At 60.8% G+C, this 57,671-nt stretch carries 50 protein-coding genes and 1 riboswitch (1 of these 51 running past the window's edge); of the genes, 19 read left to right on the forward strand and 31 right to left on the reverse strand.

The features are described 5' to 3' along the window. From CH256_RS27940 to CH256_RS03835, 7 genes are all read left to right on the forward strand, one after another. Positions 1-183 (forward strand): hypothetical protein (locus CH256_RS27940; RefSeq protein ID WP_179271991.1); only part of this gene is annotated, 183 nt, incomplete at its 5' end. Then, positions 180-536: a hypothetical protein gene (locus CH256_RS03810; protein WP_094668899.1), complete on the forward strand. Its 357-nt coding sequence runs from the start codon at positions 180-182 to the stop codon at positions 534-536. The genes CH256_RS27940 and CH256_RS03810, both read left to right, overlap by 4 nt. Before the next feature lie 271 nt (positions 537-807). Further along, a complete protein-coding gene (locus CH256_RS03815; RefSeq protein WP_094668900.1) occupies positions 808-1,440 on the forward strand; it encodes a hypothetical protein in 633 nt (210 codons plus the stop codon). Positions 1,441-1,548: 108 nt separating this feature from the next. Further along, complete coding sequence (locus CH256_RS03820) at positions 1,549-2,694, forward strand: DUF6361 family protein (protein WP_094668901.1); 1,146 nt, start codon at positions 1,549-1,551, stop codon at positions 2,692-2,694. 13 nt (positions 2,695-2,707) lie between these two features. Beyond that, positions 2,708-4,465 (forward strand): phospholipase D family protein, encoded by a 1,758-nt coding sequence (locus tag CH256_RS03825; protein ID WP_256989352.1) that lies wholly within the window; start codon positions 2,708-2,710, stop codon positions 4,463-4,465. Beyond that, entirely contained in the window at positions 4,458-7,661 is a 3,204-nt protein-coding gene (locus CH256_RS03830; protein ID WP_094668903.1) for a DEAD/DEAH box helicase, read from the forward strand. Before CH256_RS03825 ends, CH256_RS03830 begins: the two co-directional genes overlap by 8 nt. Before the next feature lie 97 nt (positions 7,662-7,758). Next, complete coding sequence (locus tag CH256_RS03835; RefSeq protein ID WP_094668904.1) at positions 7,759-8,811, forward strand: DUF3644 domain-containing protein; 1,053 nt, start codon at positions 7,759-7,761, stop codon at positions 8,809-8,811. A gap of 95 nt (positions 8,812-8,906) precedes the next feature. Here CH256_RS03835 and CH256_RS03840 read toward each other — a convergent pair whose 3' ends face one another. The 12 genes from CH256_RS03840 to CH256_RS03900 all read right to left on the reverse strand — a co-directional run bounded on the left by CH256_RS03840 (position 8,907) and on the right by CH256_RS03900 (position 26,040). Then, on the reverse strand, positions 8,907-9,689 hold the full coding sequence (locus CH256_RS03840; RefSeq protein ID WP_143536512.1) for a GIY-YIG nuclease family protein: 783 nt from the start codon (positions 9,687-9,689) through the stop codon (positions 8,907-8,909). A 10-nt stretch (positions 9,690-9,699) separates the two neighbouring features. After that, positions 9,700-12,636, reverse strand: coding sequence for a type I restriction endonuclease subunit R (locus CH256_RS03845; protein WP_094668906.1), 2,937 nt, complete (start codon positions 12,634-12,636; stop codon positions 9,700-9,702). After that, positions 12,636-13,802 (reverse strand): restriction endonuclease subunit S, encoded by a 1,167-nt coding sequence (locus tag CH256_RS03850; protein WP_094668907.1) that lies wholly within the window; start codon positions 13,800-13,802, stop codon positions 12,636-12,638. The genes CH256_RS03845 and CH256_RS03850 overlap by 1 nt, the downstream gene beginning before the upstream one ends. Continuing rightward, positions 13,799-15,295 carry a type I restriction-modification system subunit M gene (locus CH256_RS03855; protein ID WP_094668908.1) on the reverse strand — a complete coding sequence of 499 codons (1,497 nt, stop codon included), beginning with the start codon at positions 15,293-15,295 and terminating at the stop codon, positions 13,799-13,801. The genes CH256_RS03850 and CH256_RS03855 overlap by 4 nt, the downstream gene beginning before the upstream one ends. Next, positions 15,292-16,803 (reverse strand): type I restriction-modification system subunit M, encoded by a 1,512-nt coding sequence (locus tag CH256_RS03860; RefSeq protein ID WP_094668909.1) that lies wholly within the window; start codon positions 16,801-16,803, stop codon positions 15,292-15,294. Before CH256_RS03860 ends, CH256_RS03855 begins: the two co-directional genes overlap by 4 nt. Next, positions 16,800-18,941: an N-6 DNA methylase gene (locus CH256_RS03865; protein ID WP_094668910.1), complete on the reverse strand. Its 2,142-nt coding sequence runs from the start codon at positions 18,939-18,941 to the stop codon at positions 16,800-16,802. Before CH256_RS03865 ends, CH256_RS03860 begins: the two co-directional genes overlap by 4 nt. Continuing rightward, positions 18,938-19,513 (reverse strand): NYN domain-containing protein, encoded by a 576-nt coding sequence (locus tag CH256_RS03870; RefSeq protein WP_094668911.1) that lies wholly within the window; start codon positions 19,511-19,513, stop codon positions 18,938-18,940. The genes CH256_RS03865 and CH256_RS03870 overlap by 4 nt, the downstream gene beginning before the upstream one ends. A gap of 1,015 nt (positions 19,514-20,528) precedes the next feature. Beyond that, on the reverse strand, positions 20,529-22,040 hold the full coding sequence (locus CH256_RS03880) for a GTP pyrophosphokinase (RefSeq protein ID WP_094668913.1): 1,512 nt from the start codon (positions 22,038-22,040) through the stop codon (positions 20,529-20,531). 500 nt (positions 22,041-22,540) lie between these two features. Next, entirely contained in the window at positions 22,541-23,362 is an 822-nt protein-coding gene (locus tag CH256_RS03885) for an ABC transporter permease (RefSeq protein ID WP_094668914.1), read from the reverse strand. Continuing rightward, positions 23,362-24,186 carry an ABC transporter permease gene (locus CH256_RS03890; RefSeq protein ID WP_094668915.1) on the reverse strand — a complete coding sequence of 275 codons (825 nt, stop codon included), beginning with the start codon at positions 24,184-24,186 and terminating at the stop codon, positions 23,362-23,364. The genes CH256_RS03885 and CH256_RS03890 overlap by 1 nt, the downstream gene beginning before the upstream one ends. Beyond that, positions 24,183-24,992 (reverse strand): ABC transporter ATP-binding protein, encoded by an 810-nt coding sequence (locus CH256_RS03895; protein ID WP_094668916.1) that lies wholly within the window; start codon positions 24,990-24,992, stop codon positions 24,183-24,185. The genes CH256_RS03890 and CH256_RS03895 overlap by 4 nt, the downstream gene beginning before the upstream one ends. Positions 24,993-25,023: 31 nt before the next feature. Next, entirely contained in the window at positions 25,024-26,040 is a 1,017-nt protein-coding gene (locus CH256_RS03900) for an ABC transporter substrate-binding protein (RefSeq protein ID WP_094668917.1), read from the reverse strand. Positions 26,041-26,363: 323 nt separating this feature from the next. Here CH256_RS03900 and CH256_RS03905 point away from each other — a divergent pair, with 323 nt between their 5' ends. From CH256_RS03905 to CH256_RS03930, 6 genes are all read left to right on the forward strand, one after another. Further along, positions 26,364-27,098: a FadR/GntR family transcriptional regulator gene (locus CH256_RS03905; RefSeq protein ID WP_094668918.1), complete on the forward strand. Its 735-nt coding sequence runs from the start codon at positions 26,364-26,366 to the stop codon at positions 27,096-27,098. Between the two features lie 132 nt (positions 27,099-27,230). After that, a complete protein-coding gene (locus CH256_RS03910; RefSeq protein ID WP_094668919.1) occupies positions 27,231-27,779 on the forward strand; it encodes a MaoC family dehydratase in 549 nt (182 codons plus the stop codon). Then, positions 27,776-28,993 carry a CaiB/BaiF CoA transferase family protein gene (locus CH256_RS03915; RefSeq protein ID WP_094668920.1) on the forward strand — a complete coding sequence of 406 codons (1,218 nt, stop codon included), beginning with the start codon at positions 27,776-27,778 and terminating at the stop codon, positions 28,991-28,993. Before CH256_RS03910 ends, CH256_RS03915 begins: the two co-directional genes overlap by 4 nt. Continuing rightward, positions 28,990-30,360, forward strand: coding sequence for an MmgE/PrpD family protein (locus CH256_RS03920; RefSeq protein WP_094668921.1), 1,371 nt, complete (start codon positions 28,990-28,992; stop codon positions 30,358-30,360). Before CH256_RS03915 ends, CH256_RS03920 begins: the two co-directional genes overlap by 4 nt. Before the next feature lie 39 nt (positions 30,361-30,399). Then, positions 30,400-31,563: an acyl-CoA dehydrogenase family protein gene (locus tag CH256_RS03925; RefSeq protein WP_032395011.1), complete on the forward strand. Its 1,164-nt coding sequence runs from the start codon at positions 30,400-30,402 to the stop codon at positions 31,561-31,563. After that, positions 31,560-32,393 (forward strand): HpcH/HpaI aldolase/citrate lyase family protein, encoded by an 834-nt coding sequence (locus CH256_RS03930; RefSeq protein WP_094668922.1) that lies wholly within the window; start codon positions 31,560-31,562, stop codon positions 32,391-32,393. The genes CH256_RS03925 and CH256_RS03930 overlap by 4 nt, the downstream gene beginning before the upstream one ends. Positions 32,394-32,461: 68 nt before the next feature. Here the strand turns inward: CH256_RS03930 and CH256_RS03935 are convergent, their stop codons facing one another. Next, positions 32,462-33,157, reverse strand: coding sequence for an SDR family oxidoreductase (locus tag CH256_RS03935; RefSeq protein ID WP_256989353.1), 696 nt, complete (start codon positions 33,155-33,157; stop codon positions 32,462-32,464). A 90-nt stretch (positions 33,158-33,247) separates the two neighbouring features. Between CH256_RS03935 and CH256_RS03940 the strand changes: the two genes are divergently transcribed. Further along, complete coding sequence (locus CH256_RS03940) at positions 33,248-34,087, forward strand: LysR family transcriptional regulator (RefSeq protein WP_094668924.1); 840 nt, start codon at positions 33,248-33,250, stop codon at positions 34,085-34,087. A gap of 49 nt (positions 34,088-34,136) precedes the next feature. Here the strand turns inward: CH256_RS03940 and CH256_RS03945 are convergent, their stop codons facing one another. Together CH256_RS03945 and CH256_RS03950 are read right to left on the reverse strand one after the other, a co-directional pair. Continuing rightward, positions 34,137-34,514 carry a DUF6941 family protein gene (locus tag CH256_RS03945; RefSeq protein WP_094668925.1) on the reverse strand — a complete coding sequence of 126 codons (378 nt, stop codon included), beginning with the start codon at positions 34,512-34,514 and terminating at the stop codon, positions 34,137-34,139. Beyond that, positions 34,511-35,332, reverse strand: a complete 822-nt coding sequence (locus CH256_RS03950) for a hypothetical protein (RefSeq protein ID WP_143536514.1) — start codon at positions 35,330-35,332, stop codon at positions 34,511-34,513. Before CH256_RS03950 ends, CH256_RS03945 begins: the two co-directional genes overlap by 4 nt. Positions 35,333-35,606: 274 nt before the next feature. Next, a riboswitch (SAM riboswitch) is annotated at positions 35,607-35,725 on the forward strand. Positions 35,726-35,876: 151 nt separating this feature from the next. Between CH256_RS03950 and CH256_RS03955 the strand changes: the two genes are divergently transcribed. Next, positions 35,877-36,182, forward strand: coding sequence for a mandelate racemase/muconate lactonizing protein (locus CH256_RS03955; RefSeq protein WP_256989354.1), 306 nt, complete (start codon positions 35,877-35,879; stop codon positions 36,180-36,182). 39 nt (positions 36,183-36,221) lie between these two features. On the opposite strand, the gene CH256_RS28450 is transcribed toward CH256_RS03955, so the two are convergent. Continuing rightward, complete coding sequence (locus tag CH256_RS28450; protein ID WP_256989355.1) at positions 36,222-36,344, reverse strand: hypothetical protein; 123 nt, start codon at positions 36,342-36,344, stop codon at positions 36,222-36,224. A gap of 1,728 nt (positions 36,345-38,072) precedes the next feature. Next, the gene (locus CH256_RS03965; protein WP_143536515.1) at positions 38,073-39,050 is read right to left on the reverse strand and encodes a hypothetical protein; all 978 of its coding nucleotides are present in this window, start codon (positions 39,048-39,050) and stop codon (positions 38,073-38,075) included. A 391-nt stretch (positions 39,051-39,441) separates the two neighbouring features. On the opposite strand from CH256_RS03965, the gene CH256_RS03970 reads away from it, so the two are divergent. After that, entirely contained in the window at positions 39,442-40,620 is a 1,179-nt protein-coding gene (locus tag CH256_RS03970; protein ID WP_094668929.1) for a hypothetical protein, read from the forward strand. A 107-nt stretch (positions 40,621-40,727) separates the two neighbouring features. Continuing rightward, positions 40,728-41,627, forward strand: coding sequence for a DUF6636 domain-containing protein (locus CH256_RS03975; protein ID WP_143536516.1), 900 nt, complete (start codon positions 40,728-40,730; stop codon positions 41,625-41,627). Between the two features lie 173 nt (positions 41,628-41,800). On the opposite strand, the gene CH256_RS03980 is transcribed toward CH256_RS03975, so the two are convergent. The 3 genes from CH256_RS03980 to CH256_RS03990 all read right to left on the reverse strand — a co-directional run bounded on the left by CH256_RS03980 (position 41,801) and on the right by CH256_RS03990 (position 44,625). Then, the gene (locus tag CH256_RS03980; RefSeq protein WP_094668931.1) at positions 41,801-43,024 is read right to left on the reverse strand and encodes a type II toxin-antitoxin system HipA family toxin; all 1,224 of its coding nucleotides are present in this window, start codon (positions 43,022-43,024) and stop codon (positions 41,801-41,803) included. Next, the gene (locus CH256_RS03985) at positions 43,021-43,308 is read right to left on the reverse strand and encodes a helix-turn-helix domain-containing protein (RefSeq protein WP_306438700.1); all 288 of its coding nucleotides are present in this window, start codon (positions 43,306-43,308) and stop codon (positions 43,021-43,023) included. The genes CH256_RS03980 and CH256_RS03985 overlap by 4 nt, the downstream gene beginning before the upstream one ends. Positions 43,309-43,425: 117 nt before the next feature. Continuing rightward, complete coding sequence (locus CH256_RS03990) at positions 43,426-44,625, reverse strand: MFS transporter (RefSeq protein WP_094668933.1); 1,200 nt, start codon at positions 44,623-44,625, stop codon at positions 43,426-43,428. 123 nt (positions 44,626-44,748) lie between these two features. On the opposite strand from CH256_RS03990, the gene CH256_RS03995 reads away from it, so the two are divergent. Continuing rightward, a complete protein-coding gene (locus CH256_RS03995) occupies positions 44,749-45,363 on the forward strand; it encodes a TetR/AcrR family transcriptional regulator (protein WP_094668934.1) in 615 nt (204 codons plus the stop codon). A 70-nt stretch (positions 45,364-45,433) separates the two neighbouring features. On the opposite strand, the gene CH256_RS04000 is transcribed toward CH256_RS03995, so the two are convergent. The 10 genes from CH256_RS04000 to CH256_RS04045 all read right to left on the reverse strand — a co-directional run bounded on the left by CH256_RS04000 (position 45,434) and on the right by CH256_RS04045 (position 55,040). Next, on the reverse strand, positions 45,434-46,018 hold the full coding sequence (locus CH256_RS04000) for a zeta toxin family protein (protein ID WP_256989356.1): 585 nt from the start codon (positions 46,016-46,018) through the stop codon (positions 45,434-45,436). A 24-nt stretch (positions 46,019-46,042) separates the two neighbouring features. Beyond that, complete coding sequence (locus CH256_RS04005; protein WP_094668935.1) at positions 46,043-46,396, reverse strand: TA system antitoxin ParD family protein; 354 nt, start codon at positions 46,394-46,396, stop codon at positions 46,043-46,045. A gap of 143 nt (positions 46,397-46,539) precedes the next feature. Next, positions 46,540-47,868, reverse strand: a complete 1,329-nt coding sequence (locus tag CH256_RS04010; protein WP_256989357.1) for an aspartate aminotransferase family protein — start codon at positions 47,866-47,868, stop codon at positions 46,540-46,542. Position 47,869: 1 nt separating this feature from the next. Next, positions 47,870-48,814, reverse strand: coding sequence for a choline kinase family protein (locus CH256_RS04015; RefSeq protein ID WP_094668961.1), 945 nt, complete (start codon positions 48,812-48,814; stop codon positions 47,870-47,872). A gap of 7 nt (positions 48,815-48,821) precedes the next feature. Then, complete coding sequence (locus CH256_RS04020; RefSeq protein ID WP_094668936.1) at positions 48,822-49,757, reverse strand: phosphotransferase family protein; 936 nt, start codon at positions 49,755-49,757, stop codon at positions 48,822-48,824. Continuing rightward, positions 49,754-51,163 (reverse strand): amidase, encoded by a 1,410-nt coding sequence (locus CH256_RS04025; protein ID WP_094668937.1) that lies wholly within the window; start codon positions 51,161-51,163, stop codon positions 49,754-49,756. Before CH256_RS04025 ends, CH256_RS04020 begins: the two co-directional genes overlap by 4 nt. Continuing rightward, complete coding sequence (locus CH256_RS04030; protein WP_256989358.1) at positions 51,160-52,425, reverse strand: M20 family metallo-hydrolase; 1,266 nt, start codon at positions 52,423-52,425, stop codon at positions 51,160-51,162. Before CH256_RS04030 ends, CH256_RS04025 begins: the two co-directional genes overlap by 4 nt. Before the next feature lie 2 nt (positions 52,426-52,427). Next, a complete protein-coding gene (locus CH256_RS04035; protein WP_094668938.1) occupies positions 52,428-53,990 on the reverse strand; it encodes a sodium:solute symporter family protein in 1,563 nt (520 codons plus the stop codon). 1 nt (position 53,991) lies between these two features. Next, on the reverse strand, positions 53,992-54,270 hold the full coding sequence (locus tag CH256_RS04040; RefSeq protein WP_094640059.1) for a hypothetical protein: 279 nt from the start codon (positions 54,268-54,270) through the stop codon (positions 53,992-53,994). Positions 54,271-54,275: 5 nt separating this feature from the next. After that, positions 54,276-55,040 carry an inositol monophosphatase family protein gene (locus CH256_RS04045; protein WP_179271992.1) on the reverse strand — a complete coding sequence of 255 codons (765 nt, stop codon included), beginning with the start codon at positions 55,038-55,040 and terminating at the stop codon, positions 54,276-54,278. Between the two features lie 217 nt (positions 55,041-55,257). On the opposite strand from CH256_RS04045, the gene CH256_RS04050 reads away from it, so the two are divergent. Next, complete coding sequence (locus tag CH256_RS04050; protein ID WP_094688278.1) at positions 55,258-56,055, forward strand: GntR family transcriptional regulator; 798 nt, start codon at positions 55,258-55,260, stop codon at positions 56,053-56,055. A 45-nt stretch (positions 56,056-56,100) separates the two neighbouring features. Here the strand turns inward: CH256_RS04050 and CH256_RS04055 are convergent, their stop codons facing one another. Continuing rightward, positions 56,101-57,671: the 3' portion of a primary-amine oxidase gene (locus CH256_RS04055; protein ID WP_094668941.1), read on the reverse strand. The gene runs 379 nt beyond the window's last position; only the last 1,571 of its 1,950 coding nucleotides appear in the window; the start codon falls outside the window, past its right edge; its stop codon occupies positions 56,101-56,103.

Genomic DNA, 57,671 nt, shown 5'->3' on the forward strand with positions numbered 1-57,671 from the left:
ATTGCGCTGGCTGTACACCAGGACTCCGAACGCGACCTATCGCAGTGGCTGGGCTTCCGCACCGAACGCTTCCCGACGCTCCATATCGCGAACGCCGGCAGCCACAACGGTTCAGATCGGCCGATCACCTGGGAAGTGGTCAATGATTTGAAAAAGATGGTCGACGGGATTCTTGCCGAATGACTGCTGCAACGTCGCCGGCGGTTGCGTTGAGGAACGCGGAACTGCTGCTGGACGGAAGTCACAGCGCTGCAGGCGGTTCGGCGCGTCTGGCTGCGTTCCTCGCTCGCCAGGCGTTGGAGGAATTGGTCATCGAGCGGTGCGTGGCGTTGGGCGTAGATATCGAGAGTCCGAGCATGCGATCGAGGTTGGTGATCTTGAGGTCACTGGATGCAGCTGAGAACGCCGATGCTGCTGCGATGGCGTGGAGCAGATTGAGCAACGCATGTCACCACCATGCGTACGAACTCGCGCCGACGGTCGCAGAAGTGCGGCACCTGTGTCGAGTGGTGGCCTTTCTGTTGGCGAGCGAATGACGACCGAACTAATCGGTGTAACGGTATTCGTTGACCCCGTAACAGACACGCTGCGGGAGCACGGGCTGTCCCTCCAAGCGCGCGGTCGTTCCCCAAGTATTGCTGCGGGTGCACTTCTGAGGTTCCCCCCCGGAAAGTGGACTGCCCGCGGTCGCAGTAAAACAGCTGTAGGAGGATACGTTGCGCACACTCATCGGGAGCAGGAGAGAATATCGTGGTGGAATCTGATATCGGCGATGGGCCAGAGTTTAAACCGGACTCATCGAAAACAATGGCATTGTTCGACAAGGCCCTGGTAGCTGCGAACAAGCTCGTGGATGTGCGGGTAAACCGCATAAAGGAACGTCATCCGAATGCCACCGTCGACCAGTTGGTGAAGAAGCTCGAAACCACCTTTCTGTCATCCGTCACCGCCACCGGCGCAGCGACGGGAGGAGCAGCTGCGGTGCCGGGAGCAGGTACGGCAGCTGCATTGGCGATGACAGCGGGGGACGCGTCATGGTTCATGACTGCTGCAGCGGGTCACATCCTCTCCGTTCTTCGAGTGCACGGGATCGATATCACCGATTTGGAACATCAGAAGGCGGTCGTGCTGACAGTGTTGGCCGGTGGCGGAGGGTCGACTTTTGCCGGGAAAGCAGCTGGTCGCACAGGCTCGCACCTTGGAACGCTGTTCGCGAAAAACGTTCCTATGTCTACGATTCGCTCAGTCAACCGAGTACTCGGGGTCAACTTCGTCACCAAGTACGGAACACGGCAAGGCATTCTGGTGCTGGGCCGCGCCGCACCTTTCGGAATCGGTGCCGCACTCGGCGCGGGCGGAAATCTGTTCTTCGGCCAGGGGATCGTCAAGGCCACACGGAAAGCTGCCGAGGTCGCACGCAGCACCGGAGCGGATACCTAGACGTGAATCCGAAGCGCCCTGTCGACGAACCAGATTTGAAGCGCACATATCTCGTTGGTTCATCTGGCACGATCAATAGTTCTACTAACTTAGAGAACAGGAGGGCTCGTGTCTGATATTGCATGGCTCGACACCTCGCCTGATGAAGAGCGCCGGATGCGAGAGCTGGTCAAGCTGTTCTCCGACTCGAGCACACTCGACGACATCGGGATCGGACAGGTTCGAGACACGTTGTCTGAATACCTGTTTCCGGCGACTTCGACTGTGCACACACGTGCGAAGTACTTCCTGTTCGTTCCCTGGATCTATGCGGAAGCAGCGAGGAAGCACTCGGGTACGGCAGCCCGCACGAGGGCGCGCGATACCGAGCGGAAACTGATCGAAACGATGCGGAAGGACGGGCACACGCAGGGTTTGATCGGTCGAGTCGCGGGCGCGAGTGTCAACACCCTTCCATCCAATCTCTATTCGGCTGCTCTCAAGCGGCTCGGCATTCGACACGACGGCCACCAGGGTACGAGTTGGAACATCAGTGTCGACCCGCCCAAGGGATTCCCTGCAAGAGTCGAAACAGGTTTCGAGCTGAGTCGTTCCGAGGCCAGCTGGCTGCAAGAAAGAATTCTTACTTCAGCGCCGGACACATATCTGGCACACCTCGTGCGGGAGGGTCTTGAACATGACCTCAAAACTGTCGACAGTCCATGGGATCACCCAGCACTGACGACCGCGCCGGCTGCCATCCGTGGACTGGTCGAGCATGCGCGACTGTTCTCTCTGACTATCAATGGTGCCGGCTTGCTGTACAACCTGCTGCTCGCAGAGAAGTACGAGAAGGCCGTGACCCCCGGCGACACGACTTACGTCGAGTACTACCGCGACTTACTGGACAACTGGGCCAACGAGGTGTCCGTCCAATCTCGCGACATCTCGAACTGGGACGTTCCAGCCTTCTGGGCGGCAGTCAACAAGGGTAGGAGCACCCCAATCCCGCTGAACACCAAAGTGTTTGTAGATTCCTGGCTTACCGCCGTGCGTACAGGCGATGCCTACGACTCCGCAACACCCACGGACTTACGCGAGTTGATCGCGGACCGCGAACGGGTCAACAAAGGTGAGCAATCCCGTCTGAACAACGACCGGTTACTGAAGGAATGGTCGGGGGCCTCAGGTGCCGGACGTCTGACTTACCGGTGGTCGACCGTGCAGACAATGGTCGGCGACATCAAGGAAGGCCTTGCTCGTGCTACCTCCTGACAGCAGAGTCACCTTGCTCGAACGCCTCGAACCCGCGCAGGGTTACGTGGTCACACACGTGGTCGGCACCACCTACACGTTGGATCTCGACAGCGCACTGCTGCCGTCACTTGCTCTATCGCGAAGTGCCTCGGCAGGATCTGCAGACCCTCTCGAAACGATCGCCGCTGTCCAAGCAAGCATCGGCAAGATCGATATCTTCCATCAACGCGGCATGATTGGCGTCCCGACCACGCGGTCGCGCCTACACACATTGCTCGAACCGGCATTGCACGCCGTGCAGCACTCGTCCAATTTCTTGTTTCACCCCAAGCTATGGTTGGCGAGATACGAGTCCGAGACGACTGGGGAAGTGTCTCTCCGGTTGGTGGTCATGAGCCGCAACTTGGCCCGGGGCAGATCGTGGGACGTCGCCATCACCCTGGACGGCACTCTCGTGAGCACGCCGAGCGCCAAAAACAAGCCGCTTGTCGACTTTTTACGATTCCTGACCACCGCAGTCCAGCCCGGCTTGCCGGAGAACCGTGCGAGTCGCATCTTGGACCTAGCCGAAGAGATCCGGTGGGCAGAGTGGGACCTTCCCTCAGGCGCAACCGATGTCGACTTTCACATCTTTGGTGTGCGCAGCTCGCGAACATCGAAGCCCGACTTCTCCGGCTACAAACACTTGCTGGTTTCGCCGTTCCTCACAGATGACGGCCTGGCGACGCTCGCCGAGTACTCCCGCGGCTCGGTGTCGGTCGTATCGCGTCAAGAGTCGTTCGATGCATTATCCAGCGATGTTGCAGGATGGATCTCGGAGCCATACGTACTGTCGCCGACTGCGGGCATTCCTGCCGACGACCAGGATTCGACGGGTGGTCCTGCTTTGTCGGGGCTGCATGCCAAGCTGTACTGCGTCGAGCGGGACAAGCGGGCGCACCTGTTCATCGGGTCAGCAAATGCCACGCGTAACGCATTTGGTGGGAACGTCGAGGTCCTTGTCGAATTGACAGGCAAGACAGCAATATTCGGTGTCGACGCCATGCTCGGTAAGGGCGGATTCCGATCAATTTTGCAGTCGACGACCATCGAACCGGTCGGTGACTCGGAGGACGACCCACAGGCCGTGCTCGACCACCAGTTTCGCCAGCTGGTGTTCGACGTGCAGCTTCGGGCAGAGCTGAGTAAGGACGACGATAGCTATGCACTACACCTCACCAGCTCGGACCCGATTTCTGTGCCAGCCGAGTTATCTCTGGCGGTATCGCTTCTGTCTGTCAAGGCAAGTTCTCTGATTGCAGACATGGACGGAATAATCGATCTGCAGTTCAGCGGTTTGAATCTGTCTGATGTGACAGCGCTTTTCGTGCTCACTGTTTCCGACGGCGGTGGCCGTCGAAGCTCGGCCGTTGTCATGGCGGAACTGATCAACGATGTGGCCGAGCGTATGAGCTCGATCGTGACGCAGGAGATCAACACGCCCGATGCGTTCCGTCGCTTCCTCGCGCTGTTGCTTGCTTTCGGCGCACCAAGCGTTGCTGCCGACGGCGAGGATGGTGAAGACGATGCTTCTCTGACGGCTGGCCGATGGGATGCGTTGGAGAATGGACTGTTCGAGCAGATGCTCAGGGTGTCGACGGCCAACGCGCAGGTCCTCGAGCACCTCGCTGGCGTCGTCACAAGCATCATCGATCAGGACGATCCGAACGGCGTCTTGCCTGAGGGATTTCGCGAGCTGTGGTCCGCGGTGTACGACCCGACCCAACGAGAGGCACAGATAGATGCCTGATCAAGAGCGTTTCGCAGCGGAACCTCACCTGGCTACGTTACGTCCGTTCCAGCGGGCAACGGTAGATCATGTCTCGGATGTGCTGTACGGGAACAAGACTGGAAATCGATTTCTCGTCGCCGACGAAACAGGCCTTGGCAAGACCATGGTGGCGAGGGGCGTCATAGCTCGGGCAATCGAAGCGCTGCAGGATGATCCGGAAGTCGACCGCATCGACATCATCTACATTTGCTCCAACACCGATGTCGCACGGCAGAATATCCAGCGCCTCGACATCCTTGGCAATCAAGTAACGATGTCGACGCGGCTCAGTTTGTTGGCAACATCGACAGAAGCGTTGAAGTCTGCGCCGGGGGTTGCGGGCAAGCCGATCAATCTCGTGTCGCTCACCCCGAAGACTTCCTTCGCAGACAAAGGATGGAGTTCGGGCACCGCGAGGGAACGAGCGCTACTCTTCGTCATCTTGAGCAGTCATCTCCAGCTCAGCGGCGCGGCGAAGACAGCGGCTTACCGGGTTCTCCAGGGAACAGTGCAGAGCCTGGACAGCTTCAAGCAACGGGTAACCGATCTCGAATTGTCGATGAAGGCGGCACCGGGGAAGGCCCTCCAAAAGCTGGACAAGGACATCGTTGAGACGTTCTTGCGGCTCGTGGATGAGCCTAAACCCGACGGCACTACTGTGCTGGAGCGTTTTCGCACGTTGGTCGATGAAACGACCGGCAAAGCCGCGGTGCCGGGCGGCTACAAGGCCTCGTCCGCTGTGATCGGCGAACTTCGACGAATGCTGTCGCGCGCCGGGGTGGAGGCTCTGGAACCAGATCTGGTGATTCTCGACGAGTTTCAGCGGTTCACTGAGCTGCTCGACGTAGACAGTCCGGTCAGTGAGCTCGCGCGGGACCTGTTCGGTTACCGCCACGCCAAGGTGTTGCTGCTGTCTGCAACGCCCTACAAGCCAATCGATGATGGGCCCGAAGGCGACGGTACCCATCAATCGCAGTTCCTCGGCATACTCGACTTTCTATCGCAAGGAACGGACGGTGAGGGTGCGAGAGGTATCGCCAAGCTGCTCGACGAGTACCGGCAAACGGTCAAGAATCGGCAGGACCCGGCTGAGCTGCGCGATCGCATTCGCGCGGAGTTGCTCACGGTCATGTGCCGGACCGAACGGCCCCCACGGCTCAACGAGTCGATGGTCGAAGAACGGCGAACGGCCGCACCACCTATAAGCGCGGCTGCCGTACGCCAATACAAGACGTTCGCCGAACTCGCGCACATGGTCGACGCACGATTCCCGATGGACGTCTGGAAATCGGTACCAGAGTTGGCGCACTTCCTCGATTCCTATCAGCTTGGTCGGTACCTTCATGACCACATCAGCGAGCCGGACGTCCGTGCTCTGGTCGAATCGTTGGATCGTCTCGACCCTGCCGCGGTAGAGGACTACCGGCCTTTGGACGCGCGGAATCCGCGTTTGGAAGCGCTGATCTCCCAGACCACGGGTCAGGACTGGCAGACGCTCCTGTGGCTGCCGGCGTCGCTGCCTTACTTGAAGCCGGCGGGTCCGTACGCGCGGGCTGACGCGCCTCAGGTCACCAAGAAGCTCGTGTTCTCACAGTGGACAGCGACCCCTACAGCCGTTGCGTCTTTGTTGAGCCATGATGCAAGCCGTCGAATTGCGAGGTCTGGGGTTGAGTCAGGACGGAGTGTCACGGCTTCACACGAAAACGTCTCGCAGAGGCTGCAGTTTCGCCGTCGCGGCGAGCAGCTGACGGCGATGGCCGGATTCCTGCCGTTCTTCCCTATGCCGGGTCTGGCAGACATGGCGGACCCGCTGCGACGCGCTGGAGCCGCGGGGCGTCCATTCGATCGTGACTACGCCGAGTCGCGTATTGCGAGTGAGCTGTCTGCCAACCTTCCGCAGGGTGTGCGCGAAACGGGAGCCGGTGAGGTCGCGTCGCTAGTGTGGCAGTGGCCTCTGGCGCTCAGCGACGGAAAGTTGGACGAGGCCCTGAGCGGGCTCGTGGCGAACCTCAGCGCTGCCGATGCCATTGCAGGGCGTGGTTCTGACAAGGGGGTCGAGAGCGACGACGACCGGGCTGATCAGTCGACGGTCATCGACGAGTATGTCCAAGCCGCGGTCACAGCGCATCGCGGGCGTGATTCGCTGGACCTATCCCAGATCCCGTCCGGACTGACGACGCTCACGGCCCGGTTGGCCATGCACTCTCCGGCCAACTGCGGCTGGCGAGCATTCGGTCGCTTGTCGGTGGATACGTCGCGGGTAACTGTTGGGGGCCAGTGGCGAGCTGCCGCGATCTTGGCATCCGGTCTTCGTACGTTGTTCAACCGGTGGGAGTCGGCGCTGATTCTTGACCACCTGTACGCCGAGGAGGCGTCGTACTGGCAGCGGGTTCTTCGATACTGCGCCGACGGGAACCTCCAAGCCGTGCTTGACGAGCACCTCTTCCACCTCGTGCAGGTCGAGGGCAACAGCGAGTTCGATGACGAGGCACTGATCGCATTCGCTTGGCATGCAGCGAGCGCGCTGAAACTGAAACCTGCTGTCTACAAGGCGAAGGATCCGTTGCAAGAGGGCAACGACATCGACTTCTCGAGTCGATTCGCGCTTCGATACGGCGATGCGGGTCAAGGAGAGACGGACTCGGCCCGACCTGGAGAAATCCGTGAAGCCTTCAATTCGCCGTTTTGGCCCTTCGTATTGGTGTCCACGAGTGTCGGCCAGGAGGGGATCGACTTTCACCCCTGGTGCCACAACCTCGTCCACTGGAACGTCCCGGGGAGTCCGGTGGACTTCGAGCAGCGGGACGGGCGTGTCAATAGGTTTCGCGGGCATGCTGTTCGACGTAACATTGCTGACAAACATGGTTCGGCGATGCTGGCTGCGGAGAATCCTTGGCAGGAGGCATATCGACTTGCTGGGGATGATGCACCGAATGCCGAGATCGCTGGGTTGGCACCCGACTGGATCTACCCCGGTCCGTACAAGGTCATTCGGGATGTGCTGCCGTATCAGCTGAGTGTGGATGCGAACCGACTCAAGAGGACCCGCGAGCGAGTTGCGCTGTATCGGTTGACATTCGGGCAACCGCGTCAGGAGGACTTACTCGAATTGCTGCAGTCGTCTGGGGTGACGGACGAGCAAGCGGACTCGTGGCGTATTGACCTGCGGCCGTGAAGTCGATCATCTGTCCGTCACAACCGCTGATCGAACGTCATGCGCGATCTGGACGACGCTCATAAAATTGCATAAAACCGGTAGTTAGGGGAACATCGTGGCAAGACCTGCATCCTGGATGTACACGCTAGCTGAAGCCAAGAGACAGGCGCTCGTAGCTATCGATTTTTACAACCGTCCTGGGGATAGAGCTAGTTTTTTCGATTTCGTCGTTCATATGCACCTCGCATGGCAGAATCTCCTTCATGCAAACTTAATGCAGAATAAAACCGACATCTTCTTCCGCGACTCGGGAGGTAGGCGTTTCGCTCGAAACCCCGATGGTTCGAAAAAGACATGGGACCTTGCCAAGTGCGTACGGGAAGCGATGCCAGCTAACAGTCCGGTACGCGCAAACATCGAGTTCTTCATCGGCTTGCGAAATCAGATTGAACATCGGTTTCAGTCCTCGATCATGAGTGCAACGGACCCTCAAACCCACGCCCTCGTTATTAATTTTGAAACTGAGTTGGTTTCCAAGTTTGGCGTGGGGCATAGCTTAGGAAGTTTTCTGCATTTTCCGCTCTTTGTTCAGACGCTGACCCCCAGCAACCTTGCCGTGCAGAAGTCCCTGCGCCGAGATCTGCCCGAAGTTACTCGAAATTACATTACAAAATTCGAAAAAGAGCTCAGTGCTGAGGTTTCCAGTAGTGAGGAGTTCGCATATCGAATACTCCTTACGCCGCTGAAAGGGCCAAAAACTGAGGCTGATATGGCCTTGAATTTTGTTCGACAGGACGACCTCACGCCTGCCGAGATTGCCGAACTTGCTGGCAGGGAGGGGAGTGTGATAATAGCTGAAAAATATCGCAATGTGGTGCATGGCGACGAGATGCTACCGAAAGATGCAGCAATGGCGGTGGAAAGCTCCATTCCTTATCATTTTCCGATGAATTACTTCACTCGACTTCGCAAGAAGTGGCAAATCGGACCCATTTCCTCTGGATCGGACAAGCCACTGCCGAAATCGGCCGACTACTGTCTGTACTCGCCAGCGTTCGGTCAGTTCGTGTACAAGCCGGTACTTGTTGAGCGAATGGCTCAAGCGCTAAAGACTGAAGGTGGATTCAGGCTGGCGATGGGTTTTGCACCAAGATTGTCCGAAACATAATGACTTCCGGGTCTTCGTTTGTAGCGGCGACACGATCGGAACCTCAGACCTTTGGGTTATGGGCCCAGCGATGCAGTACCTGGCGGCGCTTTTCCCTACCCTTCGACTAAATCTAGATCATTGACGACTTGAACTTCCAGACCAAGACTTCTGGCGACGCGGTCAACGAACTTGGTCGACGTTAGAAACCATTCCGATCCGGCCCTCCTGGTCCGTGTTCCCTCATGGTCCGCATCCCGAAGCCAAGCGTGAAATTCCTTCTCCTTCGCTGCTGAATCCGATACCGGATAAATGCGCAACAGGATGGGATCTTCGGGCAGCGCTGTAAGTCGTCCGGCCGATCCAGCTCGGTAGTAGACATCGACACTTGAATGGCCCACTTTCAGCAACGTCTTGCCGGTGTCGGGATCGACCGGGTACCGGCGGTAGTGCGGGAGCGTGTAGACATAAATGCCAGGTGTCCCCTTCGCTTCAGCGGCTTCGGACACCTTTACCGCGATCTCGGCTTCGTGCATCTGAGCGACAACGTCATCTGCCTTGGCCGACAGCTGCCCCTCCAGCTTTTCGAGGTGCTCCTTTAGCTGCGGGCTCAGAGCCTTGGTCCTCAGCCATTTTCGCACTCGCCGACTTGCTTGAAGGGAAATATTCGAGCTGTTCGGGACCTCCTCGTCGAGGAGCGCCCTGAGTTGTGTCCTGTAGTTGTACACGAACCCGACGTTCTCGTTGCCCTCTTCCGTCGCCATTGCGGTGGGCGTAAGACCGGCGAGGTCATGCCGGTAGACCCGGCCGAGAAGGGTGTCATCGGCTAGGAGGATCGCCTCCACCTCTGATCGACGGTCATATGTCGACGCAGAGTAGGGGCTCAGTGGCTCGGTCATATTTCCCCTATCAGTAATATTCCCGGACGTAGCCTAGCGCCTTCTCGAAGACATCGTTGTCACGGATCTTAAACTGCACGTATAGCGTTGAGCGAAGTGCCTTGCGGACCTCTTGGTCGCCACGGATCGTGGCCTGCCAGCCGTCGAAACGCACGCCGCGCACCACCTCGTCGATGCGGTTGACGATGTTTTCCACGATGATTGGGGTTTCGTCGGTCTTTAGTGCCTCGAAAAGTTCTGTGAGTGCAGCTCGACCTTGCTCCTCGCGGGGGACCTCGTCGATGGCCTTCTCTGCTACAACGGTGTCGCGAGCAAGTTCGAGTAGCTCGCGTAGAAAGTCGAGGCTCGACTGTTGAATGTCGGCATACCTTTCGCGAATGGAGTTCAGACGCTGACCAAGCTCAATGAAGGCTGGATTGTTCAGGTGACGGGCGATCCGCGCTGTAATCTGCTTCTCGATCTCTTTTGGCGAAACGTCCGTGCGCCTTCCCGTCATCAAGTCTTCGATTGTTTGCGCATCAAGGACAATTGTCTCGTCACCCTGCGGGATTTCAACCCGAACGTGCTCGTTGATCAGGTCGATCGTTTTCGCACCCAAGGAGTGCCACACCAGCCGGCCCACAATGTCGGCGGGCCTTACGGATTCGTAGACGTCCGTCAGCCAGCGGTAATCGTCGCGATGCGGAGACAGCATCGGATCTGGACTGAGCGCTTCCCACAGTTGGGAGACGATGCTAAAGGCCAGCCCGAAGGCATCCTTCGTCGTTTCTACGGCAATCGCTGACTGAGCCTGGACAAGCCCCTCGTAACCGCCAATCGATCGATCAACGCCTGGAAAGAACCCCAGCGCCGTAGCAAGCGCCGGCGCAAACTGCAGCTTGAGTTCTTCGATATTCGTCACTACCTGCTCTACCGACGCTTCGTCGAAGGCCAAGGATTTAGCGACGTCGTCAAAGATGCCTAGATAGTCGACGATCAGGCCATGCGTCTTGTTCGGCGGGTAGACGCGGTTGGTGCGTGTGATGGCCTGAAGGAGCGTGTGCTCCTTGAGCGGCTTGTCGAGATACTGACAAAACAAGATCGGTGCGTCAAAGCCTGTGAGGAGCTTGGCTGTCACGATGATGATCTTCAATGGGTCAGCCGGGTCGTTGAACCGAGAGACGACTTGCTCAAGATCGTCTGCACCTGGAGTCCATTTCGCCCAATCCACCAAGTCGCTACGCGATTTCGACATCACGATCGTGGACGCGTCTGGCCCGAGATGCTTGTCAAGCTCCTCCTTGTACGCCACGCAGGATGCCTTGTCGTAGACCACCACCTGTGCCTTGAGGCCCTCCGGCTCGACTTTGGCCCGGAAATGGACTGCAATGTCGGCCGCAATCTTTGCGATTCGCGACGGGGTCTTTATCAGCACCTCGATGGACGCAGCCTTCTTCGAAAGCGTGATCTTCTCTTGTTCTGACAGACCGCGGTCCGCTACCAGCTCCTGGAAGGCTACGTCGATAGCGTTTTGATCAATGTGGATTTCTGATAGACGGGGCTCGAAGTGCAACGGCAAAGTTGCGCCGTCTCGAATCGATTCCTGGAAGGAATAGCGCGAGAGATAGCCACCCTCATCCTCGGTCGATCCGAACCACATGAAGGTGTTGCGGTCCCGCTTATTGATCGGGGTTCCGGTCAGGCCAAACAGGAATGCGTTGGGCAGCGCCTCTCGCATCTTCTGCCCATAATCGCCTTCCTGCGAGCGATGGGCTTCATCGACCATCGCAATGATGTTGTCGCGCGCATCGAGCACACCCGGAGCTTCGCCGAACTTGTGGATTGTCGTGACGATGACCTTCCGTGCGCTTTGACTCAATAGCTGTTGCAGTTGGGCGCGTGAGTCTGTCGAGACCAGTCCTGGAACGTCGGAGGCGCTGAACGTCCCGGTGATCTGGGTGTCGAGGTCGATGCGGTCAACGACGATGACGATGGTCGGGTTGGTCAACTCGGCCATCGCACGCAGCTTGAGTGCAGTAAACACCATGAGCAGCGACTTACCGGACCCCTGGAAGTGCCAGATCAGACCCTGCTTGACCTTGCCGAGCAGCACCCGCTCAACGATCAGGTTCGTTCCCTGGAATTGCTGGAACCGGGCGATAATCTTGATCTTGCGATGCTTCTTGTCTGTCGCGTAGATAGTGAAAAACCTCAAGAACTCCAGGACTGCGGACGGCTTCAGAACTCCCTCGACGGCTTCCTGTACCGCGACCAAGCCAATCTTGGCCGGCGCGTCATCATCGGCCGACTCCTCGCGCCACGGGCCCCACAGTTCGACCGGCATGCCGACGGTCCCATATCGGAAGTCCTTGCCTTCTGTGGCGAAGCAGAACACGTTGGGTACGAAGAATTGCGGCACACTCTGCTCGTAGTCGCCATGAATTTGCGCGGCGCCGTCTATCCACGTGTAGGCGGACCGGACTGGAGTCTTTGCTTCGCCGATGACCAACGGGAACCCGTTGCACCACAGGACCAAGTCGAACCGCTTCTCAACCCGTCCTTGTTTGAACGTGACCTCGGTCGAAATCACCCATTGGTTTGAAGAGTCATCGTCAAGATGGTCGAAGTCGATCAGGCGAACCGTCGTATGTTCACCGTTGGTCCCGAACGGCATCGACTTCTGACCGGTCAGCCAGGCCATGAATTCTTCGTTGGCCACCACGGGGTGCGGGTTGGTCCGGGCAGCAATCAGGATCGCGCGAAGGTTGTAGATGACCTCGTCGGCCTTGTCCGGGTCAGCCTCGATCTCCGGGTTCAGCCGAATCAGCGCAGACTTGACGCCGCCTTCAAGCATTACCTCGTCGGTTTGCCGCGGTAGCAAGGTACATGGTGTGAACGGGACATCCAGGGACGCGACCAGATCGCGTACGAAATCCCGGACCGTGTTTGCTTCACTGAATTGGGCCATCAGTTGCCTCCAAATATCTCGGCCAGCACCGATGATCGCAGTTTGTCAAGACGTTCCAATTCGATAGCAAGCACAGAAACCGACCGGGAAAAATTTGCGGCGTCAGAGACTATCGCGCCTTGGATTTCAGGCGAAGCCAGCGGGAATGGAAAATCGGCGACATGTCGCCAATGCATGTGCTTCACTTTGGACCCCTCGCTCCTTCTAGCGACCCAATCGCTGAATCTCAGCGATTGTAAAGCGAGAAACGCGTAGTCTGACGAAACACGGTCGCTTGTAGTCAGGCGTCCGATCCGCTGGTTAAGCAAGGCCGTATCGTGCATCCGGCAAACCCGACCCAGGAAGCGACCATCCAGCGTTTGCGCTGTCATGTTGATCACAAGGTCGCCTGGTTCAAGAACCCAATCAGAGTACTTACTAGCGAAATCGTTCGGAATCGACACCGAAGTGCTGGTCCACGAGACGGTGCCATCCGCATTCATGTCTCCTGGGCGCAGCAATGGAAAGGTGCCATTCCCATACAGCTCGCTCGGAACGGGCCGGCCGTTCTGGATGGCAATCACTTCTCTCAGGGGGACGGTCGAAAGGGCCGAGAGTCGTTCCATCAGCCAGGTGTCGAACACCCGGCTTAATTTTTCGGGGCAGTTCCTGGTTGTCAGCCGATGACGCTCAGCCGTCCAGAGGAGGTCTGCGATGCGCTTTTGCTCGTCGAGGGGAGGGAGATTGAACTCCAGAGAGGCGAGTGGCCCCCAATTCAGGAACTTGTTGACCGAACCCGTGAAGTTGTCCTTCATCTGCGCTTGGGCCTCGGGGCTGAGGAGCAGCCACACAACATACTCCTGAAGCAGCACTCGCTCGTCGAGGGATCGTAGTACGAACAGTTTTTCGCCAGTGACTCCCGCTCGATCGACGGCCGCCAACTTTTCAATGCCGCGCGAGTGCAGTAAGACGTCACGGTCGCGGAACTTCCGCTTAAACGTCGGCGGGAACTTGTCGTCGTCCGTTGCCCCGTAGTGCGCAACAGTAGGGTCACCTGCGTTGATATGAGGGCCCGCGACATACGGAAGGACACCATCTCGATTAGCATCGAAGTAGTCATTGATGTTCGCGACAACCTCACCGAAGATCGCGCGCTTCCAGGTGGATTTGTCGAGATTGAGACTCATGCCGACTCCTCCATTTGCAGCATCGTAAGCACGTTACCGATCGCACTCTCCGATGTGCCAGAAGCGACACGCCACTCGGCCAGCGCATCAGTTACTCCAATATTTTTTCCATCATCATCAGCCGCCTTCGCAGTCGCCACGTAAAGGGGAATGGCGAGGCTAAATCCCTTGTGTGCAATCTGATCAAGCGTTGCTACGGAGACGAAATGGTCGATGTCGCTGAAGTCGCGATACGCGTTCAGGATCCTGGTCTGGTTCGACTCGCGAAGGAACGACTGTGCATGTTCCCGTGCGACTTCGTTGATTGCGTTTATAAATAGGACCTTTCCCTGGCGCTCGACGGGCTTGTGGGCGCGCAAAGTAATTACGACGGCCTCCATCGGCGAGTTGTAGAACAAGCCGGCACCGAGCCCCAGCACACACTCGACCAAATCCGACTTGACGAGCGCCTCGCGCAGATCTGCTTCCTCCCGGCGGAAGAGGACGCCGTGCGGGAACAGGATGGCGGCGCGTCCCGTCTCTGGATCAAGACTCCTGGCGATGTGCTGGAAAAACGCGTAGTCGGCGCGGCCTTGCGGCGGAACACCCCAGAGGTTGCGCCCGTAGGGATCCTTGCTGAACGCCTCACGGTTCCAGGCCTTTATGGAGTAGGGAGGGTTGGCGAGGACGACGTCGAAAGTCTGCAGTCCCCCGTTGGCGTTGTGGAACGCGGGCCTTGAGAGCGTGTCGCCGTGCGCGATGTGGCCGTCGGTCACGCCGTGGAGAAACAAGTTCATCCGTGCGATGGCCGATGTCCCGTAATTAAGCTCTTGTCCGAACAGCCGAAGGTTGCGCCACTCGCTGCCCTGGCGCTTCACCTCAACAGCGGTAGAGATCAGCATGCCGCCGGTACCGCAGGTGGGGTCGTAGACGGACTCTCCAGGCTGGGGTTCGAGCATCAGTGTCATCAGGTGCACGAGCGTGCGGTTGGTGTAAAACTCTTGCGCCGTATGGCCGGAGTCGTCGGCGAACTTCTTAATCAGGAACTCGTAGCCGTTGCCAAGCTCGTCCTCGGGCAGGTTGGCGATCGACAACGTCTTGGTCGAGAAGTGTTCGATCAGGTCGGTGAGCGTGGAGTCAGGCAGGAGGTTCTTGTTACCCCAGTCACCGTCGCCGAATACGCCCGGGAGGGTATTGGGGTTGGCGGACTCGATTGCGCGCATGGCTTTGAGGACGGAGCTGCCGATGTCGCTGTTAACGGATCGAATATCCTCCCATGTGCAACCGCCGGGGATCGCGAATCGGTGGTTTTCCGGCAGGTCGGCGAGCTCCTCGTCGTCATAAACCTGCAAGGCCGCGGCGTGTTCCTCGTCGTAGACGTCGGAAATCCGCTTCAAGAACACGAGCGGAAAGATGTACTGCTTGTAGTCGCCAGCGTCGATGAGGCCGCGCAGCACAACAGCAGCGCCCCACAGATATGTCTCCAGCTCACGCTGAGTGATTCGGCCAGTCATGCCGTCACATCCTGTCCCAGGTTCCACTTCGCTAGTTCGGATTCCAGCGCCGCGCGGGTTTCTGCCGCGATCGCACGCGCAGTCTCCAGATCGGCGATCGCCTGTTCCAGCGTCAACTTTTCATCACTGTCTGCAGGGGCGACGTAGAGCGGGATGTTGAGGTTGTGGTCGTTGTCGGCGATCTCGTCGATGCTGACAACTCGTGCAAGTCCCTCAATATCTTCGTAGCTTTCGTACGCATCGAGGAGCTGGTGGGCTTGCGCTGGCTCTAGGGTGTTCTGATTGCGTCCCTTCTTGAGCAAGCTCTCTGCATTAATGAAGAGCACTTTGTCCTGCTTCTTCGCAGGTTTACCGATCCTGAGAACCAACACACAGGCCGCCAGGCCTGTGCCGTAGAACAGATTGGGTGCCAAGCCGATGACCGCATCGACAAGATCCGACTTGAGCATGTGGGTGCGAATCTTGGCTTCGGCGCCTTGGCGAAAGAGTGCCCCTTGCGGGAGGACAACTGCGACGCGGCCGGTGTCGGGTTGCGTAGAGGCAAGCATGTGCTGCACCCAGGCCCAGTCTGCGTACCCCTTTGGCGGGACGCCGCCGAGGCAGTTGCGGCCCCACTTGTCTGTCCCCCATTGGGCGTCGCCCCAGTTCTTCAGCGAGAACGGCGGATTGGCGACAACACAATCAAACCTCGCCAGGCCGTTCCCGGTGTAGAACGCGGGGTCTCGCAGGGTGTCCTCGCGGATGATTTTGAAATCTTCTACACCGTGCAGCAAGAGGTTCATGCGAGCGATTGCCGAGGTGGCGAGTACCTTTTCCTGGCCGTAAAGCCTGCCCCAGAGCGTTTTAGGACTGCCTCCAGCGGCTTTGACGTGCTCGATGACTTCGATGAGCATGCCGCCAGTGCCGCAGGCTGGGTCGTAGACGGTCTCGCCCTCAACTGGGTTGAGGATGTTGATGAGAAGGCCCACGACTGATCGGGGCGTGTAGTACTCGCCAGCCTTTTTGTTGGAGGCATCGGCAAAGCGTTTGATGAGGTACTCGTACGCATTGCCAAATACGTCGGGCGCCACGTTGGCGTTGGACAGCATCTTGGTCGAGAAGTGCTCGATCAGGTCGGAGAGCTTGCGATCAGGCAGCTTGTCCTTGTTAGTCCAGTTTGCGTTGCCGAAGATGCCGTAGAGGGTCTCGGGGTTGGCCTTCTCGATCTCGCGGAACGCAGTCTGCAGAGCCGCGCCGACGTTCTCGGTTCTGCTGCGCACATCTGCCCACGCGTTGCCTTCAGGAATTGCGAAGCGGTGATTTTCGGCGAAAGCCGCGAAATCATAATCGCCGAAAGATTCGTGGAGCGCTTCGTCGAACTCTTCGAGGTAGACATCACTGATCCGCTTGAAGAACATGATTGGGAAGATGTAGGCCTTGAAGTCCGCTTGGTCGATGCTGCCGCGCAAAATGTCCGCCGCCTTGGCGAGATATTGTTCCAGCTCGGGAAGAGCTATGCGGTCGGTCATTTGACTCCCTCAGAATCGTATTGGCCGTTGTGTTCTGCTGGTCCGACATGCGCTGGCGAATCGACGCCCGCCACTGACAAATCGATCTGGTGTCGTACGGCCTCGAACAGGCTGGTTTCTATTACCTCAGCCGCCTGGGAGACCCGCGTGGCGGCGATGCGCGCACGTTCAAGGGATTCCAGCAGCTCCGCTACTTGACGTTGTTCGGCGATCGGAATGACAGCGATTTCGAGTGCCTTGGGATCTGCCCGCTGAATCGTGGTTCCTGCCTGGTGACGCTTGTTCCATGCAGCGGTTAGACAGTGGGCGACGTAGACGGGTTCTAAAATGGCTCGATCTACACGCAACGCAAAGACCCCGTTGTCGAGAACGCGATCCCCGTCGAGATCTATGACCGCTCTCACTTCATTGATGGTCGTGAACAAGATGTCGAGTCTTTCGGTTCGTGCGGCCTTTGTGCCTACTGCGACGTTTGCCGCATCACTACTGTCGGCCGCCGAAGGCGGTAGCCCTTCGCGGACTTGGCGTGCCGTGACGCCTGCGCCTGACACCCTCTGGTTGTTGTCGTCTCGTAGGGGCTTCCCTCGCAGCAGTGAAGCGCCGCCCTGTTGTGTCAAGTCCTTGATCGACACCATCCGAGGCTGCGAGAATGATCCTGGAGTGAGCGAATCGAGCGAAAGTCCAGCAAGGTCGTCCCGAGCCGAAGTTAGACAGTCGAGAGCACGGAAATACTTATTGTTTACGTCGGCTTCGTCGACCTCAAGAAGGTCGATCCAACGCCTGGGCTGAAGCACGACGTCCTCTGTCGCTAGAAGCTCGTCGATCGAAACGCGTGCGTACGGCGGATGCACATCTGGATCGTCGCCCAATCCGAGCGTCAGCCACTGACGGGCTAGTTCCTCAGGGTTTCCTTCTCCCGAGCCATCGACCAGAAGTACCGCAGTGCCTGCCTCCGACTTGGCGGGCGGACGCAGCACCCAGAGGAACAGCGGGATCGATGTGTGAGGGAGCATCTTTCTCGGCAATGCGAAGACGGCTTCCACACAGCCCGATTGGACCACGTTGCTGCGCACGTTCTTGGTCGCGGAACTGAAGGTCGGCGCACCGCTCGTGACTACATAGCCGCATCCGTTCGGCGCGAGGTGATGGATGGCGTGCTGAATCCACAGGAATTCGGAGGATGACCGCGGTGGAAGTCCGAAGTTCCACCGAGGGTCTGCGACCGCGTGGGGGTTGTCCCACTTCATCCCAAACGGGGGTTCGGCAACCACGAAATCTGCGCGAAGTTTAGGGTCGGGGTCTTGCACGAGGACATCCGACTTCACGAAGTGCGCCGACCCGCGACTGAAGAGGTTGCGCTGCCGGGCAACAAGCAATGCGTGCTCGCTGATGTCGTGACCTATTAGGCGGGTGTGCATTGCGGCATTCGCTTGAACCTGCATGAGTGTCTCGCCGATTCCACACGCCGGGTCGTACACAATCCCGGCCTCGCCGTTCACCAAGTTCGCCAAGAGAGCCGAAACTTTGGACCCTGCGAGCCCGTACTGGCCCGCCGATCGCGCCTGCGCGCCTGCGAGACGTCTGAGAACCAGATTTGAGATGTATTCAAAATCATCGAGTTTGAGAGAGTTCACTGCGTTAAACAGCACCTCGAATGCGATGGACTGCGTTTCCTTCAGCTCCGGAGGCAAGTCTGCTAGGCCTGCCAGACGTTCACTCGTATTCGCCAAGTCGGAGAGGTGGGCGTAATCGGTCAAGATCGTGCCCCCGAGCGAAGTGTTGGCTAGCTTCACCCACTGCGCTTCAACTTTGCGATCGGACTCGGCAATGAACCTCGCAGACATCAGGGCAAGCAGAGCGGCAGTGAGCGCTTCGATCGAGATCATTCCGCGCAGACCATTGAACGCCGACCAAATCTGTCGCTCTCCCCTATCGACGGTGATCTCATATCCACGAGACTTCAGCCACGTGGTGACTTCAAGCTCAGAGAAGAGCGGGCGCGCTGCGGAGCCCCCAACCGGATCGGGAAACTGGAGGTTGGGATTCGCGCGCCAGTTGCTGACAGCCGCAGGAGTGCGTCCGGCCATCTCAGCAATTTCACCGGGGGCAACCAGCTTTGCGACTTCCTGATTGGTCATGCGGCTTCCTTGGCCTGGAGATCGGGTGTGCTGGTGTCGTCATCAAGGTAGATGACGTGGCTTGCTGCCAGCACCAGCCGGCGCGACATGCTGCTCCTAGTGCCGACCACGGTCACGGCCACGCCTTCGCGGCCGAGTGCTGCGACAGCGTCGGTGAAGATTCCATCTCCTGACACAACCACCACGTACCGGAAGCGGCGGGCGATGTCTTCATCCAGAACATCAAGCAGCGCGAGGTCTGCGCCATTTCTTCCTGACCGAATGACGTACCTGAGCCCGGGCCAGACGCAGCCAACCGGCATCAGGCCGACGTGACTGGTGCCGATCACAATCTGGTCGTACTCACCAATACTGATGGCTGCAAGCAGTCGCCGTTTCGCCGCTGCGACGTCCAGTTTGTTGATGGCCGCGCCTCCAATCACATTTTCGATGTCAACTACAACGAGCTTGCGCCCGTATTCTCTGTGCTCCTTTCGGGCGAGCACCCTCCGCGCTTTTGATGACATCTTAACCTTAACATTTTGATGGAGGAGCCTGTATCCCTTACAGGTATACATGTACAGCACTGCCATGCGGGTGTCAAACCCTGAATCGGATACAGGTACCGTCGACGTTGTATCGATGGACAGAGTCCGCACGGTCGCGGTTGTTCACGGTGGGGGATCGAAGCAGTCGATCTACCGATTCCGTCGGGCAGATATCGCGTCGCACATGGCGGCGCGTGACGCTACGGACACCGCAGACGTGGTTCGACTCACCACGAACTTCCGCTCCACGAAACCTGTTCTGAACTGGGTGAACTCGGTGTTCGGAACCCTGGTCGTCCCCAGCGCCTCGTTCAGCCCGACTACACGCCGCTCGATCCAGCTCCAGGCCGACCGGACTGGGCAGCCGGAACAGAGTGGGGTCCAGATCCATTCGTGTTCGCCGACGCAGGTGAAGCACTCGCCGATGAGCATTTGTTGACCCCTCCAAATTGCTTAAGGCCCGAGATCACGGGATGTCGCGCGTCATCGCGACCGCGCTCGACCAGGGTGGGGAGAAGGAAACCGGGGGATTCGGCGAATAATGGCTGCCGACCGTCGGGTGTTCGAGGTGTCGGTGGATTCGCCACGGCAGCGCGATGTGTGACGTCGATTGGGTTCGTCGTGGATCGGGCGCATGAATGGTACGGCGAGGACGCGGCGATCTGCGGGACTAGGTACGCGATTCCCTCGACCATGATGGCCTGCCCGTCGATAACACGACCTGCGGCCCAGTCACCGCCCCCTTCGGATGCCGTGGCTGACAGCTCCGCGAGTACGCAGACTGAACAGAGTCGGCCGGGGGTGTGTCGTGTAGGTCTATCGGGGACTGGCCCGACTGTCGGCGTCGGCGCAAGCGCCCCATTCGTGGCTCGGGGTCGGTTCGGTCAGGGATCCAGCTCGCCGACGTACTGAAATTTGGTGGTGTGCTCGGCTCCGGTTTGTTCCACGGCTGGCGGCAGTGGATGCAGTGGTCGTCGTGCGGGCTGCGCACATAGTGTTTAAATCGGTGATGTCCGAGCCGGGCCCGCAAGTGGCAGCAGCCGTGACGGTAGTGACTTGATCAGCTGGAGAAACTGCTTTCTGGGTCAATCCATTGCTCGATTTCCAGTAAGTCGTGTTCATCTACAGGGATATTGAAATGACCCGCACGCGATCTGATGTATTGAAAGAATATGTCACGTAGCTGTGAGGTGGAGAGTCCAGTCCTCAAGTTCCCGGTTTGCAAAAGAGCGTTCAGAAAGTAACTTAGCTTTAATCGGATTAGAGTCTTTCCTCCTCTCTGGACTTTATCGCGAATGGCTTTACTGAGTAGATGAACCTGCTGCACTCCAAGCTCGGTTCGATTTATGTTAAGCTCATCCCAGAGGTCCTGATCCAATGAGGCCGCCACGGCGCTAATGTATTTCCTAAGTTCGTCTTTCGACACAGCCGGAGTCGGCTTTTCAATTTTCTGAAGCTCGCGTATTAAATTTGGAACGCTTGGATCAAAGGCGTTAGCTGGGATGGCGTTAGTATCATTCAAGTCTGAGGCGTCGAACCCCCGGGGGACTATCCATCCCGGACCTACATACACAATATTTACATCGGGAACAGCTTCAAGAAGAAGTGACTTGAATGTTCCGAATCGGCCCCAGGATTGTTGCGCGATACTTGCTCCAAATACAGACTGCAGCTGGAAAGCGACCGCGGCTAGAGTTTCCGGTTTTGAGAGGTTGCGCACAGTTTCTCGAGTTTCTTCGATCAATGCCTGCTCTGGAAAGATCACGCCTGAGCTGTCCGGAACGACGGATGATGCCGAGTGGCTGCTATCGATTTGCGGAGAACGTATTTCCGTTGCCACAGAATTAGTAGCGGCGGGAGTCCGTGACGCACGATCCAGCTCATCCCTTAGGTCTTGGGCGAGTTCATCGACGCAGCTCAGCAGATTCGCTAGCCGCTGCGCCAGCGTTTTAATCATTGGTGGCAGAGATGCGTCTGGCTTGTACGTATCCTCGTGTGTTAATTCGCCCCAGCCGTCCTGAAGGAGGGTCCGAACTTGGACCTCAACGCTAACTGTCCACCAGTCGGCGGCGTTCTGCACTCGAGCCGAGAGATTTACGTGATAGGCGCGATAGCCGGATTCCTTGGGGGTTTCGTGATATAGGCGTTCCTTTTTCGATTCAAAAACTATTCCCGAATTAGGTGAATCCTCAACTTCGGGTAGGCTTGAGAGCATCGTTTGAACGGTTCCGATGTCTGAGACGTTGTTGCAGACTATTCTAATTCCGACCAGGTCGTCAATCACATGTGGAATATCTTCGAGCTCGGAAATTCGTGTTATGTATTTCTCTTGATTTAGTTTGGACCAAACTCGGCCGGGAGCCTTGAGGCGACTTGAGCTTATGCGAATACGACCGCGATCGAACTCGCCGAGGTTATCGATCATGGCTTCATTCAGATACCGCTCTACGGTAGACAACGCAGGACCAAGTCGTCGAACCTTGACGAGCTCGTACCAAGTTTTAAACTGCTCATAGTTGAACGAGACCGTAGGTAGATCACTCGTAGCTGCGGAAGGCATCAGCTCTGTCATCAGACTCCCTGCTGGATCGGGTGGTTTCTCGCGTTAGGGGTTCGATGACAGTACCCTTAGACGCCCAGGCACGTCTTGGTTTTCAAGAGGGTGGCGATTCGTGGCTCGGCGTGTGGAACCAGCTCCGCTCCGTGTACAGTAGTTTGATTATTTTTGGGTTTGCTGGTCACTCTTGGCGGTAGGTTTCACTGACAGGGCTTCCATGACGTGTGCTCGAATACCTCTGCGTGAGAATGATTTCCTAGATAGTCCGGTTCGTGTCAGTGTCCGTACCGGCCTGATGCTCGCGAGTACCTGCTCTCACGGGTAAGCCAGGTTGCGCCGCAAGGATCACGGTCATCGCGGGTGCGACCTTGGGGTGGCAATCAAGTCAATCGGCCGCTCGAAATCGCAGATCGTCGGTTACATGAATGACTCAGTTAAGGAAATCATGAAGACACGGGTCGGCAGCCGCTACCGTCGACGCTTGTCGGGCACCTGTTCAAATGCAGCGAGCTCCTTCACCGACCGCCGTATTTCGAGGTGATGCGACTATCCAACCACTGCAGGGCGATGGTGGGCGGCAATGCCATCACCAGGATCAGCACAACGGTACCCATGATGTTCTCCATCCGCACCAGGCTGACGTTGCGCAGCAGTTCGTATCCGATGCCGCTGGACGACGAGAACATCTCGGCGAGAAGCAGTCCCAGGAACGCCAAGCCGAAGGTCATGCGCATGCCGGTGGCGAGCGCGGGGAGCACAGCGGGAATGACGATCTGACGGATCAATCTGGGCCAGCTCACCTGTAACGACGCCGCCATCTTGAGGTGGATTCGTTGGACAGATGCGGTGGCCTCAACGGCGACGAGGAACATCGGGATGAAGGCGGCGTAGAAGGAGAACCCGAATCGGCTCAGTGCGCCGATGCCGAGGAATGACAGGAAGATCGGGTACAGCACGATCTTCGGAATGCTGTTAATCGAGTACACGATCGGGGCGATGGTTCGGGTCCAGTAAGGACTCAGCCCGAGCGTCAGGCCCAGCAGTGAACCCGCGACCGTGCTGGCCAGAAACGCGAGCACGAGAATGCGGAGCGAGTCACCGACATTGGCACGGAAGTCTGCTTTGCCCAGGTCCTCGGCGAGTGAGGCCATGGCCTCGGCCGGCGTCGGGAAGATGAGACTGTCGACGAGAACCGCCGAGATCCACCAGATCAGCACTGCGACAACGGCCACGACCAGAGGAGGGAGGAACCGTCGGGCGTTGGTGCGGCCCGCGGACGAGGTCACCTTCGGGGGAAATGTTGGGGCGGTGGCCACTCTGTCCAAGGTGCTGCTCATCAGCGGCGCCTCCAATCGAATCGGTTGAGCGCGAGAGAGATCAGCGAGGTTGAGAGCAGCGCGATTAGCGCCACGATGAGGATCCCGGCGTACATGTCCGCGATGTCGAACCCGTCGTAGGCGATCGAGATGAAGTGGCCGAGCCCCTGCGTCGAGAGAATGAACTCACTGGCCAACACCGAGATGACGGCGTACGAGAGCCCCAGTTTCAGTCCGGTCACGATGCTCGGCAACGCATACGGAAGAAGCACCGATCGGAAGTACTGCCACCGCGTCAACATCAACGTAGTGCCGAGCTTGGTGACGATCGGCGACACCGAGTTGAAGCCGGTGCGCGCGTTCAACGCCACCACACCGAAGGCGAAGATGGTCGACAGAATAGCGATCGGAGCCACGCCTGCACCGAACAACACCACCATGATGGGGTAGAGCGCAAACGTGGGGACGGCATAGTAGACATTGAGGTACGGCTGGAACGCCCTGTCCCACAACTCGTACCGCCACAGGACGTACGCGGCGGCGACACCGAGTACGGAGCTGAGAACGAAGGCCAGAACGATGATGCCCAGCGTCCGGCCCAACTCGTCGATCAGAAAGTCCGGGTCGGTCAGCAGGCCCAGCGACGTCGAGATCATGTCGGTCACCGGAACGATGTCCAGCGGGGACGCGAAGAACCGTGCCGAGATGTCGATGGCCACCAGAGCCACGACGAGGATGAGCACCGTCCATCCCCATGCGGGGAGGCCGAGTTGGGTGGAGGGGGCCGGCCGGATGTATCCGGGTACCACGGAGGCGCGCGTGCTTTCGCGCGTGGGCGCACTCATGGTTCGATGCTCATCGTTTTCTTGGCCTCGTCCCGCAAACGTGACCAGATACGTTCGTGCAGAGCGACAGCGTCGGGACTGGCCAGCACGTCTTCGGATCGCGGTCGAGGGAGATCGATGTCCACCTCGTCGATGAATCGGCCGGGTCGCGCACTCATCACCAGCACGCGATCGGACAGCAGCACTGCCTCCTGGATGCTGTGGGTGATGAACAGGACCCCGCACGTGAGCTTTTCGACGATCTTGAGTAGCTCGTACGACATGACCAACCGCGTCTGCTCGTCGAGTGCGCCGAACGGCTCGTCCGCGAGAATCAGATCGGGCTCCATGGACAGGCAGCGTGCGATGGCCACACGCTGGCGCATACCGCCCGACAACTGAGTGGGGTAGTGGTCGCCGAACTTGGACAGGCCGACCGTCTCGAGCAGCTCGTCGGCGCGGGCTCGTCTCTCTCGCTTGCCGACGCCCCGTACTTCGAGAGCGAACGCGACGTTGTCTCGCACGGTCCGCCAGGGCAGCGTCGCCGATTCCTGGAAAATCACCGCAGTTTTGGAGCGGGGTCCGGTCAACGGCCGACCGTCGATCTGCACGGTGCCGCCGTCGTGATCCTGCAGTCCGGCGAACACCTCGAGCAGAGTCGACTTGCCGCAGCCACTGGGGCCGACTACGGAGACGAATTCACCTCTGCCGATGGACAAGTCGATCTCGTGCAGGGCCGTCACGTCGCCGAAGTGTCTCGACACCGAGGATGCGACGGCGATGGCCGAGGTGGTGTCTTGGTGAGGTCGAACCGATGTTTGCGTCACGTCGCTACCTTCTGGTGGTGGGAAATTATGGTCAGGCTTCGCAGTCGTCGGGCATGTCGTTCGTGACTCCCTCGGCGAGGAAGTCCGGGTCGAACAGGGTGCAGAAATCGGGTTCACGATCGCTGCCCGACGCCTCCACTCCGTCCTGCGCGGACACGACGGACGCCGTGTCGAACCCGCCGCCCCACGTGTCGACCGACGATGCTCGCTCGACCACCGCGGTTGCCGACTCCACGTCGAAGCCGGTGTAGTTGGCGTAAATCTCAGCTGCGGCAACAGGATCGGCCTTGATCGACGCGACTGCCTCGGTGTAGCCGGCGTTGATGGCTCGTACGACGCCGGGGTTGCTCGCGGCGTAGTCCTTGGTCGTGGTGATCGTCGACTGCAGGAACCGCGACATGTAGTCGGGGCTGCTGACGATCAGCTTGAAGTCCTCGGGCCGCTGTTCGGCGACAATGGAGGGGACGAGGGCGATGTCGACGTTCCCGGCTTCGAGAAGCGCGAAGCCCTCGCCGATTCCGCCGGAGGCAACCCGCTCGATCTGACCCGGGTCGACGCCCGCGAGTGAGGGAATGAGGCGGGTGAGGGCGTCGGACGCCGAGTTGGGCCGGGTGTAGGCCCACCGGCGTACGTCCTCGATGGAGTTGATGTTCGGGTTCGAGGCGAGCGCGTAGAAATTCATCGGATACGGCCCTTGGGTGCCGCCGCCGACGATGCGCAGTTCGGAACCGGCCGCGTCCGCCTGCACGATCGAGGGGTAACTGACCTCGCCGATGGGGATGTTGCCGTCGAGCAGAGTGCGCATGGTCGCGCTGCCGCCCTTGCCCGGCACGATGTTCTCCACGATCACACCGTGCTTCTCGAACAGTCCCTGCTGTTGCGCGACAAGCCAAGGGATGCTGTAGATTTCGGCCGCTGCCGAGACGGTGACGTCGATCGTGACCGGGTTGGCGGGGTCCGCGTCGGGACCGGGACCTGATCCGCAGGCCACCAATGTGGTGGACAGCGTCAGTGCTGCCATGATGGACGTGGCTCGGCGTAAATGCATCTGCGTCCTCGCTGGATGATCGGCGTTGCACGAATAGAAGTAGTCCGCGTATCGCCGAGGTCTGGAATGTCGGGTGCCACAACCTCAGGTGTGGTGAGACCTAAGTAACAGCTGCGATCTACCTAAACATAAGATATATAGACCGTCAAGGGGCGCGCATTCAGGCCTAGACGTAGAAATCGGCGCAGTTTCGGCCCCAAAAGTCTGATGTATGAAGCGGAATCGACGTGATGGCCGCTCTCCGAGTGATCGGTGCATGTCGATAGACCCGCCAGGCTAGGCTCGAGCCGATCGTCAGCCGTCGTCGAGTTGCAGGGGGAGAAGTGGCCGAATCCGCGTCGCTCAAGGGCACAGCCAAGAGCGTCCCCGCATATGCGGTCCTTGCAGGACATCTGCGCACCCGCATCCTGTCGGGTGAATTGCAGCCTGGTGAGCGCCTCCCCGGCGAAGCGGAGCTGACCGCAGAATTCGGCGTGGGTCGCAGCACCATTCGCGAGGCCCTTCGCTCCCTGGCCAGTCAGAACCTGATCGAGACGACCAGGGGAGTGACCGGGGGAAGCTTCGTCGCCGTCCCCAGCGTCGGGCACATCAGCGAGCACCTGGAAACCGGTGTGGCGCTCATGGCCGCCGCGGAGACCGTCACCGTCGACCAGCTCATGGAAGTGCGCAACCTGATGGAGGTGCCGGCCGCAGGCATCGCTGCGTTCCGCCGCACCGACGAGCATCTCGAACAGCTCAACGCGTCTATCTTCGACCCCAACGAAGTGCAGGGACCCGAGACCTTCGCCAAGAACCAGGAATTCCACCTCGTCTTGCTTCGTGCGGCGCACAACCCTCTGCTCGAGCTCATCACCGCGCCTGTCTTCCGAGTGCTGTCCGGCCGATTCGGGCGTGATCACGCGCCCGAAGGTTTCTGGCAATGCGTCGACAGTGACCATCGGAGTCTGCGCGACGTGGTGGCCGCGGGTGATTCGATGGCCGCGATGGACCTGATGCGTAAGCACCTCGACCACCTCGGGGACTCCTACCGTCAGATGGATCGACTCCGCAAGCCGTAAAACATCTGCTCTTTAACGAGCCGTTCTACGTGAAGCCCCTCGAAAATCGGTTTCGCTGAACCCTTGACGCCGTAAACATCTGATGTTTATGGTCTAGGTAAGGCACTCGCCAAACCGACACGAGGAGACACGGTGGCAATCCATCCGGCCGTTCTGGGGCGCTTCTTCGACGACTACGCCGTGGGGGACGTCTACCAACATCCCTTCGGGCGGACGATCTCGGAGACCGACAACACGTGGATCACGCTGCTGTCGCTCAACACCAACCAAAATCACTTCAACGCGCACCTGGCATCGCAGAACCCCATCACCGAGGGGCGCGTCATCGTCAACTCCGGCTTCACAGTCTCTGTGGTACTGGGACTTTCGGTGATCGACATGAGTCAGAACGCAATCTCGAACCTGGCCTTCACCGACATCAAGATGTCCCACCCGGTCTACGCAGGCGACACCCTGTACGCCGAAAGCATCTGCACCGGGCTGCGCAAGTCCGAGTCCAGGCCATACGCCGGAATCGTCTCGATGATCACCCGCGGCCTCAATCAGGATGGCGTCGAGGTCATTTCGTGGAAGCGCTCGGTCATGGTCGCCACCCGCGACAGCGGCATCGGGCAGAACTACTTTCCTGAAGCACAGAACGGCCCGCTCGAACTCCCCACGACGAAAGATTCCGACGCATGAGGCCACTCGAAGACGTCCGCATCATCTCCCTCGAGCAGTACGGCGCAGGCCCGTTCGGCAGCCTGCATCTGGCCGACCTCGGCGCGGATGTCATCAAGATCGAGGACCCCAGCGTCGGCGGCGACGTCGGACGCTACGTCCCGCCCTACAACGAGGGCGAGGACTCGCTCTTCTTCGAGAGCTTCAACCGCAACAAACGGTCTCTCTCACTGGATCTTTCGACACCAAGTGGGCGAGCGGTGTTCGAGGACCTCGTCCGCACCAGCGATGCCGTCTACTCCAACCTCCGCGGCGACGTGCCGGAGAAGATCGGCATCACCTACGACCAGCTCAAGCACCTCAACCCTGCGATCGTGTGCTGCAGCCTCACCGGCTTCGGTATGACCGGCCCGCGCTCGAAAGAGCCCGGCTACGACTACATCCTGCAAGGTCTCGCCGGCTGGATGAGCGTCACCGGCGACCCGGACGGACCGCCCACGAAATCCGGTCTGTCTCTGGTCGACTACTCCGGTGGATTCGTCGCCGCGATCTCGCTGCTGTCGGGATTGCACGCTGCCCGACGCGACGGCATCGGTGGGGACTGCGACGTCTCGTTGTACGACACGGCGATGTCTCTGCTCACGTATCCCGCGACGTGGCACCTCAACGCCGGCTTCGAGCCGATCCGCACGAAGAACTCGGCGCACCCCTCGCTGGTTCCTTTCCAGGCTTTCGAGGCGACGGACGGCTGGCTCATCGTCGGCTGCGCGAAGGAGAAGTTCTGGGACCGTTTGGTTGTTGCCATCGACCGCCCGGATCTCGGTGCCGATCCACGGTTCAGCAACTTCTCGCTGCGCGGCAAGCATCAGGACGTGCTGCTGCCGATCCTGGAAGAGGTGTTCGCCACCAACACCGTCGATCACTGGCTCTCGAAGCTCGGCCCTGCCGGGGTGCCTTCCGGTCCCATCAACGACGTCGAGCATGCACTTACCGAACCCCACACGATCGCACGCAATCTTGTGGTCGAGACCGAGCATCCGGTGTACAACACGGTGCGTCAGGTCGCTTCCCCGGTGAACTTTGGTTCCGAGGCCAAGCAGTACCGCCGTGCGCCGCAGCGGAACGAGCACTTCGACGACATCGTGCGCGACCAACTGGGCTACGACGACGAACGCGTCGCGAAACTCAAGGCCGAGGGCGCGTTCGGAACGGCCAAGGACGAGGTACGGGCGTGAGTTCGACGGTTCTGGCGCAGTGGGCATCGGGTGTTACCGTCGCCGACCTGCCCGAGAACGTCCGGCATTCGGCGGCGCGACACTTGCTCGATGGCGTCGGGAATACCGTTGCTGCTCAACGTCTCGGCTACGGCCGACCGGGCTGGACAGTGGCCGACGCCCTCGGCGGCCCACCGGAGGCGCGGCCTCTCACCGGCACCCGCGGCCTGTCCGCACCGGCGGCCGCCTTCGCGACCGGGGTGATGCTGCACTCTCTGGATTTCGACGACACACATGCGGGCGCACTGGTACACGCGACGGCCGTATCTCTTCCCGCGGCATTCGCCGTAGGGCAGCAGGTGTACGCCTCGGGTTCCGATGTGTTGACGGCAGCAGCCCTCGGTCTCGAAACCGCATGTCGTCTCGGTGAAGTCAGTCCCCACGGATTCCATGCTCGGGGCGTGCATGCCACCGCAGCGGTGGGACCGTTGACGGCCGCACTCGTCACCGGACACCTCTCGAAGTTCGACACCGAGACGATGGTCAACGCTCTGGGGATCGCCGGATCGTCGAGTTCGGGACTGCTCGAGTTCCTCGACACGGACGCGGACACCAAGGCGCTGCATCCAGGATCGGCCAGCATGAACGGTGTGCTGGCCGCCCGGCTCGCCGCCGCCGGTGCTACTGGACCGTCCTCGGTTCTGGAAGGTCGACGCGGCATCTACGCTGCGCTGACCGATCGGCCGACGAACTTCGCGGCACTGACAGAAGGACTCGGCACGCGGTGGGAAGCCACCCGAATCGGCATCAAGCCGTACCCCAGTTGCCAGCTGATGCACGTCACGCTCGACGCAGTGTCGAAGGCGCTCGGGGACAGTGCGGTTCAGGCGAGCGACGTGGCCGACATCGAGGTGTTCGTTCACCCAGATTCGAGTCCGTTCGTCTGTGGTCCGAACACCGGGGTCGCGTCACCGCGCAGCACGTACGACGGCAAGTTCGATCTGCCCTGGAGCGTCGCCGCACTACTGCACGACGGGGCCATCACCGTCTCGACCTACACCGACGAATCCATCGCACGCGAAGACGTCCTCGTCACCGCCCGGAAGGTGCGGGTGACGAACCTACCGTCCGAGGTTCCCGCGGCGGCCGCGTCGGGCAGGGCGGTTCTCACCCTCACCGACGGACGAGTACTCGACGCCTCCGTCGGCGGCAGTCAGGGATCCGCCGGGTTCCCGTTGAGCGACGACCGTCTGCTGGAGAAGTTTCTCGGCAACTGCGGCAACGATTCTCGTGCCGCCGAGCTCGCCGACCGCATCCTCGGACTGGTCGACGAACCCGACCTGACCCCCATTCTCGATCTCGCCGCAGCTATCGCGCCGGCACCCTGACACTTCGATCGACGACACCCCAATCGACAGGACATCATCATGGACTTCACGTACGACGAACAGCAGATGGCCTTCCGGAAAGCATTGCGCACCTTCGTCGACAAGGAAATCATCCCGGTCGCGAACGAGTGGGAGAAGACGGGCCGATACCCCACCGAGATCGTCGAACACATGAAGGCCATGGGCCTGTTCGGGATCACGACTCCGGAGGAGTACGGCGGACTCGACCTCGACAAGGTCTCGTTCACCCTGGTGTACGAGGAGCTCGCCCGCGGATGGATGGGCGTTGCCGGAATTCTGGGCAGCCACAACCTCTCGTGCTGGATGATCGGCAAGCACGGTACCGAGGAGCAGAAGAAGACTCTGCTGCCCAAGCTTGCGTCCGGTGAATGGCGCACGGGAGTCGGCCTGACCGAGCCCGGTGCCGGAACCGACCTGCAGGGCATCAAGACCACCGCCAAGCGCGACGGCGACCACTACGTCGTCAACGGTGCGAAGACGTGGATCACCAACGCTCGACACGCGAATGTGCTTCCGGTACTGGTCAAGACCGATACCACGACTACGCCGGCGCACAAGGGCATGTCGCTGCTGTTGATCGACACCACGACCGACGGGTTCGAGGTGCAGCGCGACATGGGCAAGCTCGGCTACAAGGGCACCGAGTCGTGTGAGATCACGTTCACCGATGTGCGTGTGCCCGTCGATGCGCTGCTCGGTGGTGTCGAGGGCCGTGGTCTGCAGCAGGCGCTGTCGGGTCTCGAGATCGGCCGTCTCAATATCGCCGGACGCAGTGTCGGCATCGCGCAGGCTGCCTACGACGCCGCACTCGAATATGCGAAGCAGCGCACCGCATTCGGTCAGCCCATCGCCGAGTTCCAAGCCATCCAGCTCAAGATCGCCGACATCGCGACCCAGCTCCAGGCTGCACGGCTGATGACGTACTGGGCTGCATCGCAGGCAGATTCGGGTAAGCGCGTGGACATGGAAGCCGGCATGGCGAAGTACTTCGCCTCCGAGGCCGCCATCACTGCCAGCCTCGAAGCCATGCGTATTCACGGTGGCTACGGCTACTCCACCGAGTTCGTCGTCGAACGTCTCTACCGCGACGCCCCGCTGATGGCCATCGGTGAGGGCACCAACGACATCATGCGCACCGTCATCGCGAAGTCCCTCGTCGCGGGCACGGGTGTCATCGGATGACGTCGGCACTGACGTACCTGTACGTTCCAGGGGACGTGCCGGAGCGTTTCGACAAGGCACTGGCATCGGGCACGGACGCGGTGGTGCTCGATCTGGAGGACGCCGTCACCGCGGCGAACAAGGACCATGCGCGGGCGACGGTGGCCCAGTGGATTGCGGCCTGCGAACCGGGTGACGTGCAGATCTGGGTGCGAGTCAATCCAGGTTCGTTGCAAGAGGCCGATATCCGTGCAGTAGGGCACTCGAATCTGACGGGTATCTGGCTGCCCAAGGTGTCGTCCGCTCAGGAGATCGAGCAGGCCGATGCCCTACTGGGTGGCAGTAGCACCGTGGTCTCACCCCTCATCGAGACGGCCGCCGGGGTGTTCGCTGCACTGGAGATTGCCCGCGCCCCCCGGGTCAAGTTTTTGCAGATCGGTGAGGTGGACCTGGCCGCCGATCTGGGCGTCGACGGTTCGGCGGAGTCACTGTCGTTCGTGCGTGCTCAGGTGGTCGCAGCCAGTATGGCGGCAGGTATCGATCCGCCGCCCGCCGCGGTGTCGCGAAACTTCCGCGACGCCGAGGCCTTCGAGGCCGACACTCGAATGCTGGCCGGTCTCGGATTCGTCGGGCGTTCGTGTATCCATCCGGCCCAACTCGGCCCTGTACGAACGGTGTTCGTGCCGTCCGAGGACGAGGTGCGAGAGGCCCAAGAATTGTTGGCCGCCTTGGAACGTGCCACCTCGGGGGTGGCCGTCGACAGCAAGGGCTTCCTGATCGACGAGGCAGTTGCCCGAACCGCACGTCGGGTGGTGGCCAGAGCTGCTGTGCGGGAGTCGATCAGCACCTGACGTCAGCTGAGTCCAGCAGCGCCGAGTGGGCCACTCGATGCCTGGACTCGGCTGATCGGCCGCGTTCTTCACCAGGCCACGGTTCCGGCGTCGTCGAAGAATCCGCCTCGCGGGCCGTCGTCGGGCAGAGCGGCGAGTTTCAGAGCGATGCGCGCGCCTTCCTCCGGCGTGCGGGTGGATGCGAATCCGGTGAAATCCGTTGCCACATAACCCGGGCAGCATGCATTGACGATCACCGCAGTGTCTGCGAGCTGCCGTGCGTACTGCACAGTCATCGCGTTCACCATGGTCTTGGATGGAGCATATGCCGCCATGATCGGGCCGGTCTGCAGCGCGAGCGAGCCCATATTGCTCGAGACGTTGACTATGCGTGGCGAGGCGGAACGAAGAAGCTTCGGAAGTAGTGCGTTCGTTACTCTGATGACTCCGAATACGTTGGTATCGAGGGTAGTCCGCAGTACGTCGATATCCAGCGTCGTCGGATTCTGTTGGTCGCCGCCGGAGATGCCTGCGTTGTTCACAAGGATGTCGAGGTCATGGATCGAGTCGGCGGCGGCGGCGGCAACGCTGTGGTCGGAGGTGACATCGAGGGGGACTCCGAAGGCGTCGATGCCCGCAGCACGAAGCTTGTCGACCGCGTCCTGTCGTCGTGCATCGTTGCGGGCCCCGATTCCCACTCTGATTCCCTGCAGTCCGAGTCCGTGCGCGATGGCAAAGCCGATCCCTTTGTTGGCGCCGGTGACCAGCGCGGTCTTGGTTGTCATGCAGTCCATGGTCGGCGTCGAGTGCAGGTGCGTCCAATACCGATCGACCAACCTGTGATACTCAACGGGTATCACAACTAGGCTGTCGGCGTGGACGATCTCGAAACGCGCGAACTCCGGTACTTCGTTGCCGTGGCCGAGGAGCTGCACTTCGGACGCGCCGCGCAGCGCTTGGGGATCGCCCAGCCGCCGCTGTCGCGGGCGATCAGCAGGATGGAGCGCCGACTCGGCGTCGCCCTCCTGGATCGGAATCGTCGCGGAGTGGCACTCACTGCTGCTGGTGCCGTGCTCCTGAGGGACGCTGTGACGGCGCTCGACGCCGTCGCTGCGGCAGTGCAGCGAGCGCGAAGCGCCGGTGACGTCATCAAATTGGTGACCAAAGCCGGTGCGTCGCACGAGCTTTTACGACGCGTGCTCGACGCGCACCCCGCGAAGGTGGACATCGTGTTGTGCGAAGTCGGTGAGCAGGCCGAATATCTTCGCCGCGGTGACGCCGATGTGGCGTTGATGCATCGCCCCGTCGATGACCTCGTCGGCTTCGACTTCGAGGACCTCCTCACCGAGGGGCAGGTCGCGGTCGTTCCGCGTGATCACCCCTTGGCCTCCAAAAGTGAAGTGGCCATGGATGATATCCGCGATGTGCCGGACCTACCGATGGCCCGATGGCCGCAGCTCGACGGGACCTATCCGGAGGGACTCGGGCCTGAGGTGCGCGCTCAATCGCAGATCGCCCAACTGGTCGCGCTGGGTCAGGCGTTGCTGGTGATCCCAGCGTCGAGTCGCGCGTGGCAGTGGCCCGAGCATGTGGCCGTACCTGTGTCCGATGCGCCGATGATCACGACGGTCATTGCGTGGCCGGCCGGAGTCCGATCGCCGGCGGTATCGGCCTTGGTCACGTCGGCTGGCGGTGCATCTTCGATGACGAACTGAACCCGTCGGCGGTGCCGCATCGCCAACCGCCGTCGTACTGACCGAGTCGTCAGCCGAAGGTAATGCGAAGCCCGACGCTCGCTGTGGCCCCACCGGCGCTGAGGATGAAGTTGTGCCGTCCTTCGTCGCGGAACACCATCTGCATCGGCAGGAACCAGAATCGGTTCTCGCCGGTGAAGCCGGCACCGGGAATTTGCAGCCCCCGCTGATTCACGATGTGTTCGCCGTTCGCGTCGAGCACTTCGAGAGTCGCGGGAAAGTCCTTACCGATGTCATCGGGTCCCGTCTGCAACAGTGCGACCAGCCGGCATTCAAGCATGCGGGTGTCGCGAGGGACCGTGCAGGTATCCCAGACGCCGCCGAGGATGTCGAGCATGTCGTTCGAGGCTCGCGCGTACTCGGCGAAGAACAATCCGGTGATGATCATCGGTTGCGGTCATCCGTTTCGTAGTATCGAAGTGACTTCATGGCGTCCAGGACGGTCGGGCGCAAGGGTGCCGGCACCTCGTATGTCCCGTCGCAGACCAGCCACCCGTCGGCGATGAATTGGTCCAGTAGGCCGCGGAGCATCAACGCAATGATGTGTTCGTACAGATCTCCGGAGTGGGCCGAACCGACTTCCGGGAGCCGCGTCCGTGGAGTGCTCGTCATCGCCGCGAGAACTATCTGTCCGGCAACGACATCGGGGGCTTGCGACTGGCGGCGTGGGTCCTCGCTGAGGAAGTACCGGCGGATGACGTGCGACAGAGCCGTCCGGTGGGCGGCCAGCGAGCCGGGAAGTGAGTGGGCGAACTCGTCGGCCCAGGGACCGCGTATCGCCGTGGTAGATGTCAGCTCGATCAATCCGGCCGCCGTTGCCGCATCCCACAGTGTCATCAAGTTGCGGATGTCGCGCATGGATCTCGAGTTCCTCGCTCGCGCGTCCAGATCCACCCCGACGGCCTCCGCCAGCTCGCTGATCGACCCGGGCCGGGGAACACCTGTGCCGGTGATCGGTCGTGACGGACCGAGCCAGTCGAGGAGCGAACGAAGCTGCGCTATGGGCTTCGATGCGGTCAGCGCTGCGAACTCGTCCTCGGCGGTCGGTGGTGTGAGCTCGATATCGTGGGGCGTCAGTCCTTCGACCGGGGACTCGACTGTCGGCTCGATGGCGTCGGCGAATTCCGTGTTGGCGGTACGGGATCCCCGGCGCCCGAACAGTGGAATCACGCGAGCGAGGTTGCTGTCTGTTCGGTCGGAGGGCACGAACACAGCATAGGAAAAATCTGGGCCCTGCGACGATACGAGCCGAACCGCAGGTCGTCTTCTGGACACGTTCATGCTGGTCGCGATGCACGGCAACGATGAATACGACGAGCTCGATACCGCAGCCCTCGACGTCCTCCGGGAGTTTGGCCCGAGGCCTGCACCGGAGCGATCATGACAATCCAGTGCGCGACCTCGGTGCACGGGGTGCGTGCAGTGGCTGCCGCTTTCGGCCGATGGTGCGTGTCGTACCTCTCGGCTATGGTCGGGAGAGGTTCATGAGTGGCAGTTGTCGGTACCTGGCCGGCTGTCCGGCAACCCCGTCTCCATCGACAGGGTGCCCCAGGGGAAGAACCGGCGCGTCCCGCAATCGCAGGCGCGCAAGTCGATGGAGGGTTGCACCTCCAGAATGAGGTGAACAATGTCCGGTGGTGACGAACTCGAAGCAGCACAGGCGAAGTGGGAACCCATTCCGCCCGAACGGCGTCGTGCCTGGTGCCAGACGCTACTAAGTTACCCACCGATCTGGTACGGCGTGTTTCCGATGCTTGAGACTCGGAGGCTGGTACTCCAAGGCGGGTACGCCAACGCCGAAGCCTGGATCGACCTCGCGAAACGTGCTGAGGCAGTGGGCTTCACGCCTCGGACGTGGCTGATCTTTCGGCAGAGCCTCGAACCCGCGTACCTGAAGGACCGATTCCCGTCCCATCCCGAGAACATGCCGAAGCGGCGCGGGAACGGCGGTGTCGAGACGGTGGTGGTCGATCCCGAGGACTTCTCTGAATGGCCATGGCTGTTCGAGGCGGGGTATCGCGCGGGAGAGGCGACCTTGCAGGCGTTGGCTCGGTGAGTTACCCGAGCACAGACAGGACCGATTCGGCGGGGCCGCTTATGCGTCCTCCCCGATGTCCTCGAACCACAGGCTCGGGCGCTCGGCAAGCATGCGTTCCATCAGCTGCACACGTTCGGCGTTGTCGACGACGTCGACCTGCACTCCGTGGTCAGCGAGCAATCACTCCGAGGTCTCGAACGATCGGTTCTCACCTGAGACGATTCGAGGAATCTCGTACAGCAGGGCGGTTCCCGCGAATGAGAAGCACGGAGACAAGGTTGTGTGGAGAACCGACTTCGGCACACCGAGGCGGGTAGTCGGCCTGATCGTTCGGTGCAGTCGGTTTAGCCGTGACAGATTGCGCTGTCCATCCGGTTTCGGCCCACCGCCCGCACTTTGCCGTCGTGGAGTAGTGCCGCGCCGATTAGCACGCCGCCTTTTTCCAAGCTGATCTTTGCGTGTTCAGTTGCCAGTCTGAGGAAACACTCGTCGGTGCGTGCAGGATCGGTGAAGGTTCCTCCTAGGCGTCCATGAAGTGTGAGGATGACCCGTGTCAGTCGACCAGACGCCGAGCAGATTGCCAAGGGGCAACGTGTTGCATAAGCAGACGTCGATCTGAAGTACTGCGTCTCGTCGGCAGCTACATGATCTCGGTCTTCATTGCTGGGACGAGCATTGACGGCAGCTGCATCATCGGCGCTCGGCTGGCGCATTTGAATGAGAGACACGACTGTGCGGGCAGGAATGGCGTGAGCCTGCATCATCGGCTAATCAGGGACTACTGAGTCCAGGTCAGCGCATGCCAATTTGTAAACCAGTGGGTTTCACGTCAGGGCTGCTGTCGGGTGCGCCAGATTGACCGTCATTCTAGGAATCCCAGCACTTGTTGGTCAGGCTGCTTGTCCTGGACACTTTCCTGACGCAGACGAAGTCGCCTGAATGAACGTTTGTATAGTCGCTGACGTAGGTAGGGCTCCACGATCCGCATCCAACATGGATCGAGTACCAGCTATTTTGACTAACTTCCGCCCGATACCAATTCACATGGTTGGGGCCGAATCCGCTTGCGGCAGTGATTCGCGCCCAACCGCTTTTGTTACCGGCATTCATCCATACACCTTGAACGGCCTGTCCGTTTCCGCAGTCAACGGAACCGCTCGCAGCTGCGCGTGCCTCTGCTGGGTTCAAGACAGACATTGCGACCACAAGTGCTACTGAAGAAAGGCCGATCATGCTGCGTCGGAAAGAAAAGGGATTCTTCATGCGATTTACTCTCTTTCAGGTTGGACTTCAGACTTTAGTTGGAGGCACTCTGTGTGCTCAATCGTTCAGACATAGTATTGGCAGTGTCTACAACGTGATGGTTGGCGTCGTGTGCGGCGAGTAGAGAAATGGCGTCAGTCGACGCGGCATCTGTTTAAGCGTGGGACGCGTGGTCAGATGGGGGCTCGGGTTCGAGTACGTTCACACAACCCGCGGTAGTCTTTGAAATCCTGTTAGGACGTACTGACGAGATTGCGTTCTGGGATCTGTCAGCGGTCCGATGTTATCTCCGAAGGAAGAGAGCGATCTATTGCCACCTTTACTTGGTTTCCAAGAAATGTGATGAAAGCAACCGCGTGCGGAACCCGCAATCGGGGCGCGCCCGAAGCAGGAATGGCCGAAACGATGCAAGTTGTCTAGCAAGGGGGGCGATGGAACGACCTATAAAGCGGCTGGCTTGTCACGATTTCGGCGAAAATATTGATTGCCAATTCGTACGAGCTCGCTGCCGACGCGGTCGAGGGGGATGGTATCGGCCCTTATCCGGGGGCAGGCAGGTGTTTCTTGAGCCCGAAACGAGTCCATGGATCGTGCAGGTACTCTCTGGAATTTGGACGGCATTCATTGACTACAGCAAGGCGGAATTCAACAGACTGTGCTCGCAAATGAGGAATTGAACACCTGACCCTCAGCTGGGAAGTACCACTGAACCTTCGCGTACGCAGGCAGTCCGTTGCACGTACTCGGCTCGTAGGCAACGATTTCTGCCGGGGTCATCGGTGCACTCGCAACCGTGCCCGTCGGGGAAACGTACGATGCCATGCCATGGCCCACCGCCCGTTCGCCACCCCAGGAATCCCACACGATTTCACCGATGTAACCGCTCGGAGATCCGCCGAAGTACACGGTCTCCGGACGAATTTCGCCATACCCCTCCGAGTTGCTCGGTGGGGTGCCGCCGAGAACCATATTCGGATTTTCCTGCGCTGCAATCTGAGCGAATGCTGGGGGCGCGGAGTGCGCGGCCTGGCACTCGAAGGTTCCCGACAGCGCCGACCGATCCGCGCTCACATACTGACCGGGCACACGGTTCGTGTCGGCAACGGTCCAGTTGTCGCCGACCCAGCGTGAGGTGGTCGTCTCGTTGTACGCCCCACCGGGCGTGACGATACCGAAGCTGACGTCTGCCTCGGTTTTCACCACACCGACCGAGCCGGGCTCAGGGCATCGAACGAACACCCGGTACATTTCGGTCGGCACCGCCCACATGTACGCGGTTTCGCCCGGACTGATGGCACCTTCGGGTGCAGGCACTGAAACTGGGCCGTCGTCCCAACCGATCACCCCGAACAGTTCGAAGCCGCCGTACCCCATCTTGGCATCGACGACGATATCGGCACCCTGTTCACGAGTGATGTTGAAGGCTCCGACGAACACCCCGGACGGAGTGATGTCGTCGGGAAATATGTGCTTGTTCGGCACACTCGTTGTCGTGAGCGATGTTCCGGTGTCGATTCGTACAGTGATCTGGGCGTCGACGAGTTCGATTCCCACATTGTCGGGGTTGTTGTCGCCGTCGACGTCGACGGACGCAACTACCTCGCATGGACCTCTAGTGCCCACACATGGATTCCCAGCTGGCGTAGATGGGGGTGTCGGCGTTTCGGGGTTGCCTTCGGCCGGAACATCGGTGACCGACGCGAGTGCTGAATCACCTGAGTCCGTCGAAAGAGTAGTTGCTTCGTCTGCGCCGCAGCCACCGATCAGCAGAGCGACGGAAATGGCAAGGACATGAACATGTTTGACGCGACGGAGCATATCGACAATCTAGAGGAGTCGGTTGTTTCCCGGCATCGGCTGAACAACCGACCTGGCAACCCCTTGGTCGATCATGTCGGTTGAATGTGGGATAGCAAATGGGTTGGGACGAATTTATCGTCGTGTGACTCAGTAGGCTTTCCCGCGGTCGCTCGCGGATCGTCGTGTGTCATCTGTCGGGAAGGAATCACCATTCATGAACTCCGATGCGAGCGATTTCGCAGACGAACTCGACAACCAGCAGACTCGAAGGGCTCAATCTGACCTGCGATTCGACCTGCACCTGTGGCATGCGCTCGCATCTCTGGCGGCTGTTTCGCTACTGGCCGCCATCCTTTCGGATTCCACGTTCGGATGGGTTTTGATCTCACTGGCCGCAGGTACCGGAAGTTGGTACGTCCGTCAGCGAGATATCGGTTGGACGCCCGACATTCGTGAGGTGCTCGCGCAGCACCGACTTACGGCACCGGTCCTGGGCACGCGGCAGCCCGCTGAACCGAACATTGCAAACCTGGCACCACCGATTCCGTTCCGAGCCATGACAGTGACCGAACTGTTCTCCGGTGCTTGGAAGGTAGTCTCCAAGAATTGGCCGACGCTGGTGGGTATCCCAGCGGGGATCCTGCTCGTGTTCCTCGCGATCGTCTTCCTGTCGATCGCCGCGATAGGGATGTTCGCGCTCGGTGCGTCCGCATCGTTGAGTGACAGCACACTTGTGTTGTCGGACAATCCGTTTTCGAGTTTGTTGCTCCTGCTCCTCGCCTGGTTGCTGCTCATCATGGCCATCGCGCTGCCGGCCGGCGCGTTGCTGCTGGCTTTGTCGGTTGTCGCGAGCGAACGAGCCGTGCGCGGACTGCCGGTTAGATTGCTCGATGTGTGGAACACCGCGCGGAGCCGGATGTTCGCGGTATGCCGGATGACGCTGACGTTCTACTGTCTGTCTGCTTTACCCAGCCTCGTCTTGGTAGCACTGTTGTCGCTGGGTGGCGGACTGGGCAGCCTCCTGTTGGTGCCGTTCGTCAGCCTCGGCGTGTTCGCTGCGTCCATCCTGTTCAGCTTGGCACCGGTCGTTCTGGTCGTCGAGAGTCGAGGCGTGGTCGATTCCCTACGTCGATCGGTGAGTCTGTCGAAACCCGCCTGGGGCAGGCTGATCGGGATCCACCTGCTCTGGTCACTGTGCTTCGTTCCGTTGATGCTCGTCACAGCGATCTTCGGTTTAAACCTGCTGGTCTACGCGGTGGTACTTGGAATTATGATTGCGGGATTCCGTGTATTGCAGCTGCTTATCTACGCCGATCTGCGTATTCGAGCCGAGCAGTACGACCACGAACTCATCGCAGAGTGGGCCCGCAACAGCGGGACCAGCTCGATCTGATGCGCGCCGGTACGTCGCTGCTTATCGTGTGTGCCTCGCTTCTTGTCGTCGTGGCGGGGTGTTCCCGTGTAAGTGCTCCGGTCTCTGCCATCGCTGAGCCGACCACCGTGCCGGAACAGTCGACACTCGAGGTCTCGACGACCGATCCGCCGCCATCGCCACCACCGGCCGCGGCCATCTCGCTCGTGGACCCGGCGACCTTCGCCCGGGGAGAAGGAGGGCTGCAGGGATTCTTCTTCACGACGCCCAGTGGATTATGGCGGTGTGCCATTCTGGCGGACAGTGCGCAGGGCGGCAGTGACGATCAGATGGCTGGTTGTCAGCCGTCGTCGAGCATGCCGATGAACGTGGCGGGTGCGCCATCGGTACCCGACCATTACAGCCGCAATGCGACTGCTCCGAACGCGATCCTCGTGAACGCAACGGAAGACGCCAGATTCGCGAGCCTGAGCCAGGCGTTGTTCTGGCGTTACGACACAACGCCTGTCCTTCCGTACGGACAAACGTTGTCTGCCAACGGGTTTTCCTGCAATGTGAAGGAGTCCGGCGTGTCGTGCCGCTCGGACGATTCCGGGAAAGGGTTCACGTTCTCGACCGGCGGATACCAGTTCGACTACATCGAGGCACGTGGTCCTGCGACACCGGTATCGACGGCAGCGTCGAGTGGCGTAGACCCTGTGCTCGGAAACAAGACCGACAGCTATCAGGTGGGTTACGGGGAAGTTCGGCCTCCGAAGATCAGCAATGGTGGTGCGTCCCTCTCCGGCATTGTCACCGACATCGTGTGGGATTCGTGGGGTGGGCCGACGGCGTCCGGGACCGGTACAACAGCGCATGTGACTCCGCAGTTTCCGGCACCGGGCTCGGCTCCGCAGGAACGTGCATCGATCGTTGCCTTCGACCTCGGCGAGTGCGACGGAGTCCCCATGTACAGGTCGTTCGTATGGTTCTTCCCGCAGGACCAGTCGCTCGAGGCTGCGAAGGCGAACGCGGTTCACGCGTGCTGAAGCGTGCCGTAACCATCTCAGCCTTCCGGCGCACCGCGGCCGTCCATTCGGGCGAAGGCCGATATACGACGATCCATCGACATCGAGCGAGAGAATACTTTGCGCCAACCTGTCGGTTCTTGACCCAGGCCACTGCACCTGGTCTGGCGTCGAACTCCAACCACAGGTCGAGGTCAGGACAGCTCGGTGCAGCGCTGATCGAGTAGCTGCTTCAACTGACGAGTTTGCTTGTCATCGAATCCGATCACATCGACTTCATCGATTCCGTCTCGAACGCCAGCGCAGACGTCGTCGAGTATGCGTCGTGTCGCACGTTCCGGCATTCCCAGGCGACTTGCAGACTCGACGAAATGCGCACGTGTCCAACGGTTCGCGCGCCCGTAGAAGTTCAATGCCATCGGATCGCTCCACGACGCGTAGGGCTGCGTGCACAGAAGGTCGTAGGCGGGTGTGATCGACCAGATTCCCCGAGAGTTCTGGTGTATCGAATAGTTCTTGCCGTGCAGGTCCCCGTTTCCGATCGCATACGAATAGGCCGTCAAGCGAAGAAGTTCGGCGGTGGCCTGGCGCGCGGAACCGCCGCCGCGCTCGACTGTGTCGGCGAGCAGCGCAATCACCGCTTCGGTCTTCATTCGGTACTTCGACGCGGGATAGAGCCCGGACACTTGGCACGCATCCTCTTGCGGTAGCCGTTGTTCACCGATCCGGTCGAATCGCGCCACCAGCAGACCGCTGATTCCCTTGTTGTCTTCGATGACGCGATGTTCGGGCACCGAAAGTCCGCATCTACCTGCCAGGTTCATGAAGAAGTTCTCGTTCTGGACCAAACGCGGAAGTCGCGCCGGTGGAGCGAGCTTCAAAATGGCAGGGCCGGACGTAGTCGACACCGGGGTCGAGTACATTTGCGCGGACACCTTGCCCTGAACTCCCGGCAGAGCGGACGGATCCTGGCTCACCGACTCACCAGTGGACAGGGAATCGAAGAGGCGACGAAGATCTGGAACTTGGTGCCTCGAATCGAATGCAGTGCCCGCCAACGACATCTGTTGATCGCGTGGAAGCACACTGATGTCCCCGATGGTGTCCGATCCGACTGCCAGCAGCAGCGTGAAGTGGTCGTCCTCGGACGTTTTGGTAGCTGTCACCACGCCGGTGAGACGAACACCTTCGGGCAGCAGGCCTGCGAAAAAGGCAGGGACGCTACCGCCCGATGCCCGCGTCTCGAGTGACGGCTTCGGAATCGACCACGCGAGATCCGGCGCAGAAGCGTTGTCGAGGTAATCGCTGTCGTAGCGAAACACGACGTCGTTCCCCACACGCGTCAGTGAGCCGGCGAGAAGACCGCCCTTGTAGACATCGGCTGCATCGACATCCCGCAGCTCGGATGCTGGGATCATGTCGGGTCCATTGGGGGCACAGGCGATCCGGCGCGCGTGAGCAATGTGATCTCGCAGCCTAGCGCTTCCGCGACAGCGACCGCGCCGTCGAGCTGCACCGTATCTTTTCCGCCCTCGAGCGCCTGGACTGTCGAGCGCCCCACGCCTGCGAGTAGCGCTAACTCGGCTTGAGTCATGCGCAGCTGATGTCGACGCGCGACGAAGGCTCCGGCCAGCTCGCCGGAGTGCTTCCGGGCTCGTCGTCGTGGTTCGGCCATTGCCACTCCTTGTGCTTGCGCAGGCATGCATATCGGAGCCTACATCGTGAAGCATCAGGTGGATAGCCCTTATGCCTGGCTTCTCAGGCATAGAAGCGAAGAGTGGGCATCCAAGAACGCCGATCGAGTGTTATGCATGCGTCCTCAAGCGTTAACCTCGGGCATCCTGGACGTGCGACGAGTGACGAACAGCAGTACCACCGCACCGGAGGCCAGAACAGCGCCGATGGCAGGCAGGACCGAGACGCTGTTGCCTCCCGACAACGCTATCGATCCGATCCAAGCACCCGCCGCGTTCGCAAGTTGGAACCCGGCGATGTTGACCGTGGCGGCGAGGTGTGGTGCTTCACTGGCCGCACCGATCAGCTTCGAGGCGAGCGGCGGAATGATCGAGAATCCGGCAGCACCCACGACGAACATCCAGGCGAACGCGAACCACGGCGTGCTGCCGAAGAGGAACAGTACGAGCAGGGCGACGGCAAGAGCCGTCAGTGCCGTGTACAGCGTCTTGTCGAGTGCCTTGTCTGCGAAGTACCCGCCGAGCTGATTGCCGACGACGGAGCCGACGCCGAAGACGAACAGCACGATGGTGACGGTGGACGCGGAAATTCCGGCGTGATCGGTGAGGTAGGGCGCGATGTAGGTGAACACCACGAACAGTGCGGCCTGGCTCAGCGCGGTGAGGCCGATGGCCCACAACACCGGACCTCGGGTGAACACGCTCAGTTCCGAAGTGGCACTGCCGGTCTGATGAGACGGTGCTGCTCGTCGGGTCGAGGGGATCAGAGCGGCGGTGACGAACAGTTGGAAGAGCGCGACGATGGCGAACGACCAGCGCCAGCCGAGTTGCGAGCCGATCAGCGTTCCCAGCGGAACTCCGAGGACGGTCGCGAGGTTGAGGCCGAGCGTCACGCGGGCGATCACTCGGCCCTGAAACTCCGGCTCCACCAACGACGTTGCCAACACCAGGCACAGCGCGAAGAACGTGGCGTGGGGGAGCGCAGTGATGACGCGGAATATCACCAGGGTCGCAAAATTCGGGGCCAATGCGGTTCCGATGTTGCCGACGATGAACAAGGCCATCATTGCGGCGATGAGCGGTGTTCGCGGAACACGGGTGGTGGCGATGGTGAGCAGCGGACCGCCGATGACGACCGTGACGGCATAGATCGTGATCAGCAGGCCCGCAGTCGAATTCCCGACGTCGACATCGGAGGAGATGTCCGGAAGGACTCCGGCGACGAGGTATTCGACGGTTCCCACTCCGAACACTGCGAGCAGCATCCAGACGATGGCGACGTTCGCGTTGACCGCGGGCGATGCATTGCGTGTCTCGGCGACCATTCCCTACCCCTTCGTTCTACGGAGAACCGAACCTTCTGTCGAAGGCTAGGCGATTCATTTAACGATCGCTACAGGAGTACGATGAATCACAGTTGCGAGAACGAATCGAGATGTGGAGGGCCGATGGCCGGCGTACGAGGACAGGGCCGGAAGTTCGACGTCGACTCGGCGTTGGATCAGGCGATGTTCGCCTTCTGGGAGCATGGATACGAGGGCACTTCCGTCTCAATGCTCACCAGCGCGATGGGCATCAATCCGCCCAGTCTCTACGGTGCGTTCGGTGGCAAGGAAGGGTTGTTCTTCTCCACGATCGAGCGATATCTCGCCACTCGAGGCGACTTCATGGAGCGTGCGTTCGCCGAGGAGCCCGACGCGGCCAAGCTGATCTCGAGACTGCTGTACGACGCGGCCTTGCACTACACGGACGAGTCCTGTCCGGGTGGCTGTCTGATCATCAGCTCGGCCGTCGGTGTCACCGACGCCAATCGAAGCATCGCAGATCGATTGCGGGACATGCGCAATGCCAACGTATCCCTGCTTGCGGAACGCATTTCCGAGAACATCGCCGACGGCATCCTGCCTCTGTCATGGGAGCCCGTCGACGTCGCGGAATTCATCGGCGTGATCATTCAAGGCATGTCGCAGCGCGCCCGGGACGGCGCAACGCGGCATCAGCTCGAACGCGTTGCCGAAAGAACACTGACTTCGTTGGGTCCGGTGCAGTCGATCGCAGGCTGATATGCCAACCGTCTCTCGATCGCTCCTATTCAGGCGAGATGTGCAGAATGCGATCAGCGGGACAGGGAGGTTACGAACGCAGGGCCGGTGGCATCCAGCTGGGCCATTCGGCCTGTCCTACGAGGTGACCGCGATCGAACCGCGCAATCGTGCGGAATGGGCGTCGCGCTGATGAATTGTCGTACACCTGAGCGCGATCCACCATCTCGACCGCAGAGCGAAGGAGAGGCCACAACCGGTCGTAACGTTCGCGAATTTTCGCCTCCGGGACCGAATGACCGCCTTGATCGACGCGGTTTTGCACTCGGGCCACAGCCGTTTCGACGGGAATTGCGATGACGTGCAGCGTCACCAAATAGCCTGCGCTGACGGCAGACTGGACCAGTTCGACCTTGGACTCGTGCGAGAAGACGGTCTCGGTGACGAACGACGATCGTGCCGAGAGGAATTCCGCACGCAGCTGGGCAGCAACTTTCGACGCATCATAGGCGTGCGCAGACTCGTCGCCGGGCCATCGATCGTGCGCGATCTCGTCGGCATTGACAAACGGAAGATGCGTGACGGGTGACAGTACTCGCGCGTTGAAGGTGCTCTTGCCGGCACCATTGGGCCCAGCGAGTAGATGAAGTACCGGGTCCGAGATCGGTGTTGTCACGATGGGCTGTCTCGGGAGCGCGCTCTATCGATGGTTTCTCCACTCGGCGTTGCCGTGCTCGTCGGACTCGACGTACGAGCGACCTTCTGCAGTGAATTCACTCTCGAAGTCGAGCGACTCCGTCACGGATTCGATCTGTTCTGTCCACTCCGCGCGAACGACGGCCTGCCTGTGCGGCGTCAGGTCGTCATAGCGCGCCTTACCTGCGAGCACATCGGCAATATCGCGTGCCGAGACTCGATGGGAAAGCTCCATCTCACGGCCGATCAATGCCCAGTGGGCAATCTGTTGGGCGGCACTTCGGCTTGCAGCAGATCCGGCCACTTTTGCCGCATCGTAGAGTTCGTCGTCGATACGTAGAGACGAGGTGGTGCCCATGTGATGTCCTATCGCCGCAGCAGTAACGCCAGTGTAGCAATCTGCCACAACGCTCTGCTGGGTCTCGCGAGCAACGAGGTCCGACGAGTCCCCGTCACGCGCCGTCCAGCGCCCGAGCAGCCCGGTGAAGGTAGCCCCACCCGTCATGCCACGACCGCCGCGAACTGTTCGAGGAAGTAGTCGATGTCCGCCGCCTCGATGGTCAACGGCGGTCTGATCTTCAACGTGTTTCCGTACAGGCCGGTGGCCGAGATCAACACCCCGCGTTTCTTCATCGCGTTGACTACGCGCAGTGCCTCGGCCGGATCCGGTCGACCTGCAGGGCCGATGAATTCGACTCCGACGAACAACCCCGCACCCCGGACGTCCCCGATGGAATCGACGCGATCAGCGACCGTGCTCAGGCCTGCCAGCATGCGCTCACCCATCGCGGCCGAATTGGCCACCAAGTCCTCGTCTCGGATCACGTCCAGCACCGCTTGCGCCGCAGCGATGGTCACCGGATTACCACCGAAGGTGTTGAAATAGCGCAGGTCTCGTCCGAACTGTTCCGCCAACGAGCTCGGCATCACCAGTCCGGCGATGGGCATGCCGTTGCCCATCGGTTTGCCCATCGTGACGATGTCGGGCAGCAACCCGTGCCGCTCGAAGCCCCACATCGACGCGCCCAGCCGGCCGAATCCCGGCTGCACCTCGTCGGCGATCAACATTCCGCCCGCGGCGTGAACGACATCTGCCGCGGGCTTCAGGAAGGGTGTGGGCTCCGGCAAGATCCCGTCGGATGCGAAGATCGAGTCGATCAGCAGAGCTGCGATACCGATACCGGAGGCGGCCAGGTCGTCGATCTGCGTCTGCACCTGTTCGGCGAACCACGTTCCCAGGTCGCCCTCGACCCGGTACGCATCCGGTGCCGGAACCGTCCGCAACCACGGAGTGTCGCGAACGGACGCCGGACCCATCGACGGCGAACATGCCGCCACATCCACAGTCCCGCCGTGATAGGCGCTTTCGGTGACGATGATGCCCTGGCGGCCGGTCGCGTGCCGCGCGATGCGGAGAGCGAGGTCGTTGGCCTCGGACCCGGTGCACGTGAACATCGCGGTGTCCAACCGGTCGGGGAAGGTACCGACCAGATCCTCGGCGTAGCCGATCACCGCATCGTGCAAGTATCGCGTGTGCGTGTTGATCAACGACATCTGCCGAGTGACGGCCTCGACCACCCTGGGATGGCAATGCCCCACGCTGGCCACGTTGTTGTACATGTCGAGGTATCTCGTGCCATCGGCGTCGTACACATACACACCCTCGCCTCGTACCAACTCGAGCGGTGTCTCGTACATCAGGTGATAGGCGGGCCCGAGTACTCGCCTTCGACGCTCGACCAGATCGAGCGTGCGGGTGCTGAGCCCCACGGCCGAGGATGCATCGAAACCGTTGACGCTCAGGGCTCCGACGCGATCGAGTGTGGTCACCTCACAACCCCTGCAGCCAGAACGCCCAACGCGGATCCGCCATCTTCATCCGCGCGCGGGCAAGCTTCCAGGTTCCGTACTTGTGGTAGTCGAAATCCCATGCGGTGCTGAGCTTGTGGTTCATACAACCCCACAGCCCCCATTTGACGTCGGCGAGCGCGCTGCACACCTGCACCCGGGAGATCATCGACCACTCGGCTTTGCCGTAGAACTCTTCGATCAATTCCATCGTCTGCTGCTCGCCGTAGAACATCTCGGTGATCATCACGGCCAGCTCGTACGCGCGGTCGTTGTTTGACGCGAACTCGTAGTCCACCAATTTCATCGGTAGACCGTCGCCGATCAGGATGTTGCCCGGCATCGGGTCGTTGTGACACGCAACCAGATCCAGACCGGACGCCAGCATCGCGTTCTTCGCCTGCCCGTATTCCGCGAGAATCACCTCGGCGTCACGCGGCAACCGCACGCCGAGTTCGGCAACCTGATCGAGGTGTTCGTCGATCATGTCGAAAATCGTCTTCGTGATGCTGAGCTTGCTTCCCGAATGCAGCACGCGATACAGATCGATCATGCCCAGGGGAATCTCCGGGCGCTTGAGGTCACCGTTGGTGCACGCCCGATAGCCTTCGAGGAACTCGATGACCTCCACGCCGGTCACTGGATCGAACAGCACCACCTCGGGTCCGATGTCCAAAGCACCTGCGCGACGCGCAGCTTCGTTGGCCAGAGACCGATCGATGAAGGAATTCGTTCCGGCACCGGGGAGCTTCATGAAGTAGCGCTTCGGTTTTCCCTCGACGGTGATGCGCCAATTGCTGTTCATCAACCCTCCGGGTACCGGGGTATAGGTGATGTTCAGTCCCTCCCACTCCGCAACAGCGGCGAGGGCTTTCTCCACCTGCCGTTCGGGTTCGGTGTGGGCGGATCCCAGTGCGATCTCGTTCATGGCCACCTCAGATATTCCGTACTCGGTCGTCGAAATGCGGGTCGCGCAGTCCAGCGCGCGCCCTCAGGAACTGCCAGTCGGAGAACTTCGAATACTCGTGGGTACCCGGCCTCATCGCGTCCGCGTACAAGCCGATGAGGGCCCACCGCACGCAGTCGGCGATGCCGTAGATGCGGGCGCGATCGAACAGCGCACTGTCGAACGACCCCCACATCATCTCGAACACCTCGCGTGCGTCGGTGTCGAACGGGCGGATCTCTGCGAGCAACGCACCGATGTCCTGCAGCGGATCCATCAGCGCCGCAACGTCCCAGTCGACGAGTCGCATGCTGCCGTCGTCGAGCACCAGGACGTTGGAGACATTGCCGTCGCCGTGACATGGAACCGCGTCGACGCCGGCGCTCTCGATTCGCGCTTCGGCGGGCCCGAGAGTGCGCAGCATCCAGTCGAAGTCGGCCGGCAATGCGCCGCCGACCCGCTCGACCAGGCCCCGCACATGCGCCAGATCCTCGAACACCGAAGCACGTCTGGTGATTCCGCTGAGCCCATGAACGGACGTCCGCAGCGCCACGAGCTTCTCGACATTCGTGTCCTCGTCGAACAGATCCAGCGTTGCGGTCGAACACAGTCCGGTGAAATCCTCCATCACCAGCACACCGGACGCTGCGTCGGAGAAGAAGACAGTGGGGCCGACGCCCGCGTCACCGGCCGCGGTTGCAGCGGAGAACGATGCTGCGACATCGATGTAGTCGCGGGCATGTGGTTCCATCACCTTCACGTACGCGGCCGAGCCCGCACCGGAGTCCTCAACCTCGGCCCGCGCCGAATAGCGCTCGGAGTCAGCGCCCCACCAGCTGGGGCTCGCCATCGTGGTTCCGGGTTCAAGCGTCAGGTCGCCCGTCGCCCAGATACCCAACTCGCTCAGTGTCTGTCGGACAGTCATCCCAGTGCTCCGATCGTGTCAGCGGCCACAGCTGTCGGCCAGTCCATCTCGAATCCGCGTGCGCTCTCGAGCCATTTCGTCAGCCGGAGCACCGCCTGATCTGCGAACCGCGGTCCGACGACCTGGATTCCGACGGGCATGTGTGCGCTGAAGCCGAAGCAGAGTGCCGAGGCAGGCTGTGCGGTCTGGTTGAACCACGCGGTGAAACTGCAGTGGCCCAATGGTTGTGCCGGGTCGAGCCCGACCTCTTCGGCCCCGAAACCCACCGTCGGAATGACCGGCGAGATGACGAAGTCGAATTCGGCCGTCTGCGCCCGAATCGTCTCCTGCGAGCGCATCACCGCATCGGTGTCGCGCGAGAACCGAGCCGCCGAATACTCTGCCGCCGCCGTGGCCCAGTCCGCGACCGCGGGCAGTACCCGCGATCGACGATCCTCGGGAATGGCCTCCCACTCGGTGCGCGCACGAACCTGGAACAGGCGATCCAACGCCGGGTACGGATCTGAGCCGAAGATCGGCGGCATTTCGGTGACCACGGCACCCGCTGCACTCAGTTGCATTGCGGCAGAACGCACCACGGCCTGTACGTCGTCGGAAACGGTGGGACCGTAGCCCATGTCCAGCATGACGCCGATGCGCAGTCCGGCAGGAGCCAGGCCCCCGCGTATGTCGGTGGTGTCCTCGTAGGGCAGGCTCCACGTGTCCCGTGGATCGGGCCTCGAGATGACACCGTAGAGATCGATGAGATCGTCGACGGTGCGCGCCATCGGACCGGCCGATCGCATGGTCGACGGAGCGGTATGCGGAATGCGGCCCTGCGTCGGCTTCAATGCGACGAGACCGCAGTGTCCCGCAGGCAACCGGACCGACCCGGCGATATCGGAACCGACAGAACCGAAACCGGTGCCCGACGCCAACGACGCACCTGCGCCGGCACTGGACCCGCCGGTGTTGCGCGAGAGGTCCCAGGGATTGCGGGTGACTCCGTACAGCGAGCTGACGCCCGCTGCCATCATCCCCATGTCGGGCATGGTCGTCTTCCCGACGATGACTGCACCGGCTTCCTTCAGTCGCGCAGCCGGTGGGGCGTCGACGGTCGACATCGGCAGGTCCGCATTCGCGGCGACGCCGTGCCGCCACGGCATGCCGATCGCATGGATGCTGTCCTTGATCGTCACCGGAATGCCGTCCAAGTCGCCCCGGGCGCGACCGGATACGAATCGATCGGTCGCGGCCTGAGCTGCCGCACGTGCACCCGATTCATCCACGTACGCCATCGCATTGATCACGGGGTCGATGGCCGCCAGATGCTCCAGCGTGGCATCGAGCAGGTGTAGGGGAGTGGTCTCACCGGTGCCGAACGCCTCGCGAATCTCGGCGATCGTCTTCGTCAAGAGGGGATTCATCGAGTGCCTTTCGTGCCGGCGAATTCGACGGGCAGGCCGACCCCGATATCGCCGCGCACCATGCGCGCGACCGTCTCGGCGAGCATCTTCACGCCGTCGAGTAGGTCGGTGTCGTGGGTGAGCTCCTTCTCGCTGTGCGATATGCCGTCGACGCTGGGGACGAACAGCATCACCGTCGGAACGACGTCCTTGAGATTCACCGAGTCGTGGCCTGCCATGGTGAGCATCCGTCGACACGACAATCCGAGGGCCTCGGCGGCTTCTTCGGCGAGTTCGACGCCCTCGATCTGGTAGCTCGTGGACGGACGCAGCGCCGAGGTGTCGATGCTGACCCGCACCTCCCCGTCGGCGTTCACGGAATCGATTGCTGCAAGCATCTTCTCGTGGGCCTGCTCGAGAACCTCGGGATCGGAGGACCGGATGTCGATGGCCATGGTGACCTTCGACGGCACGACGATGGGGGAGTTGGGTTCGACGTCGAACTCGCCGACCGAGGCCAGCAGCGCCTGTTCCGGAAACTGGGTCGTGAGATCGCGGGCAGCGAGCACGATACGGGATGCGCCGACCAACGCGTCGTGGCGCAGGGCCATATGAGTTGCGCCGGTGTGCGACTGCTCACCGTGCACGCTGATCGAGTACTTCCGTGCGGCCCAGTTGGCGGTGACGATGCCGATCGTCGTGCCTGTGCTCTCGAGGATGGGACCTTGTTCGATGTGGATCTCGGCGTAGGAGGCGGCCTCGGGAGCGGAATCATTGCCGTGGAAACCGATATCGGACAAAGCATCCCGCACGCTGACACCACTACGGTCGGTGACCTTCAGGATGTCGTCGGCCTCGAACTTGCCGATGAAGACCCCGCTTCCCATCAGACTGGGCGAGAAGCGGGAGCCTTCCTCGTTGAACCAGTTCACCACCGCAAGGTTGAATTGTGCTGCGACCGAGCCACGTTCGACACACTCGACAACCTCGTACGCAGCGTGGGCTGCGGCGAGGACCCCGTAGGCCCCGTCGTACTTCCCGGCGGTCGGCTGACTGTCGAGATGCGAACCGACGAGGACGTACGGTGCGCCTGGCGCAAATTCGACGGTGCCGTACATGTTTCCCACCGCGTCGACAGTGGTGGTGAAGCCGTGCCGGTCGAACCAGTCGGCGAGGAACCGCCTGGTTCGACCGTCGTCGGCGGTTGCTGCCTCGCGGTGCACACCACCGGCGGCGGTGGCACCGAACTGCGACATAGCGGTGAAGTCGTCGAGAAATGTCACGGTCAGATCTTTTCCGGTGCGGGGTTGGTGGCCAGTTCTTCGATCTGGTCCTCGAAGGACAGGTCGACCGGTGCCGTGCGGGTAGGACGCTTGCCGACCTCGAACATCTCGTCGACGCGGGCCTTCTCCTCGGCGGTGGTTCCGGTGGCCTTGGAGACGATGAGGAACACGGCCAGGTTGACGGCCATGCCGACGACGCCACCGGTGAGGCTGCCGAGTCCGACGATGTCGTCCGGGAAGATGGCGGTGAGCACCAGTGCGACGGTGAAGCCGGAGATCATTCCGGCGACTGCGCCCTTACCGTTGCCGCCTCGCCAGAAGATGCCGAGGAACAGCGGAATGGCAAGCTGCACAACGCCTTGGTACGAGATCTGCGCGAGGAGTTGCAGGCGCGTCATGTTGAAGGTGGCGTACGCGACGATGGCTGCGGCGGCCATGAACGCGAGCATGCTCGTCTTGGCCACCTTGGTGAGCTGGCTGTCGGTGAGCTTGCGCTTGTCGGAGTTGACGATGTCGTTGGCGATCTGCAGTCCGCAGACCTGCACGCTGCCGTCGATGTGGCCCATGGACGCGGCGAACACCATGGTGGCGGCGAGCCCCAGAAGCCACGTCCCGCCGTAGTTTTCGGCAATGGTGAACCAGCCGGTCTGCGGCGAGTCGGCGACGGCGGGAATGACCGTGCCGGCGATGCCGACGAGCATGAGCAGGGAGTAGAAGACGCCGGAGATCAGCACGGTGCGGATGGTGCCGGACTTGACTGCGCGAACACTGGATGCGGTGTAGATGCGCTGGAAGCTCGTCGGCCAGCACAGCGATCCGACGACACCGGTGAAGATGAGCGCGAAGAGGTAGAACGGGCCGTAGGAGTCGCCGTCGCCGGGAACGCGCAGGTACTCGTCGGCGACGTCTCCGAGGGTCGAGAAGCTGATCGGACCGCCGGCGACACCGGAGAGCAGAATCAGGCACAGTGCCGCAGAGAAGACGTAGGCGACCAGACCTTGGAACATGTCGGTCATGATCAGGCCGCGCATGCCCATCTTGACGGTCCAGTACTGGCGGATGACGATGACGGCCAGGCCGACGAACAGGCACGTGGTGACCGACCATGCTCCGGCACTGGCGATCTGGAAGACCTCGCCGAGTGCCTGCATGCCGAGCACTACCCAGGGGAAGAGCGAGACGATACCGATGACGCTGGCAACGATCTTGGTGCCGCGCGAGTTGAAGCGCAGGCCGAGCAGATCGGGCTGCGATCGCAGGTTGTACTTCGCTCCCCAGCGCCACGCTCGGGTCGCCATGAAGTACATCATGGCGACACCGAGGCTGGAGTACGCGAGGCCGTACAGTCCGAATACGCCTGCGCCGCTGGCGAGTCCGAAGAACGCGATGAACACCGAGCCCGGCCACCACGAGTTGACGTAGCTCATCGCGACGTACCAGGGACCGTAGCTGCGACCGCCCACCGAGTACTCGTCGAACGTGGGGGAGGTCTTCTGTTGGGTGGTGTAGAGGATGAAGATGACGACGGCGTAGAAGACGCCGAGCATTCCCAGCATGATCAACATGTCATTCTCCAGTCAGCGGTGCGGTAGCGGGGAGGAGATCCTCGTCGAGTTCGCCGCGGATGTCCTCGACGATGTAGAGACCCCAGAGAGTGAGTCCCAGAACGACTCCGTTGATCAGCCAGTACATGATGGCGAACGGAATGCCGAGAATCTCGTAGCGAATGCCACTGCCCCACATGTACAGCGGGGGGAACAGTGCGAAGAGCAGAGCGAGAGCGTAGATACCGCCGAAGAACGTCATGATGCTCTTTCGGCTCAGGCCGCGAATGTACTCTTTCATGTGCGTCATCCTTGGTTGACTATTTTGAGAACCGAGTCGTGAATTGCGCCGTTGGTCGCAATCCCGTTGCCTTTGTCGAAGTCTCGCGCTCCGTCGAGCGAGGTGAACGTGCCGCCGGCTTCCTCGATGATCACCGGCATGGGGGCAAGATCGTAGATCTGCGTCGTGTAGTCGACCACCGCGTCGGCCTGGCCGCTCGCGACCATCATGTAGCCGTAGGCGTCGCCCCACGTGCGCAGCACGGCACCCGTGGCGTGGAGGTCGACGATGGTATCCGGGTGCCAGTCCTCGAGCCAGGTTGCCATCACATAGGCACCGTCCAGATCTGTCCTGGTCGAAACATGTACCTGCTCACCATTTTTCCAGCACCCTTTGCCGCGCTCGGCGTGCATGAGGATGTCTGCGCTGGGTAGGTTGATGACGCCGAAGACGATCTGCTCGCCCTCTTCGAGCGCAATCAGGTTGGCGTACAGCGGAACTCCGTGCACGAACGACTTGGTGCCGTCGATCGGGTCGACGATCCATCGGTAGTCGGACGTGCCACTGGTTTCACCGAACTCCTCCCCGAGAAAGCCGTCGGTGGGGAAGTGCTGGGCGACGCCGGCTCTGATGTGCGTCTCGATATCGCGATCCGCCTGTGTAACAGGGGAACCGTCCTGTTTCTGTTCGACGGTGAGGGCTGAGGTGTCGAACCAGCGACGAGCGATGTCGCCCGCCGAGCGGGCGAGCTCCACGCCGAGAGCGGCGCGTGCCGACCTGGAATCCTCCACGGTGTTGCACCCTTCGGTAGATGTTGCGTTCTCGGGTAAGTGCAACGATGGGCGTAGACCATTTCTGGTTTTCTCGTCGATACGTGAACGTCGTGTAACGCGTGACCTGGTTGCGGGTCATAGGACACCCGCCGTGTTAATCGTGCGTTAATGCCCAGGTCGAGGGGTGTTGCTCGGGCCTGATTGAAGATTGAATGGGCTTCTGCAGTCGTGACGAGTGAATCGAGGTGATTCGGTGCTGTTGATGGAGCAGACGCACGCGGCGCTTCTTCGGTTGGCTGCCGAGCTCGAATCGCGGTCCGTCGCTCGGTTGCCTCCCGAACGCGAACTGGCCGAGCGACTCGGCACGTCACGGACGACGCTGCGCAAAGCATTGGATCTTCTCGAACGCGACGGCGTCATCCGACGGACGAAGGGGAGAGCCGGCGGTGCGTTCCTGACCTCGGTGACACCGGGTTCGTCGTCGCCGGAAAGTGCGCAGTCCCTCTGTCAGAGCCGGCGACTGCTGCGAAGCCTCAACACCGTCAAGGGCGTGCCACAGATGCTGCACGAACAGGGATTTCGCGACGGGACCAAGGTCATCTCGGCGCGGATCGCCGAGCCGAGCCCGGAGGCGGCGCAGGTGCTGGGAGACGGACCGGTGGTATCGCTGCTGCGACTGCGCTTCGCGGACGGCGACACACTGTCGCTCGAGCAGATGTACCTCAGCGACAGCATCTGTGGCCGAGTTCTGGAGACCCCGTTGAACTCGGTGTACGAGGCTCTGCGTACCAGGCTCGGCGTATCGGTCTGTATGGCAGACGAATCCATCGAATTGGCGACGATCAGTGCGCCTGCGGGCTCGCTGCTCCGGCAACCCGAGGGAACGCCCATCCTGAAGCTCGAACGCATCGGATACGACCAGTCCGAACGACCCGTCGAATATTCGGTGGACCTGTTTCGAGCCGACCGAACGCGATTGAGTGTGCGCACCTCGTCGCTGGTGAGTGCGTCGGTCACCGAGACGTCGACGTAAAAAGCAGGCCCGGAGACCGTAGTCCCCGGGCCTGGACTTGGTTGGCTACTCGGTGCAGCAGTGCCCAGCGAGCTTCGGCGTCTCCGGTGCCAGATCCAGCATCGGATTGCCGTCGAAGAATCCCGTGGGCTTGAGGTGCAGGCTCACATGGCTGACCGGCATGACCGGCCAATCCTCGGGGCGCACCACGTGGTGCGCGGCAATGGTCGGCCAGATGACCAGGTCTGCGTCTTCGAGTGAGCGATCCTGCGCGGCGTATGCCACCAGGCCGTCGTAGCCGGGATTCTGGGCCACGTACTCACCGGCTGCGTAGCGTTCCCGTTCGGCGTACGGCGTCGCCCACATGTGCTTGGTGGCGAACCCGCCTCGGCGAGCCTGCTGCGAACCGGGCTGTGCCAGAGGCAGAGCGACCGCACCGGACGGCTCGATCTTGTACCCGATGTGCCCACCGAGCTTGTTCCTTTTGTCCGCGTTGGCAATCAACCACGAACGAGCCCGGAGTGGATCGGCGACGCGCTGCGCCTGCGATTCGGTGACGAGATGGCGCTTGGTCTGCCGCCACGCGTTTCCGTGCGGATTGTCCGGCCCGACGGGAACGGCCTCGGCTTCGAGTTCGAAGAGATTATTGCGTGGCCCGTCGACGTTCATGTCCAGGCGAACGCTGAAGAAGTGTTGATGATGCGGCCCGTAGAGCCCGGGCGCGACGAGCGTGCCGAACTCGGGCATCGTGCCCCGCTCGATCGCGCCGGTGGAAATGATGCCGGTCAGCTTGATCTCGAACTCGATGGACCCGTCGAGATACAGATGCCAGTAGAAGCCGTAGTCGTAGTTGCCCACGGTGGCGAAGAACGACACCACGAGCCGACGGTTGCGTCGGACCTGGCCCACGTTGTCGCGAAAGTCGGTGTGCTTCCAACCGATGCCGAAGTCCTCCTCGTGCATGCAGATCGCATTCGGAAGTTCGATCGGCTGACCGTCCTGATCGTTGACGTACGCGTCGAAGTAGTGAATCTCACCGAGGCAATCACAGCCCAGCTGAAGCGAATTGGCGAGAACGCCCAAACCGTACTCGCCCTCGTCGAACACGTTCTTGTTCCACTGGCTGTCACCGGGATCGCCGTACGGTACGTACATTTCCGACAGCGACGCCCGATGGATGATCGGCCGCAGGGTTCCGCGATCGACGTAACCGACGTCGTGCAGCACCAACCCCTCACGGGGTGTGAAGCCGACGCGCAAGCGCCAATTCGCCCACTCGACGTAGTGGCCGTCCACCGTGAACGATGGACCGTCGGGTTGGGTGATGTCGATCTTCTTCATCGGTGCGCGTTGCTGGGGGAACTCCGGGACGTTTCCGGGGCGTTCGTAGAATCCGGGTAGGTAGTTGCCGGGAGTCTGTGGGATGGGCACCACTCCGGTGTCTGCGACGTCGACCACCTCCATCGTGTCCATATCGACTGTGACGACGAGGTTCTCGACGGGCCGCGCATATCCGTTCTCCTGCGCTTCGCTTCGTACGAACGTCAGCGGGCGGGCGAGGCGTCGACCACCGGGGTTGTCACCCTCCATGGTGTGGCCGCTGGCCCACTTGTCCACCATCGCCAGCGAGAAATCGG

The sequence above is a fragment of the Rhodococcus sp. 05-2254-6 genome, assembly GCF_002258565.1.
Classification (GTDB): Bacteria; Actinomycetota; Actinomycetes; order Mycobacteriales; family Mycobacteriaceae; genus Rhodococcoides.

Bases quoted from the DNA above. Each gene is read 5' to 3' on its own strand.
- CH256_RS04020 (WP_094668936.1), bottom strand. From the start codon at position 49,757: ATGACTGTCCGACAGACACTGAGCGAGTTGGGTATCTGGGCGACGGGC.
- CH256_RS03995 (WP_094668934.1), top strand. From the start codon at position 44,749: ATGGCCGGCGTACGAGGACAGGGCCGGAAGTTCGACGTCGACTCGGCG.
- CH256_RS03980 (WP_094668931.1), bottom strand. From the start codon at position 43,024: ATGATCCCAGCATCCGAGCTGCGGGATGTCGATGCAGCCGATGTCTAC.
- CH256_RS03985 (WP_306438700.1), bottom strand. From the start codon at position 43,308: ATGCCTGCGCAAGCACAAGGAGTGGCAATGGCCGAACCACGACGACGA.
- CH256_RS03850 (WP_094668907.1), bottom strand. From the start codon at position 13,802: ATGAGTCTCAATCTCGACAAATCCACCTGGAAGCGCGCGATCTTCGGT.
- CH256_RS03885 (WP_094668914.1), bottom strand. From the start codon at position 23,362: ATGAGCAGCACCTTGGACAGAGTGGCCACCGCCCCAACATTTCCCCCG.
- CH256_RS04015 (WP_094668961.1), bottom strand. From the start codon at position 48,814: ATGAACGAGATCGCACTGGGATCCGCCCACACCGAACCCGAACGGCAG.
- CH256_RS03970 (WP_094668929.1), top strand. From the start codon at position 39,442: ATGAACTCCGATGCGAGCGATTTCGCAGACGAACTCGACAACCAGCAG.
- CH256_RS04035 (WP_094668938.1), bottom strand. From the start codon at position 53,990: ATGTTGATCATGCTGGGAATGCTCGGCGTCTTCTACGCCGTCGTCATC.
- CH256_RS03810 (WP_094668899.1), top strand. From the start codon at position 180: ATGACTGCTGCAACGTCGCCGGCGGTTGCGTTGAGGAACGCGGAACTG.
- CH256_RS03990 (WP_094668933.1), bottom strand. From the start codon at position 44,625: ATGGTCGCCGAGACACGCAATGCATCGCCCGCGGTCAACGCGAACGTC.
- CH256_RS04040 (WP_094640059.1), bottom strand. From the start codon at position 54,270: ATGAAAGAGTACATTCGCGGCCTGAGCCGAAAGAGCATCATGACGTTC.
- CH256_RS03870 (WP_094668911.1), bottom strand. From the start codon at position 19,513: ATGGCAGTGCTGTACATGTATACCTGTAAGGGATACAGGCTCCTCCAT.
- CH256_RS04005 (WP_094668935.1), bottom strand. From the start codon at position 46,396: ATGGGCACCACCTCGTCTCTACGTATCGACGACGAACTCTACGATGCG.
- CH256_RS03860 (WP_094668909.1), bottom strand. From the start codon at position 16,803: ATGACCGACCGCATAGCTCTTCCCGAGCTGGAACAATATCTCGCCAAG.
- CH256_RS03840 (WP_143536512.1), bottom strand. From the start codon at position 9,689: ATGACCGAGCCACTGAGCCCCTACTCTGCGTCGACATATGACCGTCGA.
- CH256_RS03890 (WP_094668915.1), bottom strand. From the start codon at position 24,186: ATGAGTGCGCCCACGCGCGAAAGCACGCGCGCCTCCGTGGTACCCGGA.
- CH256_RS03900 (WP_094668917.1), bottom strand. From the start codon at position 26,040: ATGCATTTACGCCGAGCCACGTCCATCATGGCAGCACTGACGCTGTCC.
- CH256_RS03955 (WP_256989354.1), top strand. From the start codon at position 35,877: ATGCTTGAGACTCGGAGGCTGGTACTCCAAGGCGGGTACGCCAACGCC.
- CH256_RS03855 (WP_094668908.1), bottom strand. From the start codon at position 15,295: ATGACTGGCCGAATCACTCAGCGTGAGCTGGAGACATATCTGTGGGGC.
- CH256_RS03845 (WP_094668906.1), bottom strand. From the start codon at position 12,636: ATGGCCCAATTCAGTGAAGCAAACACGGTCCGGGATTTCGTACGCGAT.
- CH256_RS03880 (WP_094668913.1), bottom strand. From the start codon at position 22,040: ATGACAGAGCTGATGCCTTCCGCAGCTACGAGTGATCTACCTACGGTC.
- CH256_RS03915 (WP_094668920.1), top strand. From the start codon at position 27,776: ATGAGGCCACTCGAAGACGTCCGCATCATCTCCCTCGAGCAGTACGGC.
- CH256_RS03930 (WP_094668922.1), top strand. From the start codon at position 31,560: ATGACGTCGGCACTGACGTACCTGTACGTTCCAGGGGACGTGCCGGAG.
- CH256_RS03925 (WP_032395011.1), top strand. From the start codon at position 30,400: ATGGACTTCACGTACGACGAACAGCAGATGGCCTTCCGGAAAGCATTG.
- CH256_RS03815 (WP_094668900.1), top strand. From the start codon at position 808: ATGGCATTGTTCGACAAGGCCCTGGTAGCTGCGAACAAGCTCGTGGAT.
- CH256_RS03865 (WP_094668910.1), bottom strand. From the start codon at position 18,941: ATGACCAATCAGGAAGTCGCAAAGCTGGTTGCCCCCGGTGAAATTGCT.
- CH256_RS03935 (WP_256989353.1), bottom strand. From the start codon at position 33,157: ATGACAACCAAGACCGCGCTGGTCACCGGCGCCAACAAAGGGATCGGC.
- CH256_RS04025 (WP_094668937.1), bottom strand. From the start codon at position 51,163: ATGAATCCCCTCTTGACGAAGACGATCGCCGAGATTCGCGAGGCGTTC.
- CH256_RS03830 (WP_094668903.1), top strand. From the start codon at position 4,458: ATGCCTGATCAAGAGCGTTTCGCAGCGGAACCTCACCTGGCTACGTTA.
- CH256_RS03945 (WP_094668925.1), bottom strand. From the start codon at position 34,514: ATGATCATCACCGGATTGTTCTTCGCCGAGTACGCGCGAGCCTCGAAC.